Annotated in this window: 50 protein-coding genes (2 of these 50 cut by a window edge); 8 read left to right on the plus strand and 42 right to left on the minus strand. The window is 58.6% G+C overall.

Going from position 1 to position 57671, the window contains the following annotated elements:
* The 4 genes in view from ACW9HW_RS02475 to hflK (ACW9HW_RS02490) are tightly spaced (each overlapping or abutting the next) and all read right to left on the minus strand, a layout consistent with a single transcriptional unit that may run on beyond the window.
* Window positions 1-1158 carry the 5' portion of a cation-translocating P-type ATPase gene (locus ACW9HW_RS02475; protein ID WP_095194563.1) on the minus strand. Its footprint begins 741 nt before the window's first position, so the window shows 1158 of its 1899 coding nt (coding positions 1-1158); the start codon lies at window positions 1156-1158; its stop codon lies beyond the left edge, outside the window.
* Window positions 1155-2213: a protease modulator HflK gene (hflK, locus tag ACW9HW_RS02480; RefSeq protein WP_457398077.1), complete on the minus strand. Its 1059-nt coding sequence runs from the start codon at window positions 2211-2213 to the stop codon at window positions 1155-1157. Before hflK (ACW9HW_RS02480) ends, ACW9HW_RS02475 begins: the two co-directional genes overlap by 4 nt.
* A complete protein-coding gene (hflC, locus tag ACW9HW_RS02485; RefSeq protein ID WP_095194561.1) occupies window positions 2210-3253 on the minus strand; it encodes a protease modulator HflC in 1044 nt (347 codons plus the stop codon). The genes hflK (ACW9HW_RS02480) and hflC overlap by 4 nt, the downstream gene beginning before the upstream one ends.
* Window positions 3250-5208 (minus strand): protease modulator HflK, encoded by a 1959-nt coding sequence (gene hflK, locus ACW9HW_RS02490; RefSeq protein WP_457398080.1) that lies wholly within the window; start codon window positions 5206-5208, stop codon window positions 3250-3252. The genes hflC and hflK (ACW9HW_RS02490) overlap by 4 nt, the downstream gene beginning before the upstream one ends.
* A 217-nt stretch (window positions 5209-5425) precedes the next feature.
* Here hflK (ACW9HW_RS02490) and lpdA point away from each other — a divergent pair, with 217 nt between their 5' ends.
* Window positions 5426-6826, plus strand: coding sequence for a dihydrolipoyl dehydrogenase (lpdA, locus tag ACW9HW_RS02495; RefSeq protein ID WP_457398083.1), 1401 nt, complete (start codon window positions 5426-5428; stop codon window positions 6824-6826).
* A 111-nt stretch (window positions 6827-6937) separates the two neighbouring features.
* Here the strand turns inward: lpdA and ACW9HW_RS02500 are convergent, their stop codons facing one another.
* Window positions 6938-7411 (minus strand): Lrp/AsnC family transcriptional regulator, encoded by a 474-nt coding sequence (locus ACW9HW_RS02500; RefSeq protein ID WP_095194559.1) that lies wholly within the window; start codon window positions 7409-7411, stop codon window positions 6938-6940.
* Window positions 7412-7556: 145 nt separating this feature from the next.
* On the opposite strand from ACW9HW_RS02500, the gene ACW9HW_RS02505 reads away from it, so the two are divergent.
* Window positions 7557-8186, plus strand: a complete 630-nt coding sequence (locus tag ACW9HW_RS02505; protein WP_457398087.1) for a LysE family translocator — start codon at window positions 7557-7559, stop codon at window positions 8184-8186.
* Between the two features lie 3 nt (window positions 8187-8189).
* Here the strand turns inward: ACW9HW_RS02505 and ACW9HW_RS02510 are convergent, their stop codons facing one another.
* From ACW9HW_RS02510 to ACW9HW_RS02570, 13 genes are all read right to left on the minus strand, one after another.
* Complete coding sequence (locus tag ACW9HW_RS02510) at window positions 8190-10307, minus strand: hypothetical protein (RefSeq protein WP_457398090.1); 2118 nt, start codon at window positions 10305-10307, stop codon at window positions 8190-8192.
* Window positions 10294-11490 (minus strand): DUF3142 domain-containing protein, encoded by a 1197-nt coding sequence (locus ACW9HW_RS02515; protein WP_457398092.1) that lies wholly within the window; start codon window positions 11488-11490, stop codon window positions 10294-10296. The genes ACW9HW_RS02510 and ACW9HW_RS02515 overlap by 14 nt, the downstream gene beginning before the upstream one ends.
* Window positions 11491-11603: 113 nt before the next feature.
* Window positions 11604-13634, minus strand: a complete 2031-nt coding sequence (locus tag ACW9HW_RS02520) for a pyridoxamine 5'-phosphate oxidase family protein (RefSeq protein WP_457398094.1) — start codon at window positions 13632-13634, stop codon at window positions 11604-11606.
* A 63-nt stretch (window positions 13635-13697) separates the two neighbouring features.
* Window positions 13698-14324: a glutathione S-transferase family protein gene (locus tag ACW9HW_RS02525; RefSeq protein WP_095194554.1), complete on the minus strand. Its 627-nt coding sequence runs from the start codon at window positions 14322-14324 to the stop codon at window positions 13698-13700.
* Between the two features lie 124 nt (window positions 14325-14448).
* Window positions 14449-15351, minus strand: coding sequence for a LysR family transcriptional regulator (locus ACW9HW_RS02530; protein ID WP_457398142.1), 903 nt, complete (start codon window positions 15349-15351; stop codon window positions 14449-14451).
* A gap of 93 nt (window positions 15352-15444) precedes the next feature.
* Window positions 15445-16263, minus strand: a complete 819-nt coding sequence (gene proC / locus ACW9HW_RS02535) for a pyrroline-5-carboxylate reductase (RefSeq protein WP_457398097.1) — start codon at window positions 16261-16263, stop codon at window positions 15445-15447.
* A 10-nt stretch (window positions 16264-16273) separates the two neighbouring features.
* Window positions 16274-17470, minus strand: a complete 1197-nt coding sequence (gene rocD, locus ACW9HW_RS02540; protein WP_457398100.1) for an ornithine--oxo-acid transaminase — start codon at window positions 17468-17470, stop codon at window positions 16274-16276.
* A 39-nt stretch (window positions 17471-17509) separates the two neighbouring features.
* Window positions 17510-18628: a succinylglutamate desuccinylase/aspartoacylase family protein gene (locus tag ACW9HW_RS02545; protein WP_457398102.1), complete on the minus strand. Its 1119-nt coding sequence runs from the start codon at window positions 18626-18628 to the stop codon at window positions 17510-17512.
* A gap of 181 nt (window positions 18629-18809) precedes the next feature.
* Complete coding sequence (locus ACW9HW_RS02550; RefSeq protein WP_095194550.1) at window positions 18810-20066, minus strand: OprD family porin; 1257 nt, start codon at window positions 20064-20066, stop codon at window positions 18810-18812.
* Between the two features lie 114 nt (window positions 20067-20180).
* Window positions 20181-21836, minus strand: coding sequence for an ABC transporter ATP-binding protein (locus ACW9HW_RS02555; RefSeq protein WP_095194549.1), 1656 nt, complete (start codon window positions 21834-21836; stop codon window positions 20181-20183).
* Window positions 21837-21838: 2 nt separating this feature from the next.
* A complete protein-coding gene (locus ACW9HW_RS02560) occupies window positions 21839-22723 on the minus strand; it encodes an ABC transporter permease (protein ID WP_095194548.1) in 885 nt (294 codons plus the stop codon).
* Window positions 22720-23661 carry an ABC transporter permease gene (locus ACW9HW_RS02565; RefSeq protein ID WP_457398106.1) on the minus strand — a complete coding sequence of 314 codons (942 nt, stop codon included), beginning with the start codon at window positions 23659-23661 and terminating at the stop codon, window positions 22720-22722. Before ACW9HW_RS02565 ends, ACW9HW_RS02560 begins: the two co-directional genes overlap by 4 nt.
* Before the next feature lie 2 nt (window positions 23662-23663).
* Complete coding sequence (locus ACW9HW_RS02570; RefSeq protein WP_457398109.1) at window positions 23664-25220, minus strand: ABC transporter substrate-binding protein; 1557 nt, start codon at window positions 25218-25220, stop codon at window positions 23664-23666.
* A 472-nt stretch (window positions 25221-25692) separates the two neighbouring features.
* Between ACW9HW_RS02570 and ACW9HW_RS02575 the strand changes: the two genes are divergently transcribed.
* Window positions 25693-26610: a LysR substrate-binding domain-containing protein gene (locus ACW9HW_RS02575; RefSeq protein WP_095194545.1), complete on the plus strand. Its 918-nt coding sequence runs from the start codon at window positions 25693-25695 to the stop codon at window positions 26608-26610.
* Window positions 26611-26665: 55 nt separating this feature from the next.
* Window positions 26666-28138 carry a serine hydrolase domain-containing protein gene (locus ACW9HW_RS02580; protein ID WP_457398112.1) on the plus strand — a complete coding sequence of 491 codons (1473 nt, stop codon included), beginning with the start codon at window positions 26666-26668 and terminating at the stop codon, window positions 28136-28138.
* A gap of 227 nt (window positions 28139-28365) precedes the next feature.
* Here the strand turns inward: ACW9HW_RS02580 and glmS are convergent, their stop codons facing one another.
* The 21 genes from glmS to rpmH form a co-directional block, all read right to left on the minus strand.
* Window positions 28366-30198, minus strand: coding sequence for a glutamine--fructose-6-phosphate transaminase (isomerizing) (gene glmS, locus ACW9HW_RS02585; RefSeq protein WP_457398114.1), 1833 nt, complete (start codon window positions 30196-30198; stop codon window positions 28366-28368).
* A 1-nt stretch (window position 30199) separates the two neighbouring features.
* A complete protein-coding gene (locus ACW9HW_RS02590; RefSeq protein ID WP_095194541.1) occupies window positions 30200-30976 on the minus strand; it encodes a DeoR/GlpR family DNA-binding transcription regulator in 777 nt (258 codons plus the stop codon).
* 218 nt (window positions 30977-31194) lie between these two features.
* Complete coding sequence (glmU, locus tag ACW9HW_RS02595) at window positions 31195-32562, minus strand: bifunctional UDP-N-acetylglucosamine diphosphorylase/glucosamine-1-phosphate N-acetyltransferase GlmU (protein ID WP_457398117.1); 1368 nt, start codon at window positions 32560-32562, stop codon at window positions 31195-31197.
* 113 nt (window positions 32563-32675) lie between these two features.
* Window positions 32676-33101, minus strand: a complete 426-nt coding sequence (locus ACW9HW_RS02600; protein ID WP_010465460.1) for a F0F1 ATP synthase subunit epsilon — start codon at window positions 33099-33101, stop codon at window positions 32676-32678.
* Between the two features lie 45 nt (window positions 33102-33146).
* On the minus strand, window positions 33147-34523 hold the full coding sequence (gene atpD, locus ACW9HW_RS02605; RefSeq protein ID WP_095194539.1) for a F0F1 ATP synthase subunit beta: 1377 nt from the start codon (window positions 34521-34523) through the stop codon (window positions 33147-33149).
* 27 nt (window positions 34524-34550) lie between these two features.
* The gene (gene atpG, locus ACW9HW_RS02610) at window positions 34551-35411 is read right to left on the minus strand and encodes a F0F1 ATP synthase subunit gamma (protein ID WP_095194538.1); all 861 of its coding nucleotides are present in this window, start codon (window positions 35409-35411) and stop codon (window positions 34551-34553) included.
* Between the two features lie 50 nt (window positions 35412-35461).
* Window positions 35462-37006, minus strand: coding sequence for a F0F1 ATP synthase subunit alpha (gene atpA / locus ACW9HW_RS02615; protein WP_095194537.1), 1545 nt, complete (start codon window positions 37004-37006; stop codon window positions 35462-35464).
* Between the two features lie 21 nt (window positions 37007-37027).
* On the minus strand, window positions 37028-37564 hold the full coding sequence (locus ACW9HW_RS02620; RefSeq protein WP_095194536.1) for a F0F1 ATP synthase subunit delta: 537 nt from the start codon (window positions 37562-37564) through the stop codon (window positions 37028-37030).
* Between the two features lie 12 nt (window positions 37565-37576).
* Window positions 37577-38047: a F0F1 ATP synthase subunit B gene (locus tag ACW9HW_RS02625; RefSeq protein ID WP_095194535.1), complete on the minus strand. Its 471-nt coding sequence runs from the start codon at window positions 38045-38047 to the stop codon at window positions 37577-37579.
* Window positions 38048-38105: 58 nt separating this feature from the next.
* Window positions 38106-38363, minus strand: a complete 258-nt coding sequence (atpE, locus tag ACW9HW_RS02630) for a F0F1 ATP synthase subunit C (protein WP_003097235.1) — start codon at window positions 38361-38363, stop codon at window positions 38106-38108.
* A gap of 131 nt (window positions 38364-38494) precedes the next feature.
* The gene (gene atpB / locus ACW9HW_RS02635; protein WP_095194534.1) at window positions 38495-39364 is read right to left on the minus strand and encodes a F0F1 ATP synthase subunit A; all 870 of its coding nucleotides are present in this window, start codon (window positions 39362-39364) and stop codon (window positions 38495-38497) included.
* A 16-nt stretch (window positions 39365-39380) separates the two neighbouring features.
* Window positions 39381-39788, minus strand: a complete 408-nt coding sequence (locus tag ACW9HW_RS02640) for a F0F1 ATP synthase subunit I (protein ID WP_095194533.1) — start codon at window positions 39786-39788, stop codon at window positions 39381-39383.
* Between the two features lie 148 nt (window positions 39789-39936).
* Window positions 39937-40809 (minus strand): ParB/RepB/Spo0J family partition protein, encoded by an 873-nt coding sequence (locus ACW9HW_RS02645; RefSeq protein WP_095194532.1) that lies wholly within the window; start codon window positions 40807-40809, stop codon window positions 39937-39939.
* A gap of 9 nt (window positions 40810-40818) precedes the next feature.
* Complete coding sequence (locus ACW9HW_RS02650; RefSeq protein WP_095194531.1) at window positions 40819-41616, minus strand: ParA family protein; 798 nt, start codon at window positions 41614-41616, stop codon at window positions 40819-40821.
* Between the two features lie 18 nt (window positions 41617-41634).
* Entirely contained in the window at window positions 41635-42279 is a 645-nt protein-coding gene (gene rsmG / locus ACW9HW_RS02655) for a 16S rRNA (guanine(527)-N(7))-methyltransferase RsmG (protein WP_095194530.1), read from the minus strand.
* On the minus strand, window positions 42276-44168 hold the full coding sequence (gene mnmG / locus ACW9HW_RS02660; RefSeq protein WP_457398125.1) for a tRNA uridine-5-carboxymethylaminomethyl(34) synthesis enzyme MnmG: 1893 nt from the start codon (window positions 44166-44168) through the stop codon (window positions 42276-42278). Before mnmG ends, rsmG begins: the two co-directional genes overlap by 4 nt.
* Before the next feature lie 554 nt (window positions 44169-44722).
* A complete protein-coding gene (gene mnmE / locus ACW9HW_RS02665) occupies window positions 44723-46093 on the minus strand; it encodes a tRNA uridine-5-carboxymethylaminomethyl(34) synthesis GTPase MnmE (protein ID WP_095194528.1) in 1371 nt (456 codons plus the stop codon).
* Window positions 46094-46172: 79 nt separating this feature from the next.
* Window positions 46173-47852 carry a membrane protein insertase YidC gene (gene yidC / locus ACW9HW_RS02670; protein ID WP_095194527.1) on the minus strand — a complete coding sequence of 560 codons (1680 nt, stop codon included), beginning with the start codon at window positions 47850-47852 and terminating at the stop codon, window positions 46173-46175.
* Window positions 47853-47854: 2 nt separating this feature from the next.
* Window positions 47855-48100: a membrane protein insertion efficiency factor YidD gene (gene yidD, locus ACW9HW_RS02675; protein WP_010207715.1), complete on the minus strand. Its 246-nt coding sequence runs from the start codon at window positions 48098-48100 to the stop codon at window positions 47855-47857.
* Window positions 48093-48494: a ribonuclease P protein component gene (gene rnpA / locus ACW9HW_RS02680; protein ID WP_197677877.1), complete on the minus strand. Its 402-nt coding sequence runs from the start codon at window positions 48492-48494 to the stop codon at window positions 48093-48095. The genes yidD and rnpA overlap by 8 nt, the downstream gene beginning before the upstream one ends.
* Window positions 48495-48510: 16 nt before the next feature.
* On the minus strand, window positions 48511-48645 hold the full coding sequence (gene rpmH / locus ACW9HW_RS02685) for a 50S ribosomal protein L34 (RefSeq protein ID WP_003213577.1): 135 nt from the start codon (window positions 48643-48645) through the stop codon (window positions 48511-48513).
* 568 nt (window positions 48646-49213) lie between these two features.
* On the opposite strand from rpmH, the gene dnaA reads away from it, so the two are divergent.
* The 4 genes from dnaA to gyrB are packed head-to-tail and all read left to right on the plus strand — an operon-like array spanning window position 49214 to window position 55433.
* Window positions 49214-50743: a chromosomal replication initiator protein DnaA gene (dnaA, locus tag ACW9HW_RS02690; RefSeq protein ID WP_095194526.1), complete on the plus strand. Its 1530-nt coding sequence runs from the start codon at window positions 49214-49216 to the stop codon at window positions 50741-50743.
* Window positions 50744-50782: 39 nt separating this feature from the next.
* Window positions 50783-51886: a DNA polymerase III subunit beta gene (gene dnaN, locus ACW9HW_RS02695; protein ID WP_095194525.1), complete on the plus strand. Its 1104-nt coding sequence runs from the start codon at window positions 50783-50785 to the stop codon at window positions 51884-51886.
* A 20-nt stretch (window positions 51887-51906) separates the two neighbouring features.
* A complete protein-coding gene (gene recF / locus ACW9HW_RS02700) occupies window positions 51907-53010 on the plus strand; it encodes a DNA replication/repair protein RecF (RefSeq protein WP_095194524.1) in 1104 nt (367 codons plus the stop codon).
* A gap of 5 nt (window positions 53011-53015) precedes the next feature.
* Entirely contained in the window at window positions 53016-55433 is a 2418-nt protein-coding gene (gene gyrB / locus ACW9HW_RS02705; RefSeq protein ID WP_095194652.1) for a DNA topoisomerase (ATP-hydrolyzing) subunit B, read from the plus strand.
* Between the two features lie 275 nt (window positions 55434-55708).
* Here gyrB and ACW9HW_RS02710 read toward each other — a convergent pair whose 3' ends face one another.
* From ACW9HW_RS02710 to glyS, 3 genes are all read right to left on the minus strand, one after another.
* Window positions 55709-56488, minus strand: coding sequence for a lysophospholipid acyltransferase family protein (locus ACW9HW_RS02710; protein ID WP_095194523.1), 780 nt, complete (start codon window positions 56486-56488; stop codon window positions 55709-55711).
* Window positions 56489-56554: 66 nt separating this feature from the next.
* On the minus strand, window positions 56555-57088 hold the full coding sequence (gmhB, locus tag ACW9HW_RS02715; protein ID WP_095194522.1) for a D-glycero-beta-D-manno-heptose 1,7-bisphosphate 7-phosphatase: 534 nt from the start codon (window positions 57086-57088) through the stop codon (window positions 56555-56557).
* A 6-nt stretch (window positions 57089-57094) separates the two neighbouring features.
* Window positions 57095-57671, minus strand: the end of a protein-coding gene (glyS, locus tag ACW9HW_RS02720) for a glycine--tRNA ligase subunit beta (protein WP_095194521.1). 1478 nt of this gene lie beyond the right edge of the window; the window shows 577 of its 2055 coding nt (coding positions 1479-2055); its start codon lies off the right edge, out of view; the stop codon is at window positions 57095-57097.

Below are 57671 nucleotides of genomic sequence, written 5' to 3' on the forward strand. Positions count from 1 at the left end.
ATCCGTGAGCAGCAAAAAATGCTCCTGTGTCACCAGCCCGGCCAGCGCCCGGCTGACCGGGTGACTGCTGGCGGAACCGAGGCTGGCGGCGAGTTTCAGCACAGGGGTGCGATCCTCCAGCGGGCTGTCGATGGATTGCAGGCGCAAGGTGCCAAAGGTAAGGGTGCCGGTCTTGTCGACCACCAGCGAGGTCAGGTCTGCCAGCTCTTCAAGAAACGCCGAGCTGCGTATCAGAATCCCATGTCGTGCCGCCACGGCTACGCCGGCAATTGCGGTAGCAGGCGCCGACAACACCAACGCACAGGGACAGGCCGCCACCAGTACCGCGAGCATGGCCTGAGCATCGTTGGTGATGAACCAGGTCACTGCGGCCAGCAACAACACCAACACCATGTAGCTGCCGGCGTAACGCTCCAATAGCCGCGTGATCGGCGGTTTCGAACGCTCGGCGTTTTGCATCAGCGCGATGACTTTGCCGAGGGTCGACTCATGGCCGGTGCGGGTTACTTCGATGCGCAGCAGGCCATCGAGATTGATCGCCCCCCCGAACACCGGCATGCCGACGCCTGCCTCAACCGGCACTGATTCACCGGTAATGGAGGCGGTATCGAGACTCGCTTGACCGGAGAGTACGAGGCCATCCGCTGGCACTCGATCACCGGCGCGCACTTCTACCCGGTCGCCAGCCTTGAGCGTGCCGTTGTCGACTTCAACGATGGAGCCGTCGGCCTGAATCTTCCGCGCATGACTGCGCGTCAGTTTGCCGAGGGCACGAATGGCTTCCTGCGAACCAATCACGCTGCGCTCTTCCAGGACATGGCCGAAGATCATGATGATCGGCAGCAAGGCCGCCGTCAGCAGATCGCCGGTCGCCCAGGCACCGAGCATGGCCAATGCGATCAGCTGATCGGTGATGCCGTGCAGGCTCGGATAACGCAAGCTGTACCAGGCCGAGCGCATGACCGGGACGGCCACCAGCACGGAAGCAAAACCCAGCAGCAATTGGCTGACACCGGTCTGCTCGGGCGACAACCAGCGCCAGACCAAACCGAGTATGAGCAAGCCGAGGGCGAGCATGGCCAGGGTCAATTGGCGAGCGGCGCTGCGTTGTTCGGCCGAGGACAACATGCTCGGTGCAGCGGCGGTTTGCGCAGTCATTGTGCAGCTCCCTGAATGATCAGGCGGGAATCGTCTTTCGGATCAACCGTGGTCACCGAACCCGCCTGACCGAGAATTTTCGGCATCCGTTCGCGGTAAATCCGCAGCAACATCTGTGGGTCGGTGCCTTGTTGTTGTGCCTTCGCCAGGCTCATCACCGTGGCCGTATCGGCAGAGGCTTTCGCCAACCGTTCACTCGCCTGTGCGTGAGCGACTTGCAGTGTGCGGTCGGCTTGTTCGTTGGCGGCCTGAGTCAGCTTCTCGGCTTCAGTGCGCGCATTGGCCACGGCTTTGTCCGCTTGCTGGCCGGCCGTCAACACCGCATTGAAAGCGTTCACCGCAGGCCCGGGCAAACTCGATTGCACATCGACCCGCGCCACTTCGATCCCGAGCCCCTGACCGATCGAAGTTAGCTCGGTGAGGCGTTGATTGATGGCCTGCACCAAATCACCGCGCAAGCGCTCGCGTCTTTCGGCCGCCTTGCTATCGGCGCCGATCAACTCCGGTCGCGCCACCAGAATGGTGTCCAGATCACGCGCCGCCGTCAGCGCTAACGCACTGCGAGTAACCAGGCGATCCAGTGCCGGTAGTACATGTTCACCTTGCAGCACGAAAGCATAGGGATCCGTCACCTTATAGAAGACCCGCACATCGAGTTGCACCACCCCGGCATCTCCGGTCAACAGGTAACCGGAGCCTGCCAGCGCATCGCTGATGGGTGTGGCGAAACTGGCGGCGCGATCGGCTTGTAAAGCCGCATCACTGCGCAGCAGATTTTCCACCCGACGCTCGATCACCCGATCGGCTGCGGGCAACAAAATCACCTGCTCAAACGGCCGCGGCCAAGCCAATAGCAACCCGGCATTCTGGATGCGATCCAGCGCACCGAAATGCAGAACCACCGCGCGATTTTGCGGATCAATCTGCCGCACATTGGAAAACGCCCACGCCAAAGCGGCCAACACCGTCACCGCATACAATGCGAGAAATGCCAGTCGCCCCGCTTGAATCCAGGGACTGCTCAATTCATTTGTTCCACGTGGAACCACGCTCATGGTTGCGACCCGGATTTGTTATCGAGGCTTGGCGGACCGTCAACCAACACCCGGAATGGCGCAGCATCGGTGCGCAAAATCAGTTTTGTCCCTGGCGTCACCACCGTACCCAAGGTATCGAGTGAGCGCAGCAGGTTGTACAGCTGTGGCGAGCCGGCGTAGGCACGACCGTAAATTTGCGCGGCTTCAACGCGTGATTGCGCTTCGATGTCTGCGGCTTTTACCGTGGCATCGGCCTGCACGATCCGCGCATCACGTTCGGCTGCAGAACGAATTTGTGCCGCTTCACGCTTGCCGATGGCGGTACGTTCGGTGGCGATGGTTTCACGCTCGGCACGCATACGATCGACCGTCGCGGTGAGGGTGACCGATGGCAGGGTCAGACGCTCGATTCCGACCTGCAACACGCGCACGCCATACGTGGTGAGCAACTGCTGATCAATTTGCTGGCGCAACTGCGCCTCGAAATCGGCGATATGCACCTGACTGGCGTCCGTGTTCACCAGGTTGGCCAGGTCGAAACTGCTGGCGGTGGTTTCCAGCGCCGAGCCGACAAATGTACGAATCTGCCGCGCCGCTTCATCCGGCTGATTTTGTACGGCACGCATGAAGCGCTGCACATTGTCCGGGTCGCCCTGCACCTGCCAGGCTACGTAAGCCTGGACAATGATGCGCAGACCATCGCGCGTACCCACGTCCTGCAAACCGCTGGAGGTGGTGCGCAGTCGCAGGTCAACCGGGATGGCCGCTTCGAACGGCGCCGGCCAGCGCCAGCCAAGACCCGGTTCAAGCAACACCCGCGACGGATTGCCGAAGCGCGTGATCACCGTGGCCTCCCCCGATCTCACCTGCACCAGGCTCGCCGCTGCAACCGCGAACGCCACCAACAACGCCGCCCAGCCCATGCGCCGCCATGGAAAAGGACCAGCCTCCTGTGGATCGCCATGATGGTGATGATGGTGACCGTGGTGATGATGCCCGCCATGGCCATGATCGTGGCCGGCGTGGTCATCGTGATTGTGAGTATGAGACTGGCTCAATTGGCAGCTCCTGGCTGAGCGGTTTTACGTGACGGCGCGGGATCAGCCGGTAATGTGAATGTACGCAGGTCGATGGTCGGCGCATTGTTGCTGCCGCCCAGACGATGATCGAGCACCAGCAACCTGGCATTGGCCAGGCCTTGGGACAGTTGACTGAGGTACTGCTCCAGCACAAAGGCCTGGCCGGCGCTGGCGTAAGCTTTTTGCTCGGCACTGAATTTGAAGTCGGCTGCTTGCGCACTCGCGTTGATTTCACGAGCGCTGGCCGTCGCTTGATCGCGGGCGATGCTGGCCTGCAGTTGCGCCTGGTGGGTGGCTTCGGCAGCCGCTCCGCGTTCTCGGGCGATCAGGGCCTGCGCACCGATCTGCGCCGCTTGCACGCTGTGATAAGCATTGGCGGCCCCGGCCGGTGGGTGAATCGCTTCGACCACCGTGGCAAGGATTTCGACGCCGCTGTCGAGTGTGTTCAGGTCCGCCTGCACCGCGCGACCGATCTCTTCGGCAAGCCCTACCCGGTCTTCTCCGAGCAATCCGTCCAGGGTCCGGGAAGCGAAGTCGTGGACCAGAATCCTGCTGGCCGTACTGCGGATCAGTGTCGGCACATCGGCGCTGTTGTAGGTCGCCGCCAGTGCCGCCTGATCGCTCAGGCCGATGCGGTAGACGAAACGCACGTCCATGTTGACGATCTGAAAGCTCTGCTTGTCGGCACGGCTGCTGGCGATCACCTGGGATTTGTCATTCACATGGCTCGCATCCCACAACCGATTCGCCGTGAGCGGCGCCGGACCCTCAGCGGGGGCGGCCTGTATGGGTGCCGATGTTTCTCCAACGCTGGTGGCCAACTCGTGAACCACGCCATTTTCGACACTCAGCACCCGGCCCAGCGGCCAGGGCAAGCCGGCATGCAAACCAGGGCCGAACACCGCCACCGGTTTGCCGAAACGCTCGTAAATGCCCCGCCCCTGCAGCGGAATTTCGTGAATGCCGGTGAGTGACCAACCGACGATAACAACAACGGCCAGCACCGGTAAGAACGCCCGGCGCATGTAAGTGAAAGCCCAGATTTGCCGCAGGTCGATACCGAAGCGGTTGTGCAGTTCGTGCTGCAGCGCCAGTAACGGCTGCGGTGGCCAGCGCAGCATGTCAGCGACAAAACTGCGCGCAAGCAACGAAGGTTCAAGTTGTTCACGGCGGGGACTGAACAACGACAGCACCGCGCGCAACAGCAACTCCACCGCGACCAGTCCCGGCAGCAGGCCGATCAGCACCGCCAGACGCACCGGCCACACCGAGGTTTCATTGCCGAACAACAGGCACAGTGCACCCAGCACCAGGCTGATGATCGCCACCCGAGTCAGCTGCGCCAACGCTCCGGCTTCAGGCCACTGAGCCGGGGTTTCCTGAGCCAGTTGACGTTCCAGCACCAGCAAACCGAACGCCAGCAACAAGGCCAAGGCCGCGCCGACAGTGGCCGACAACCCCAGCGCGGCAGGTGGCAAGCCGAGGTTCCAGACCTGTTTAACGCAAAGCAGCGCCAACAATGCCCAACCGCCGAGCCATAGCGTTGGCGCACCGATCTGTTTGAGGATGTGCAGCCAGCGCTGGCCTATGCGATCCAGCAGTCGTTCGTACCAGCCTACCGGGGATTCGACTTCTTGCGCTTCGACCACCGGCACCACGGGATTCAACGCCCGCGCCCGCCATTGCGTCACCCACCAGGCCGATTGCAAACCGGCAACCAACACCAGCAACGCAGCGCTTTGATTGAACAACAGCGCCGGCCAAAGAGATTGCGAGGCAAATAGCCCGACAAAGAACCCCACCACCAACCCCTTGGCCGCCAGCACGCCGAGGCCGATAGCGAGCTGCCGCAGTCGCCGCCCTTGAAAAACTGCCTGTTGAAAGCGCGATAGCTCCGCTACCTGCGCTTCCTCCACATCGAGATCGACTTGCATACCACCCCAGTGCTCCACTTTGCTCACATCGCAATTCGTTACGATATAACGAAAAGAGTGAAATTTCCGTACTCAATTGCGTTATCTAAAGATGCGTAACCTGTCCCTTGCCTGAAGCCTTGACCGAAAGGCGCCATAACGCACATATTGCGTTCGTAATTTTTTATTCGGGGCTACTTTTACCCTCCCGATCCCCTTTCCCTCCAGGAGTCGATCCATGAGCACTTATGACGTCGTGATACTGGGCGGTGGCCCCGGCGGTTACAACGCAGCGATCCGCGCTGGCCAACTGGGTTTGAAAGCAGCTTGCGTTGAAGGACGCGCCACCCTCGGCGGCACCTGCCTGAACGTCGGCTGCATGCCGTCCAAGGCGTTGCTGCACGCCTCCGAACTTTACGACGCGGCCATGGGCGCGGAATTTGCCAACCTGGGCATTGAGGTCAAACCCACCCTTAATCTTGCCCAGATGATGAAACAGAAAGATGAAAGCGTGACCGGATTGACCAAGGGCATCGAGTTTCTCTTTCGCAAAAACAAGGTCGACTGGATCAAGGGCTGGGGCCACATCGACGGGCCGGGCAAAGTCACGGTGACAGATAACGCGGGCGGCAAGACGGAACTGAGTGCCAAGGACATCATCATCGCCACCGGTTCCGAGCCCACTCCCCTGCCCGGCGTGGATATCGATAACAAGCGCATCCTCGATTCCACCGGCGCACTTTCACTGGCGCAAGTGCCCAAGCATCTGGTGGTGATCGGCGCCGGCGTGATCGGCCTGGAGCTGGGCTCGGTGTGGCGGCGTCTGGGCGCGCAGGTGACCGTCGTCGAATTCCTCGACCGGATCTGCCCCGGCGTGGATGGCGAAGCAGGCAAAACCCTGCAGCGCTCGTTGAGCAAGCAAGGCATCAGCTTCAAGTTGAGCTCCAAAGTCACCCGCGCCACAACGTCAGACAGCGGCGTGCAGCTCAGCGTCGAACCCGCCGCTGGTGGCACCGCCGAAACGATTGAAGCCGATTACGTCCTGGTGGCCATCGGACGCCGACCTTATACACAGGGTCTGGGACTGGAGAACGTCGGCCTCGCCACGGACAAACGCGGCATGCTCGCCAACAAGGGTCATCGCACCGAAGCCGCCGGGGTCTGGGTAATCGGCGACGTGACCTCCGGACCGATGCTCGCACACAAGGCCGAAGACGAAGCCATGGCCTGCGTCGAGCAGATCGTCGGCAAGGCTGGCGAGGTCAATTACGAGCTGATTCCCAACGTGATCTACACCAAACCCGAACTGGCCAGCGTCGGCAGAACCGAAGAGCAACTCAAGGCTGAAGGCCGGGCGTACAAGGTCGGCAAATTCCCCTTCACCGCCAACAGCCGGGCGAAGATCAATCACGAAACCGAAGGCTTCGCCAAGGTCCTGGCCGATGAGCGCACCGATGAAATCCTCGGCGTGCACCTTGTGGGACCTAGCGTCAGTGAAATGATCGGCGAGTATTGTGTGGCCATGGAGTTCAGCGCATCCGCCGAAGACATTGCCCTGACCTGCCATCCACACCCGACCCGTTCGGAGGCCTTGCGCCAGGCGGCGATGAATGTGGAGGGGATGGCGACGCAGATGTAAGGCTGAAGAATTGTCGTGATTGCTCTACCGCTTTCGCGAGCAGGCTCGCTCCCACAGCAGCTCAATGATGCCCTGTGGGAGCGAGCCTGCTTGCGAAGCAAGCGACTCGGTCTAGAGCGGCAAATGCTCAAGCGGCAACGCCCCCGGCGCCTTCACCGTATGAATCGCAAAATTGCTGCGGATATCGCTCACACCCGGCAACTTGAGCAAACGCCCCGTGAGAAACCGATCATAGCCACGCAAGTCCGGCACCACCACCTGCAACAGAAAATCCGATTCCCCGGACACCAGAAACGCCGAAATCACCTCGGGCAACGCCGTTACGGCCAGGCGAAAGGCTTCGGCCTGTTCGTCGTTATGGCGCTCGACCTTCACCCCGACGAACACCGTCAATCCGAGTCCGACTTCATCGCGATCCAGATTGGCCTGATAGCCACGAATCACCCCGGCGTCTTCCAACATCCGCACCCGCCGCAAGCAGGGCGACGCGGACAGGCCGATCTCGTCAGCCAGCTGCACATTGCTCAGGCGACCGTCCCGTTGCAGCGCGGCGAGAATCTTGCGGTCGTAGGCATCGAGTTTCATGGTTTGGCAGATCCGGAGAATTCATCGGGCACTTAATGGCAGATTATGCCAACCCAAGCTGTTTTAGAAGCAAACTACGCAAGCACCTGCCCTGCCCCTTCGCCCTAGACTGGCCGTACCGAATCGACAACGAATGGGGTGCGACATGGCGGGACTCTGGCTGTTTTTCATGGCGCTGGCGGTGGTGTACCTGCTGCCTGGACCAGACATGATCCTGCTGTTGCAGACCGGCGCGCGTCAGGGCAAAGGCGCGGCATTGGCCACTGCCGTGGGATTGGCCATCGCCCGGGGTTGTCATGTGGCATTGGCGGCCCTCGGGCTGGCGGCACTGTTCAAGGCGGCGCCCTGGACCTTTGATGTTGTACGCCTGGCCGGTGCCGCGTACTTGTTGTGGATCGGCATTCAGTGCCTGCGCACGACGATGCTGCCGAACCTGAACGGCTCGAATGCAACCGGCGAAAAACCGCGTTTTCGGGAAGCGATCCAGCGCGGTTTGCTGACCAACCTGCTCAACCCCAAAGCGTTGCTGTTCTGCTCGGTGCTGCTGCCGCAGTTCATTGATCCCCACGCAGGACCGGTGCTTGCGCAATTCGCCACCCTGGGTGTGGTGCTGGTGGCCGTCGGTTTACTGTTCGACAGCGCTTACGCCCTGACCGGCGCCGCCCTGGGCCGTTGGTTGCAACGCAGTCCATCAGCCCAACGCCTGCAGCAGTGGTTGTTCGGTAGCCTGTTGATCGGTTTCGCCGTGCGGCTGACGTTTGTTCAGCAGGCTTGAGCCTCACTGAACCTTGCGGCGGCGGCGATTGATCAGCATCAGCGCTGCTGCCGTAACGGCCAGCACACCGCCCACCTGCAGTGCTCTCTTGTACGGTCGCAGCGTTGACCGAGCCGCGTCGGTGACCTGGGTGACATAGCGTTTGTCGGCGTTCTGGAAGTCAGGATCCTGGCACTGATGGCCAAAATCACCGGCCCACACAACATACGGACCATTCTCGACGTAACGCCGATAGAACGCGCTTTGTTCTTGCAGACTTGTGCCCCAGTTCGACGCCTTGCACAGCACCGCTGCAAATGCCTGACTGCTGTGGGGTAAATGATTTGCAGCCTTGTTCGCCAAAGCGGTGGCGACAAAACGGTAATGGAAGCGTTCATCTGGCTGTGCGACTGTCGCTTGTTGTCGCTGGACCTCGCCCTCGGCGATTAGCGGTCCCACCTTGAGCTCAGAGGTTTCAAGACTGTAATTGCCCCCGAAGGTCGCATAATCCGGAGACATCTCGTAGCCCAACAACTCCATTCCGTCGTAACGGGCCACCTGCGCGGCATGGAAATAAGCGAATGCCCGTTTGGTCGGCCACCATTTCGATTCGGCATCGTCTCTCAACTGCCCGTACCAACGAGCCTTGTGTTGCAACTCGACACGGTCAAAATACGCAGGTGCTTCGTCATAGCGCTCTTCGCGCAATAATCGCCGCGCGAGCAAGTTGCGCAGTTTCGCCGCCACCGGCAACGGCACGTAGTTATCACGATCTTGCTGAGTCAGCGCCGGTGGCGCCGGTACCTGGGTACCGACGTATTGCTTGAGTTCATCAACGGTCAGCACCCGCTCGGCGACCGTCGCCGCATCCAACCAGTAGATCTCATTGCTGCGGTAAAGCTGATCGAACGCTTGCAGATAATCCCCGCGTTGCAAGGCAAGAATCGCGCTTTCACCTTCAACCCGACACTTGGGCTGCACTGATTCAAAAGCCCAGTCCGGAGTGCGCCGCTCGCCCCAGGATTCATTCTGTGGGAAGGCCTGGGCCGCTTTCGCATAGGCCGCAGCCGCCGCATTTTTATCGCCTTCGCGCACCGCCAGCTTAGCCCGCAGCCACCAGGCCAGGCCGCCATCACCGGCGTGTTCGAGGAATGCCTTGGCGCTGGCGTAATCGCCCTGTTGATAATTCACCGCTGCCAGGCGATCGGCATTGTCGAGACTGCCGCGGGTGCTGCCTTGAAGTAGCTTGATCAATTTTTGTTCGTTCGGCGGCTGATCACCGAATGACCAGCCCAGGCGACTGATCAACGATGCCGTGACCAATTGCTGCACTGGTTGTTGCTTGAGCAGTTCAGCCAGTTGCTCCTCAGGCATATTCGCCAGATCGGCCATCAACAATTTCAACGAGGTGTAGCCCACGGTCGAACCGTGGCGGTTTTGCGTGGCATAGAGTTCGATGGCGCTGTTCCAGTCGCCCATGGTACGCGCCACGCGGGCCTCTTCACCGAGGCTGGCGACGCCCAGCTCCAGCGGATCACTGTAGCCGTCGATGCTCAGTTGCCGGGTTTGCTCGAACGCGGTTCTCGACTGCGCCAGCAGGTCGGAGCCTGCGCCCGCTTGCGAACTCATGGCGAACAACGCGCGACCCAACGAATAGGCCGCCCAGGTACTGCGCAACGCCCGTTGATCAGCCGGTAACGCGAGCACCTTCTGAAAATAATCCGCCGCCAAACCCTGGTCATCCGCAGCAAACGCCACGGCTCCAGCCAGATACAGCCTGAGTTCGGCAGGCAGACTCGCGCCTTGCGCCTCAACCTGGCGAGCATCGGTCAGACCACGCAGCTGCTTCACCAAAGCTTGTTGTTCGACGGTCAAACCGGTTTGCTCGGCTTGGCTGCGTTGTTCCGCGTAGTCGGTGGCGTCCATGCCATACGCAACTTCTGTGACGTCTTTCAATCCACCGATCGCCTGCCCAAGCCGATTGATCTCAAACCGGAAGTTGCCTTCCGGCAACTCCGCCAGCGACTGGCCACGGTTATCCAGCAGACGCATGGGAAAGTCAGGCCCGCACGCCAGTGCCGAGCCCAGTGGCAGGCTGAGACTCAGGCACAGCAGATGGCGCGGCCAGTTATGGGTGAACATTCGACTCTCCTTGATCAATTTTTGCGCAGCGTGCCCAACCGATGGCGCGCTGCCCGCCGGCCGCTATCCGACCGTCACGCAGGCGGGTGAAGGTAAGCAGATCCGGACCTTGTTGCAATGCATACCCGGCCAGCGCATCAGCCCCCTCGCAACCTTGCACCGCCAGTGTCAGACGCTCGGGCCAGGCGCTGTCGAGATTGCCCTCGTTGCGCACGCCGATGTCGTAGAGGCCCTGGTGCGCCGAGAGGCTCAGCGCCAGCCGACTGTCGAGGGCATCACCGCGCGCCACGGCGCGCAGGGTGGTCAGGCTCCAGGCCCGACGGTCATTGGCCAGCGGCAGGCGAAACCAGATCAGGCCGGCCAGATGCGCCGGCGGGTCGGCGCGCAGTTCGGTGCCAAGCTGGCTCAATGGCTGCGGATCGGCCAGCAGCTCCCGGCGTTGGCCGTCCCGCTCGATGCTGACTTCACTCTCCACGATTGGCGAACCGCCGGCATCCGGCAACAGCGCAACGCCGTAGGCCGGCAGCGCCAGATAGAACGGTTTCGCAGAGACGCGACTCCAGGCTTTCACCCACTGCCGTGCCTGATCCGGATCAAACAGTCCATGACGCGGATCGCTCACCGCATGTACCTGCAACACGCTGCTGTCGACTGTGGATAACAACGCTGGCAACTCGGGACTGTCGAGCCAGGCCGGCAGTGCGGTAATGCTCAGCGGCACAGAGGTCGGCAGCACAGCGAGCAAGTGCGTCAGGAATTCGCGATAGGCCGGCAGCCGAGCGTTACCCGCGTCGTGGTCGATTTCCACGCCGGCGAGCGTCAGGCCCTGTGCCTGCCAGTCACTGATCACCTGCTGAATCTGCGTCGTGACCTCTTCCTGATTCAGCGACTTCAGCTGCCCATCGAGGCGAATCACGGCAATCAACGGCCGACCATCGCCTTTGAGCAGCGCCGGATCAATCCGCGCCCGACTCCAGCCCGCCTGGGGAAAAGCCTGCAACGCCAGCACTCGAAGGGTCGAGAAGTCTGCACGGCTGTCTCTCAGCGCCGCTTCATGAGCCGGTGTCCACTGCCTTTGCCAGACGTAGAGCTGCTGATCGAGTGGTGGGGCGTCCTGTCGTTCGCAACCATTGAGCAGCGCCAGCGCCGTCAGCACGATCATCCAGCGAGTGAGAAAAACCATGAAAGCGTCTGTCCCTGAAAATGCACAAAGGGCCGTTAACGGCCCTTTTTCGTTCTGCCCACTACCCTACTCAGCCATCGACCGCCGAGCAAATGTTCACCTCAGTTCATTCTTCACAGGTCCAGAACCAAAGGCTGCGAACCCTGAGCCGGAATCGCACAGCAAATCAGAACCTGCCCTTCATCCGGTACTTCCGCTGGCGGCTGTGGGTAATTCACCTGGCCACTGATCAGTCGCGTCTTGCAGGTACCGCAGGAGCCGCCGCGGCAACTGAATTCCGGGCGCAAGCCACGGCTTTCCGCCAACTCCAGCAGACTGCCGCCGTCGGGTTGCCAACGCGCCTCCTTGGCCGAACGCTGGAACACCACCGGCACCGAAGTGGTGGCCGCAGGCGGCTGCTCGATAACCACCGCATCGGGGTCCGGGCGCCGACGCAAGGTTGATGGGCCGAAGGTTTCCGCGTGAATCCGCGTATCACGAATATCCAGTTCCCGCAGGCTGTCGTACAGCCCTTGGGTAAAACTGCCGGGGCCGCACAGCACAAAATCCACCTGATCGTAGTCCTCGGCCTCAATCAGGGTTTTGATCAGTTCCACGTCGATCCGCCCAGCCAAATCGAAATCCTCGCCCTCCCGCGCCTCCGGCTCCGGTTGACTGAGCAGGCGCACCACCCTGACCGCGTCACCGGCTTCGTCGAGTAAGCGGTTCAGTTCAGGACGAAACACCTGATCGGCCAACGTGCGCGAACTCTGCAAGAACAAGGTCGGGCGTATACGGCGTGTACGCAACCCTTGATAAACCACCTCACGAAGCATCGACAGCAACGGCGTGATGCCGACCCCGGCGGCCAGCAATACCAGTGGCCGACGCTCATGGGGCGCCACGGTGAAATGCCCTTGGGGCGCGCGTGCCTCCAGCAGGTCGCCAACGCGAACCTGCTCATGAAGGTGCGAAGACACTCGCCCGTCACGCTTCACGCTGATGCGGAAAAAGTCATCAGACGGCGCACTCGACAGGCTGTACGTGCGGATATGCACGTCACCATCAATGTTGAATCGCAAAGGCAAATGCTGCCCGGCCTGAAATAGCGGCAGACCGGCGCCATCGGCTGGCTCCAGATAAATCGAACGGATGTTGTGGCTTTGCGCTTCGACCCGCACCACCCGCAGGGGCCGCCACTGATCGCCCAGGGCCTTTGCTTGCAGACGCGCCGCGGCTTGCGCCCAAGTGCCGGTGAGCAAACTGGTGGGCGATACGCCGTCGAAGCGCCAACGCAACGCCAGAGCAGCAGGACGACGAACAACATGTTCCACGTGGAACGTCCACAGACGTTCAGCACCTTGAAATGCCTCGACCTGCGGTCCTTCAAGGATGATTTCGGTGCGACCGCTCAGTTGCAGCAGATCACCCGAATTGAAATCGATGAACAGCAAACCGGCCCGGGGATTGACCAGCAGGTTGCCCAGCGTGTTGAAAAACAGATTGCCGGCGAAATCCGGAATGGTCAGCCGATTCCCTTCCACGTGTACGAAGCCGGCCTGTCCGCCGCGATGGGAAACGTCCACCGAACGCTCGCCATCGACGTCCACGTAACTGGCGACAAAAAAGGTGTCAGCCTCGGCAATCACGGCTTTGGTCGCGTCATCCAGTTCGTTGAGGTGCTGGGCGATACGCGTCGCCGGGTCCGCCAGCGGCACGGTACGAAACTGGCGCAATTGGATGTATTGCGGGCAATTGCCAAAGGACTGTTGCACCGTCACCCCGAAGCCGTCCGCTGACACGCCGCCAACACGTCCGTTGATGCGGTTGCGTCGCCGGGTGTGCAGTTCGATCCCCAGCAGACCGATGGCCGCCCCCTCACTCAATTGCGCGGGATCGTCAGCGGCCGGCAGGCTGCTGAATTGCAAAAGCCCGGGTTCGGGCGAGTGAGCGAAACCCGGCGCGCCTTCCAGCACACTGGCCCACGGATTGCCATCCGCATCGACTGCCCCATACAGCATGAACGGCAATTGCTGGTAGAAGGTGCGGTGCTGGTCGGGCATTTCGCTGCGAATCACCCTACGGCCCAACGTCTCCATTCGCTCGACAACGCCTACATGTGCCTGCAATTGTTGCTCGCCGGCATGCCACGGTGAACGGTCCATTACGGATTCTCCCCTGCACCCAAGGCGCAGCGTGAAAGGCCCGGAAAAGCCGGGCCACCAGCATCAGGCAGTTTTTTGCAGGCCAGCGACGGTGCGCGGCATGCCGACAAAACCGGGCAAGGCTTCGACCCGGGCCAGCCAGGTGCGAATGTTGGCGTAGTCGTCCAGCGACACATTGCCTTCCGGCGCGTGGGCGATGTAACTGTAGGCAGCCACGTCGGCAATCGTCGGCTCATTGCCGGCCAGATAAGCCGTGTTCGCCAGTTCGTGATCGATGACCTTGAGCACGGTGTGGGCGTAGGGGATCACTTCATCAGCTCTGTAAGGCGCACCGAACACCGTGATCAGCCTCGCCCGGGCCGGGCCGAATGCGATGGGACCCGCAGCGGCGGATAGCCAGCGCTGCACTTTTGCCGCGCCGACCGGATCGGTGGGCAGCCAGCGACCGTTGCCATACTTTTGCGCCAGATAAACCAGGATCGCGTTGGAATCGGCCAGCACCACACCCTGGTCATCCAGCACCGGCACCTGACCAAACGAATTGAGTGCCAGGAACTCCGGTTTTTTGTGTTCGCCCTTGGCCAGGTCCACCAGGATCAGCTCGGTCGGCAGTTGCAGCAGCGAGAGCATCAATTCCACACGGTGAGCGTGGCCGGAACGTGGGAAGTTGTAGAGTTTGATGGCTTGCATGGTCGACTCCGGGGGGTGAGTGGCGCTGTTCGGGAACGAGCAGCACCGATGGCAGCCATCTTCTACCAATCATCAAAACAACAGAATAATCAGTAAACGCAATCCATTATTTCAGCTAGTGAAATTATCCATGCAATGCAGGATGCGTTCTGAGGCCATCCACCACGAAGTCGACAAAACTGCGCACCCGGGCCGGCGCCTTGCGACCGCCTTGATAGACCACATGGATAGGCAGTGGCGGCATTTCAAAATCCGCCAGAATAATTTCCAACTCCCCGGCTGCAATCTTGCTTGCCACCTGATATGACAGAATCCGAGTACACCCAAGTCCCAAGGCCGCCGCAGTAATGGCAGCCTGATTCGCCGTCACCACCAGACGCGGTTCGGCCCGAATGCTCAGCGGCTCGCCTTGCTCAAGAAATGGCCAGTTTCTTGATTGACCAATGGCGGATGTCGCAATGATTGGCGTATGCGCTAGTTCCTGCGGGTGCATTGGTCGCTCATGGCTGGTCAGAAACTGCGGCGAGGCGACGATTACCCGTCGAACCTCCCCTACCCGAATCGCATGCTGATTGCTGTCGGGCAGCTCTCCAATGCGTACCGCAACATCGATCCCCTCCTCGACCACACTGACCACACGATCAACCAGCAGCGCATTAATCGACACCTCTGGGAATTGCGTCAGAAAACTCACCATCAGTGGTGTGACGAACAGCTCCCCAAACAAAACCGGCGCAGTTATCGTCAATTGCCCACGTGGTTGGGCATGACTTCCTGCTGCCGAATCCTCGGCTTCCTGCACTTCGGCGAGAATTCTGCGACAGTCCTCCAGATACCGCTGACCCGCCTCGCTCAAATGCACACTGCGCGTCGTACGCGTGAGCAACTGCGTGCCGATGCGCTTCTCCAGCGCCGCCACCGCCCGGGTGACGCTGGCCGCCGACATGCCCAAACGCCGCGCCGCCGCCGAAAACCCTTGCTCCTGGGCAACGGCAGTGAAGACCTGCATTTCCTGGAAGCGGTCCATGGGCATGTCCTCGATTGAGATAAAAAAATCGCAACCGGAGGCTGCGATTTTCATGGTGATTCAAAACCGGGATTTTTGACAACCTGGCATTTTTCAAACCTCCAACGGATGAGCGAGTTCGGCCGAGCGATGCGCACTCGCCGTCAGCGCCTTCTCCACCAGTGATTCGAAGCCACCGACTTGAAACACCTTGATCGCAGCCTCGGTCGTCCCTCCGGGCGAGGTCACCCGACGGCGCAGCTCGCCGGCCTCGACCTCACTGCCCAGCGCCATGCGAGCCGCCCCGAGCGCGGTCTGCAGGGTCAGCTGCACGGCAGTTTCCCGTGGCAATCCGAGTTTCTCGCCGGCAGCGATCATGGTTTCGATCAACAGGAAAAAATACGCCGGCCCGCTCCCGGACACCGCCGTCACCGCATCGAGCTGCTGCTCCTGATCCAGCCACAGTGCCAGGCCGACAGCCGATAACAATCCCTCGGCCCACGTCCGCTGTTCGGCACTGACACGGGCATTGGCATACAGCCCGCTGACACCCTGGCGCACCATTGCCGGGGTATTCGGCATGCAGCGCACGATGGCCACCTCACCCAGCCACTTCGCCAGGCTGATGCTCGTGATGCCGGCAGCGATCGACACCACCAATTGCCGAGGCAGCAGGTGCGGGCGCAATGCTTCACAGACCGATTTCATGGCTTGCGGCTTGACCGCCAGCACCACCACATCGGCGCCTTCGACGACGAGATGGTTATCGGCGAAGGTTTGAATGCCGTGTTCGGCATGGATCCGCGCACGTTGTTCCGCGCGAGGGCAACTTGCGCGAATCAATGAAGCATCCAACCCCTTGGCGCGTAATCCGCCGATCAGGCTGCCAGCCATGTTGCCCGCACCGACGAAGGCAATTCGAGTATTGCTCATGAGCCTTCCATCAACGCAGCTGATTGAAGACGCGCTCGATGCGGGTCAGGCCCCATTCAAGCTCGTCGAGCGTGATTGAAAGTGGAGGCGCCACACGCAGGACATTTTCGTGGGTTTCACGGGTCATCACCCCTTCCTCCAACAGTGCCTCACAGTAAGGTTTCGCCGGGCGATCCAACTCGATCCCCACCCACAATCCGCGACCACGCACTTCTCTAATCGCAGGATCATTGAAGCCTTGCAGTCGGGCCTTCAAGTGCTCGCCCAGGCGCGCACTGTTTTCAATCAGCCCCTCTTCATCCAAAACCTTCAGGGCTTCAAGACCAATGGCCGCAGCCAGCGGATTGCCACCGAACGTCGAACCGTGGCTGCCGGGATCAAACTGATCGAGGATCTCCCGCCCGGCTACAAATGCCGACACCGGCATGATCCCGCCACCCAAAGCCTTACCGAGAATCAAGGCGTCAGGACGAATCTCTTCGTGTTCGAAGGCGAACCATTTCCCGGTGCGTCCAAGCCCGGATTGAATCTCGTCGAGGATCAGCAAGGTATTGCTCTCGTCACATAGCTTGCGCAATTCGCGCAGGAAGCCTGCCGGAGGAACACGGATACCCGCCTCGCCCTGAATCGGCTCGATCAGCACCGCACAGGTATGCTCGTTGATGGCGTCGCGAAAACTGGCGATGTCGCCAAAGCGTGCCTGTTTGAAGCCGTCGCAAAACGGACCAAAGTCAGCCTTGTAGGAAGGTTCGGAAGAGAAGCCGACAATGGTGGACGTACGCCCGTGGAAATTGTTGTCCGCGACGACGATTTCAGCGCGGTTCGCCTCAATCCCCTTCACCCGATAACCCCAACGCCGTGCGGCCTTGATCGCCGTCTCGACGGCCTCGGCACCACTGTTCATCGGCAATGCGCCAGCAAACCCGGTGACCCGGCAAAGTGCTTCCAGAAAGGCACCCAGCGGCTGGCTGTAGAAAGCCCGGGACACCACACTGATCTTGTCGATCTGAGCCACCGCCGCCTGGCGAATCCGTGGATGAACATGGCCGTGGCTGACCGCGGAATACGCCGACATCATGTCCAGGTAGCGCTTACCCGCTTCATCGGTTGCCCACACCCCTTCCCCTTTGACCAGCACCACAGGCAGTGGTGAATAGTTATGAGCGCAGAAGCGGTTTTCCAGCTCGATCGTATCTACAGAGTTCATCATCAACTTCCTGAAACATTGAATTCGGAGGCAGTGCCCTCAGGCACCCAGAAGCTTGCCGGTGCGGATCGGCACCGGGCCGGAAACCCGTCCCAGCGGATCACCGGGTCTGACGTAGCGGATTTCACGGCGCATGTAGAGCACACCGCTGTTGTGGCTGCTGAGCGTGGTGGTTTCGCCCGTCGTGGGGTCGACAATGTCGAACAGCGCCTGGCCTGCCTCGACATGGCTGCCGACCGGGACGCGATGTACGAGAATGCCGGCGGAGCGGGCATAGAACTGCTCACTGCCGGACAGCGGTGTGGCCGGATTGAGTAACGGTGGCTGCGGCGATGGAATGCCCTCGATGGCACCGCGATGGATCAAGTACTCGATAATCGCGGCGGCGTCCTGTTCGGCCACTTCATAGGACACGTCGCGCTGCCCACGGTGCTCGATCGTCACCGCAACCGTACCGTTGGGTATCGGGAACGCTTCACCGAACCGGGCTTGCAGGTTTGTCCACAGCAGGCACAGCGCTTCATCGAAGGAGTAACCCTGCGAGTCATTGGCCAGCAACGACACCTGTGCGCCCAGGTATCGCGAGAGCGGCTCGACTTCGCTCCAGATCTCTTCGCCGGTGTACAGATGCATGGCCGCTTCGCGGGAACAATGCAGATCGAGTACCACGTCTGCGTCGTGGGCCAGCAACATCAAGGTGCGTTGCAATGACGCGTATTCATCCACAGGGTCCCAGGCCGTGAGGCACTCGCGCCACGCCGAACGGATCAGCGCGCGATTGCTCTGGATGTCCTGACTGAGTCCACCCTCGATTTTTTGTGCAATCTCTTGGTGGTAAACCGGGAAACTGCGGTTGTAGTTACGACCACTGCCCAACTCGAAACGTCCGCTCAAGGCGCCCATGACGTACTGGCTCAAGCCCGCCGGATTGGCCACGGCCACCAGAACGATTTCGTCCTTCAGGCGGTTGGCCTTTTCCAGGGCGACCAGGTGTCGACGCAGCATCGTCGCCACCAGCATGGCGGGAATTTCATCCGCGTGCAGAGCCGCCTGGATGTAGATCTTGCGGCCCTGTCCGGTCGGTCCGTAATGCTCGCTGTCGATGTGCCTGCGGCTGCCATGTGTCGCCTGAAGCAATACGTGTTCGCGATGTTCCATAGGGTAAAACTCTCGAATTCAAAGTAGGACGGCCACTGGGTGAATCATAAAGAGAGGCTCTGGACCGCCATAAGGGCGGTCCCGGCTATCCCGATCGGGTAAATCGATCAGGTGAAGAAAAATCGTTCATCACTGCCGTCAGCCGGGTTTGAAACCCTGCTGACGGCGTCCCCCGCAACGACTACCAGAGCGCCAGGGTGTAACCGATGATGAGGCGGTTTTCGTTGGTGTCGTTGTAGTAATTGCCTTTGTTTTGCGCGTTGCGCCAGCGCACCGAGACACCTTTCAAGGGCCCGCTCTGAAGCGCGTAAGTGATATCGAAATCGCGTTCCCACTCGCGGCCTTCGCCGTCGAAGCCGATGATTTCGGCCTGGTCGCCTTTGGCGTAGCGCGTGGAGAAGGTCAGTCCCGGCACACCCAGCGCAGCGAAGTCGTAGTCATAGCGCGCATGCCAGGCGCGCTCATTGGTTTGCGAAAAGTTACCCAACTGGTATTCGGTGAAGAGGTACGTGACCGAGCCATCGACATAGGTAAACGGCGTGCTGCCCATTTGCTTCTGATAGCCGCCGCCGATGCTGTGTCCATTCCAGTTCCAGGTCAGTCGCGTACTCAGGGCACGGTTGTCGACCTTGCCGGCCAGCCCGGACCCGTCCTTATCGGCATCGAAATAACGAATGTCGGTTTTCAGCGTGCCGGCACCAAGGGCGAAGCTGTTTTTCAAGCCGACATACTGCTGGCCATAGAGGTTTTCCAGCTGCGCGTAGTGATAGCTCAGAACAGTATTGGGCGTGAGCTTGTAGTCGCCGCCAGCGAAACGAAACTGATCGCTGGCCGCCGTACTTTTGTAGGCTTTGTTCTGCGCTGTCAGACGCATGTCTTCGTAGTCGGTCGAATCACGGTCCTTGGCCTGATCGAGCTGACCCAGGCTCAGCGTCAGATCCTTGATGTCACTGGAAATGAGTTGAGCGCCACTGAACGACTGTGGGAACAGTCGACTGGTGTTGGGCTGCAGCGTCGGCAAATTCGGCACCAGATAGCCGACACGCAGCTCACTCTTGGCCAGACGCGCCTTGCCGGTCACACCCAGCTTGGAATACTCATCGTAGGCGCGCTTGTCGCTGCCGCGGTTCAGCAGGCCCGTACCGGAACGATCGGGGCTGGAGTCGAGCTTGATCCCCAGCATGCCAACGGTGTCCACACCAAAACCCACGACGCCCTCGGTGAAGCCGGACTTCACGTCCAGGGTAAAACCCTGGGCCCACTCTTCGCGCTTGGACTGCGTCGACTCTTCGCGGTAATCACGGTTGAAGTAATAGTTCTTTGTGTCCAGCGTTGCACTGCTGTCCTTGAAGAACTCCGCCTGGGCCATGCCCGGAATGCAGCCCGTGCCGACGACGCTCAGGCCGGTCATTAATTGAGTCAGGGATTTTTTTTTCATGTTGTTGGCTCCTGGCAGATCAATGGTTGAGGGAATGTTTTTTTGTTTTTTTCAGGCATGGCTTCGCCGTTCGCGCAAATCATCGATTTGCGCGTCGGTGTCGCTTTTGTCTGGTTAGTTCACGGCTTGAATCACTGCGGGGACGGGGCTGGGTCGTATGCGATAACCACCGCCTTCAAGTTTTTCCAGCGGGCTGGCCGCGGCCAACAGCTTTTGGGTGTAAGGGTGTTGCGGACGATCAAAGATCTCATCGCGCGCGCCCATCTCGACCACCTTGCCCTGGCTCATGACCGCGACGCGATGGGCAATACGCTCCACGGCCGCCAGGTCATGGGAGATGAACAGACAGGCAAAGCCGTATTGCGCCTGCAAGCGCTCGAACAACTCGAGAATCTGTTTCTGGATGGTCATGTCCAGTGCCGAAATCGGTTCGTCGGCGATCACCAGGCGTGGATGACGCACCAGCGCACGACCGATGGCGACACGTTGGCGCTGACCACCCGACAGTTGATGCGGGAAGCGGTCGACAAAATGATCCGCCAGACCAACGTCGATCAAGGTTTTGCGCACACGCTCACGCCGTTGTTCCGCGTTCAGACTGTGCTCGTGACGCAGCGGCTCGGCGAGGATTTCGCCGATTTTCATCCGTGGATCGAGTGACGAAAAAGGGTCCTGGAAAATCATCTGGCACTGCAGACGATGCTCACGGTTGCCCGCCTTGAGGATGTCGACGCCCTCGAAGCGAATCGCCCCTTCACATGGATTGACCAAGCCGACCACCGCACGGCCGAGGGTGGTCTTGCCCGAACCGCTGCCACCGACCAGGGCCAGGGTTTCTCCCGGCGCGATACTCAGGCTGGCCGAATGCACGACGCGTTTGTATTGGCTTCGCCCCCAGAAACTGCGAGGTCCCGGGTGTTCGATGCAGACGCCTTCGACCTCCAGCAGCGGACGCTCGCTCGGCGGCAACGGCACCAGATCGCCGCGCCGGGGCAAGGCTTCCAGCAACTGCCGGGTGTACTCGGCCTCGGGCGCCAGCAAAATGCGTTCGATACTGCCCTGCTCCACGGCTCGACCATCGCGCATGACCACCACTTTGTGGGCATAACGCGCCACCAGCGACAGGTCATGGCTGATGAACAGGATGGCCGTACCCTCTTCCCGGGTCAGGTCCAGCATCAACTTGAGAACATCCAATTGCGCCAGGCAATCGAGCGCGGTGGTCGGCTCGTCGGCAATCAACAAGGCCGGTCGCAGCAACATCACCGACGCCAACATGATGCGCTGGCGCATGCCGCCGGAGAATTCGTGGGGATAAGCGGCGAGACAACGCTCGGCATCGGCGATGCCGATGTGGCCCAGCATCTTCAGGGAGCGCTGGCGGATTTCTTCTTCGCTCAGGTCGGTATGCAGGCGCAAGCCTTCGGCCATCTGCTGGCCGATGGTCAGCGACGGGTTCAGGGAAACCATCGGTTCCTGGAACACCATGCCGATTTTAGCCCCACGGATCTGCCGCAGCGCTTCGGGTGTCAACGCATTGAGATCGCGTCCCTGAAAACGCACCGCGCCACCACACTGCTCCAGCGGCGGCGGCAGCAGACCGATGGCCGCGCGTGCCGCCATGGTCTTGCCACTGCCGGACTCGCCGACCAGTGCAACGATTTCACCGGGGGCGATGGTGAAGCTCAGGTCGTCGACCGCCAACGCGCCTTCCGGACCGACCCGAATCTTCAGGTTTTCTACTGCCAACAAAATATCGGATGCCGCCATGATCACTTCCTCATCCGCGGGTCGAGACGATCGCGCAGCGCATCGCCAGAAAGGTTGAAGGCCAGCAACGACAGGGCAATCAAAACGCCGGGGAACATCCCGAGCCAGCTGGCGGTGGCGATGTAGGGGCGGCTCGCCGCGAGCATGTTGCCCCACGTGGCGGCGGGTGGCGGTACGCCCAGGCCGAGGAAACTCAAGGAGCTTTCAGCGAGAATCGCCCAGCCGAACATGCTGGTGGCCAGCACGCAGATCGGTGCCACGCAATTGGGCGCAATGTGACGCAGCATGGTGTACAGCTCGGAGTTGCCGATCACGCGGGAGGCTTCGACGAACTCTTTTTCACGCAACGACAGCACGGTGCCGCGCACCACGCGAACCACCGATGGCGTATACGCCAGGCTGAGTGCCAGGACGATGCCGTACAGGCTCGGACCCATGATCGCCATCAATCCCAATGCCAGCAGGATGCCGGGGAATGCCAGCAGGGCGTCGTTGATCATCATCAGAACCCGGTCGACCCAGCCGCGCATGAACCCCGCCAGCAACCCCAGGAAAGTGCCGGCGATAACCGCCAGACTGACCGTCAACCAACTGATCCAGAGACTGGTGTGCGCACCGATCATCAAGCGGCTGAGTACGTCACGACCATACTCATCGGTCCCCAGCCAGTGCTGCATCGAGGGCGCCTGCAAGCGAGCCATCAGGTTCAACGCCAAGGGATCGGACGGTGTCCACACCAGGCCCACCAGTGCCATGGCCAGCAACAGAACGAGCAACCCGCCACCGATCAAACCATTCAATGGCAACCGGCCTCGCGAACGCCGGCGCGGTACAGTCACCGGCGGCACGGGAACGGTGTAGGGAGGAGGAGAAACAGGCTTGTTCATAGCTTGACCCTGGGATCGAAGAGCGGATAAAGAAGATCGACCAGCAAGTTGACGAGCACGTAGACGAAGGTCACCAGCAGCAGGCAGCCCTGCAATACCGGGTAGTCCCGTGCATAAATCGAATCGACCATCAGGCGGCCGAGGCCCGGCAGGGTAAACACGGTTTCCAGGACCGCAATGCCGCCGAGCAGGTTGCCGAGGATCAGACCGATCAGCGTCAACGTCGGAGCGAAGGCATTGCGCAATGCGTGTCGCCACAACACTGCCCGCTCGGAAAGGCCCTTGGCCCGGGCGTGGGTGATGTACTCCAGGCGCAGCACCTCGACGGCGCTGGCGCGTGCCATGCGGGTGATGGCGCCGAGTTCGACCAGGGTCAGCGTGACGATGGGCAAAACGATGTAACTCAGTGCCTGCCACGGGTCCTCATTGAAAGCGACATAACCCACCACCGGCAGCCAGCCCAGCTTGATACCGAAGCCGTACAACAGCAAAAGTCCCAACCAGAAGCTCGGTATCGACAGCAGCAATGTCGCACCGGCCACCACACCGAAATCCATCCCGCTGTTCTGTTTCCAGGCCGCCAACAGGCCCAATGGCACGGCGATCAACGCAGCCAACAGCACCGACACCAGTACGATGCTGGCGCTCACGCTGAAGCGGTCCAGGAGTAACGGCAGCACGGCCTGATTGGTGGTGATGGAGAAGCCCAGATCACCGCTGAGCACGGCCTTGAGCCAGATCACGAACTGCATCACCAATGGCTGATCCAGACCCAACGCTTCGCGGGTCGCGGCCAGGCTCTGGGCGTCGGCCATGTCGCCGAGCATCAGCAGCGCCGGATCACCCGGCACCATCCGGATGATGGCAAACACCATCAACGAGATCAGCAGCAGCGTCGGCAATGACATGGCCAGCCGCTGCACAATGAAACGCATCATGATCAGGGTCTCCCGGCTTGCAGATCAACGGTCCACAGACGTGGCTTGGAGACTGGCCACGGACGAAGCCCCTGCACGTAATCACGGTGCGCCGAGATCGAGTTGCCGTTGTACATCACGATCAGCGGCACATCCTTGATCATCTGTTGATGCAATTTATCGAACAGCACCTGACGCTTGGCCGGATCGGATTCACGCATGGCTTCCGACAGCCATTCCCGGGCCTGCGGGTTGTCCCAGACCTTGCGCGGCTCCTTGTCTTTGTCGCCGGTGACCGAATCGAAACTCAATGCCGGGTCCAGTCGTTCGGAGTAAGGAAACGCCATCATCTGGTAGTTACCGGTCTGATAGCGCTCCAGCTGAGTCCCCCACTCCAGGGTTTCCAGCACCAGATTGATGCCGCTTTCCTTGGCCATGGCTTGCGTGAATACGCCCATGTCGAAGATCGAAGGGTAGCGTTTGTTCACCAGGAGTTTGATCGGCTGGCCTTTATAACCGGCCTCGGCGAGCAGACGACGGGCCTTGACCGGGTCATAGCCATAACCCTTGTCTTCAACCGCCTGATGATATTTGCTGCCCACTGCAACCATCGAGGCGTTGGCCTTGGAGCGGTTGTCGGTCAAGGCAGCGACGATTTGCGAGGTGTCCAGCGAGTAGGCAATTGCCTCGCGCAAGCGCACATCCTGCAAAAGTGGGTCACGGGTCTGGAACAACAGGGCACTGATCGACATGGTGCCACTGGACGAAACCTTCACCTTCGGGATCGCTGCCAATTCGTTGGCATCCAGCGGTGTGACATCCACCAGCATGTCGACGTTTTTCGACAGCAACGCCGCCTTGGCGGCCGCCGGATCCGGGATGATCATGAGTTTGATGCGATCAATCTTTGTCGATTTGTTGCCGGTGTAGCCATCGGGAGCGGCTTCTGCGCGCGGTGTGTAATCCGCGAAGCGCAGCAGCTCGATCGACTGTGCGGCCTTCCATTCGCCCAGCTTGAACGGCCCGGTGCCGATCGGGGCTTTCCAGGCGCCGTCCACCACAGAATCAGGGTGCACGATGCCGCTGCCACCGCATTCCGGCAGCGCCGTGCTGGCCAGGAAAAGTCCGCTGGGCTTATCGAGCGTGAACACCACGGTCAGCGGATCCGGGGCCGAGATATCGACCACTTTGGTCCCACCGCTGCCATCAAACGCGCCCAGACAACGCCACTGGGTTTTCGGATCAAGATAACGACGCCAGCTCCACAGCACTTCAGCGGATGTCAGAGACGCGCCATTCTGAAACTTCACACCGTCGCGAAGGTGGAAGGTGTAGCGCAGGCCATCTTCGGAAACCTGCACTTCCTTGGCCAGCAGCGGACCGACGCTGGCGTCCTCGCGAAAAGCCACCAGTCCTTCGGTCAAATGCAGGATCACCGCATCCGAGTTGGTGTCACGGTTAACACCCGGCTCAGTGCTGCGAATGTCTGCGTTCAAGGCCACGGTCAGGGTGTTGTCCGCCCAGGCGTGGGCGGTCATGACGGCCGAGAGGCCGCCGGCCAGAAGAAAAGCTTTGTTCATATCAAGAACCTTTAGCTGTCGGCCCGGACGTTGGCAGGACCTCAAGACGAAGGCACGGCCGGGCACATGATGATTTTTCTTGTTTTACAGCTCCGCCGGGCACACGCCTGAGGGAGGTTTTACATCCGATGTCATTGTTGTTTTGGGTTTGTGTTTTGGGATTGATTGCCGCGAAGCGATGAACCGGTCCGAAGTGATCCACGGTGATGGGGCCGATCTTAGGGGGGTGGCAAGCGCATTGAGAAGAACGTATGGGATGATCATGTTCGGTATTTCCGCTCACCCCACTGACCATTCATCGCCAATGCGAATCAACGGCCCGCCAACCGGGGGTTTGCGCGGTATTGCCTAACTTTCATAAATCACTTTGTCCGATCATGATCACTTGAATTGATAGCATTTACGGGCATTTGTTCGGATAAGCTTCGGTCAAATCGATCATGCCTTGCCGTGTTCCCTGAGGTTACCTCCCATGACGCTGGTTCATCTTCGTGCCTTTTGCTCGGTCGTCGAGAAAGGCAGCTTTCGTTCGGCGGCCCGGCAATTGGGCGTTGCGCAAAGTACCCTGACCCAGTCGATCCAAAGCCTCGAAAAAGAGTTGGGCGTCGTCCTGCTGGCGCGCTCCAACCAGGGCATCAACCTGACGCCAGCCGGCGAAAGCTTTCTGACCCGAGCACGTTCGATCACCATGGATTGCGATCGTGCGTTGCAAGACATCCAGCAATGGAAGGGCGAACCCGAAGGGCAAATCGCACTGGGTGTCACCGCAGAACCCCTGGCCGAACTGCTGATGCCGGTTTTCAGCAGCTTCACGCGCAAATTCCCCAAGGTGCAGGTTCACGTCGCCAGCGGCTCGACAAAGATGTTGATCGAGAAGATTCGCGATGGCCGACTCGACTTCGTCATGTGCCCCCTGGCGCCCAACGTCACCGACATCGACCTGAACATCGAGCGACTCTACAGCTCCGATGCCAGCATCATCGCACGCAAAGGGCATCCACAAGCACACGCCCGTTCAGTGCGCGAGTTGACTGACTGTCAATGGATCAGCGTAAGGCCCGCCGGCGTGGTGGGCGGTGCAGAGAACCGGTTGATCGAGTTGTTCAGGGCTCAAGGACTGGCACCGCCGAAGATCGCGATCACGGCCGACTCATTGCTGGAAATCCTGCACATCGTGTCAGAGTCAGACTACCTGACCATCGAACCGCGCATGCTGCCCGGCATGAAGCTGTTCTCCTCGTCATTGATCACTATCCCGATCCGGGAACCGCTGGCTTCGCGCGATGTGTGCCTGATCAGCCGTCGATCTTCACCGTTCACCCAGGTCACGCAGGAATTGACCAGTATGCTGATTTCCTACTCGCGCCTGGTCCATCGACCCAAAGGCTGAGACCACGTTTCCCCCTTCGATCACTTCCGTTCACGTCACAAGAGACCTGCCTTTCATGCCTGCGCACCCTTCCTTGTCGTCCGTCCCCTCTTTTTCAACAAGTCATGACGGACTGCACCGCTCGACGGCCAGTGAGGCAGGCATCGCGCCTGATCGCATCATTGCCTTTCTCGATGAGGTCGAGAGCGCTGGCCTGGACTTGCACGGGCTGATCCTGCACCGCCATGGCAAAGTCGCCGTCGAAGGCTGGAAGTGGCCCTACACCCCGGATCGCCCGCGTGTCCTGCATTCGGTAGCGAAAAGCTTCACGGCGTGCGCCATCGGTTTCCTGCATGACGAAGGCCTGCTGCACCTCAGCGATACGGTGATTTCTTTCTTCCCGGAACACCTGCCGGCGCACGTCGATCCGCGTTTGCCGAGCATGACCGTCGAGCATTTGCTGACAATGCGCACCGGCCATCAATCCAACACATCGGGATCGGTCTGGCGCTCAATCGACAGCAGCTGGATCACCGAGTTTTTCAAGATCCCGCTGGTCCATGAGCCTGGTGGACACTATGTCTACACCAGCGCTGCCAGCTACATGCTGTCGGCGATCGTGACCAAGGTAACGGGCCAGACCATGCATGATTATCTGCGTCCACGCCTGTTCGAACCGCTAGGCATTACGGACGAGCACTGGGCCATCGGACCTGACGGAATCAACCCGGGCGGCAATGGCCTGACCGCTACGCCGGCGTCCATGCTCAAGCTCGGCATCCTCCATGCTCAGGATGGCCTGTGGGAAGGCAAACGTATTCTGTCGAGCAAATGGGTCCAGGCCGCGACTCGCCCGCAAGGCGGTTCCAACAGCAAGTACGGGTATCACTGGGCGATCAAACCACAAGGGGCCTACTGCGCGGTTGGCGTTTTCGTACAAATGGCGATTGTCTTTCCGGGCGATGGTGCAACGCTGGCGCTGGTCGGCGCCATGAAGAACTCGGCACAGATCATCCCGCATATCGAACGTCACTTTCCGGCGGCCTTCCTCGACACCCCGCAATCGACGACTGAAGCGGACACCCGCCTGATGCAACGTCTGGATACGATGCGCCAGGTACCCGCATTCGAATCCGCAGCCACTTCCCCTTTCGCCGTTTCCACCACTTTCGATATGGAGACCAACGACTTGGGCGTCGCTCGGCTCGGTTTTACCTTTGAAACCGATGCGCTGACCGTGTACCTGACCGATAACTCGGGGGTTCATCGCATTGTTGCGGGACTGGATTGCTGGCATCAGGGGACCACGGACATGCCAGGCAGTGAACTGCACCATGGCTACGCCTTCAAGGACGAAGCCGTCATCGCCGGCGCACGCTGGCTCGATGGCAAGACACTGGAGATGCAATGGATCTACGTCGCCAGCGCCTTCCGCGACACGGTCCTTTGCACCTTTACAGAAGATGGCCTGACGTGGGAACGCAGCGTCAACGTCAACAGCGGTGTGCTGGCCCAACAGCCACTACGGGGTCGGCGATTGACGGACTGAAAAAAGTCCCGAAGTCGGGGGAATGCTGTTCACTTACGCGGATCCTGAGCCTTACCAATCCCTGTGGCGAGCGAGCTTGCTCGCGTTGGGCTGCGCAGCAGCCCCAAAAAATCTGGTAACCAACGTGATTTTTGTGAGTGCTGCGCACTCAAACGGGAGCAAGCTCCCTCGCCACAGATTTCTCACTAACTCAAGAACCGCTTAAGGTTTTACCGGCTGTGGATAACTTATTCCACCGTCACCGACTTCGCCAGGTTGCGCGGCTGGTCAACGTCAGTACCCTTCAGAACGGCCACGTAGTAAGACAGCAGTTGCAACGGGATGGTGTAGAGGATCGGCGACAGGATGTCGTGGATGTGCGGCATCTGCACGACGTGCGTGCCTTCACCATTGGTCATGCCGGCCTTCTCGTCGGCGAAGACGATCAGCTCGCCACCACGGGCACGGACTTCCTGAAGGTTGGACTTCAGTTTCTCCAGCAGCTCGTTGTTTGGCGCCACGGTCACCACGGGCATGTCGTTATCCACAAGCGCCAACGGACCATGTTTCAACTCGCCGGCCGGGTAGGCTTCGGCGTGGATGTAGGAGATTTCCTTGAGCTTGAGTGCCCCTTCCATCGCCACCGGGAATTGCGCGCCACGGCCGAGGAACAGCGTGTGGTTCTTCTCGGCGAACAGCTCGGCGATTTTCTCCACGGTGCTGTCCATTGCCAGCGCCTCGCCCAAACGGGTTGGCAGGCGACGCAATTCTTCGACCAGCCTGGCTTCAACGCCGTCGGCCAAGGTACCGCGTACCTGACCCAGGGACAGGGTCAGCAGCAGCAAGCCAACCAGTTGGGTGGTGAACGCTTTGGTCGATGCCACGCCGATTTCGCGACCGGCCTGGGTCAGCAGCGTCAGATCGGACTCACGCACAAGGGAGCTGATGCCAACGTTGCAGATGGCCAAACTGGCGAGAAAGCCCAGTTCCTTGGCGTTACGCAGAGCGGCCAGGGTGTCGGCGGTTTCGCCGGACTGGGAAATGGTGACGAACAGGGTGTCAGGCTGCACCACGACCTTGCGGTAGCGGAACTCGCTGGCGACTTCGACCTGACAAGGGATACCGGCCAGTTCTTCGAGCCAGTAACGGGCGACCATGCCGGCGTGATAGCTGGTGCCGCAAGCAACGATCTGCACGTTGCGCACTTTGGCGAACAGCTCGGCCGCCTGTGGACCGAATGCCTGCACCAATACTTGGTTCTGGCTGATGCGACCTTCCAGGGTGCGCTGCACCACGGACGGTTGTTCGTGGATCTCCTTGAGCATGAAATGGCGGAACTCGCCTTTCTCCGCAGCTTCGGCGCCATCGCGGTATTGCACGGCTTCGCGCTCGACAGCCTGGCCGTTAACGTCCCAGATCTGCACGCTGTCGCGACGAATTTCCGCGATATCGCCTTCTTCCAGATACATGAAGCGGTCGGTGACTTGACGCAGGGCCAACTGGTCGGAGGCCAGGAAGTTTTCACCCAGGCCCAGACCGATCACCAGCGGGCTACCGCTACGGGCCGCCACCAGGCGATCCGGTTGCTGGGCGCTGATCACCGCCAAGCCGTAAGCACCATGCAGTTCTTTGACTGTCGCCTTGAGGGCAACGGTCAGATCACGCAATTCCTTGAGTTTGTGGTTCAGCAAATGGGCGATGACTTCAGTGTCGGTGTCCGACGTAAAGACGTGGCCCAGGGCTTTGAGCTGCTCGCGTAGCGCTTCGTGGTTTTCGATGATGCCATTGTGCACCACCGCCAGATCACCGGAAAAATGCGGATGCGCGTTTCGCTCGCTCGGAGCACCGTGCGTCGCCCAACGGGTATGGGCGATACCCAAGCGGCCGGCCAGGGCTTCTTCATTCAGGGCTTGCTCCAACTCGCTGACCTTGCCCGGACGACGCAGGCGCTGGAGTTTTTCGTCATTGGTGTAAACCGCGACCCCGGCACTGTCATACCCGCGGTACTCAAGACGCTTGAGGCCTTCGACCAGGATGGCAGTGATGTTACGTTCTGCGACTGCGCCAACAATTCCACACATGCTATTTCTCCTGACTGACGGCCGCGCAAATCAGAGTGATACCGCGGGCCTGAATCTGATCCCGTGCCTCAGCCGGCAGGCGATCATCGGTAATTAGGGTATGGACACTGCTCCAGGGCAGTTCCAGGTTGGGAATCTTGCGACCGATCTTGTCGGCTTCCACCATCACCACCACTTCGCGCGCCACTTCGGCCATGACCCGGCTCAATCCCAGCAACTCATTGAAGGTCGTCGTGCCACGCACCAGATCGATGCCATCGGCACCGATGAACAATTGGTCGAAGTCGTAAGAGCGTAGTACCTGCTCGGCAACCTGCCCTTGAAAGGACTCAGAGTGCGGGTCCCAGGTGCCTCCGGTCATCAGCAGCACCGGCTCATGCTCGAGCTCGCTCAGGGCATTGGCGACATGCAGGGAATTGGTCATCACCACCAGACCCGGTTGTTGGCCGAGTTCCGGGATCATCGCTGCGGTGGTGCTGCCGCTGTCGATGATGATGCGCGCGTGTTCGCGAATCCGCGTCACTGCAGCACGGGCGATGGCTTGCTTGTATTTGGAGACAGGCTGACTGAGATCGGCCACCAGTTCCTGGGGCATAGTGATCGCACCCCCATAACGACGTAGCAGCAAACCGTTGCTTTCAAGTGCGGCCAAATCCTTGCGAATCGTAACTTCAGAGGTTTCGAAGCGCTTGGCCAGTTCGTCCACACTGACTTCGCCTTGCTCGTTGAGCAAGGCCAGGATGTTGTGGCGGCGTTGAGGTGTATTGCGCTTCGACATGGTTGATTAAGTTTCGATTCGAAAGATAACGTAAGCAATCAAAACCTATCAGTGAAACTTCGTCAAGCGCGAGGCGATAAAAAGTTCTGTGGATAAACGCTTCGCGGGCAAGGCCACTCCCCCAAGGTATGTTGATAACCCTGTGGGAGCGGGCTTGCCCGCGAATACGATGGTTCTGCCTGTGCGTAACTTCAGCTCATCATCGATATGTGGATAACTCAGCTTTTTTTGACCTTCTCCGGCCGCTTCCAGCCATCGATGTTCTTCTGGCGTGCGCGCCCCACCGCCAACTGGGATTTATCCACAGTGGAGGTAATGGTCGAACCCGCTGCGGTCGTCGCACCGTCGAGGATATCCACAGGCGCTACCAACGAGTTGTTGGAACCAATGAAAACATCTTCGCCCAACACCGTTTTCCACTTGTTGGCGCCATCGTAGTTGCACGTGATGGTGCCGGCGCCGATGTTGGTGCGTGCACCGATTTCGGCATCGCCCAGATACGTCAGATGGCCGGCCTTGGCGCCTTCACCCAAATGCGCGTTTTTCAGTTCGACAAAGTTACCCACATGCGCCCGCGCGTCCAGCACCGTACCTGGACGCAAACGCGCAAACGGCCCGGCATCGCTGCCTTCACCGAGAATCGCGCCTTCGATATGGCTGTTCGCCTTGATCACCACGCCTTTTCGCAGGGTGCTGTCCTTGATCACACAGTTCGGGCCGATCACCACGTCATCTTCGATGACAACCTTGCCTTCGAGAATCACGTTGATATCGATCAGCACGTCACGGCCAACGGTTACTTCACCGCGTACGTCAAAACGTGCGGGGTCGCGCAGGGTTACGCCCTGGGCCATCAAGCGGCGACCGGCGCGCAACTGATAGTGACGCTCAAGCTCGGAAAGCTGCTTGCGGTCGTTGGCGCCCTGCACTTCCATGGCGTCGTGGGGTTGTTCGGTGGCGACGACCAGACCGTCGTTCACTGCCATTTCGATCACGTCCGTCAGGTAGTACTCACCCTGAACGTTGTTGTTCGACAGACGACCGGTCCAATCAGCCAGGCGGTCCGAAGGCATCGCGAGGATACCGGTGTTGCCTTCTTTGATAGCGCGCTGAGATTCGTTGGCGTCCTTGTGCTCAACGATGGCAGAGACCTTACCGTCAGCATCACGAACGATTCGGCCGTAACCGGTTGGATCGTCCAGCTCGACGGTTAGCAAGCCCATTTGCCCTGGCACTACCAGTTTGAGCAAGCGTTGCAGAGTTTCGACTTCAATCAACGGCACATCACCGTAAAGAACCAGCACGGTATCGGCTTCGATGAATGGAATCGCTTGGGCCACGGCATGACCGGTGCCCAGCTGTTTGTCCTGAAGGACGAAATTCAGATCGTCGGCGGCCAGGCGTTCACGTACTGCCTCGGCACCATGACCGATTACCACATGGATGCGCTGTGGATCGAGTTGCCGGGCGCTGTGGATAACATGGCCGAGCATCGAATTGCCGGCAATCGGGTGCAAGACTTTCGGCAAGGCCGAACGCATGCGCGTACCTTGACCAGCAGCGAGAATAACGATTTCAAGAGACATGACTGGCTACCAATCCTGGGTGGTCAGCGGCTGCGACCATAGTGATGAAAGTCGGAAAAGAAAAAAGGGTAGCCGAGGCTACCCTTTTTAATCAATCGCACAACAAGCTGGCCTTAATGGCCGAACTTCTTGCGGATCTGCTGGACGGTGCGCAGCTGAGCTGCAGCCTCGGCCAGACGTGCGGCAGCAGAACCGTAATCGAATTCCGCGCCCCGCTCATGCAAGGCCTTCTCGGCAGCCTTAACGGCTTCCTGAGCGGAGGCTTCGTCCAGGTCGGCAGCACGTTGCACGGTGTCGGCCAGAACCTTGACCATGTTCGGCTGAACCTCGAGGAAACCACCGGAGATGTAATACACCTCCTCTTCCCCGCCCTGCTTGATCAGGCGGATCGGACCCGGCTTGAGATTGGTGATCAGCGGCGCGTGACCCAGGGCGATACCAAGATCACCCAGTGCACCGTGCGCAACCACCATCTCGACCAGACCGGAAAAGATTTCTCCTTCCGCGCTGACGATATCGCAATGGACTGTCATAGCCATCTGATTGCCTCAACCTAAATTAGCGCCCGTTGCCGGGCGCCGGGATTACAGTTTCTTGGCTTTCTCGATCGCTTCTTCGATGCCGCCAACCATGTAGAACGCTTGTTCTGGCAGGTGGTCGTAGTCACCGTTGAGGATGCCTTTGAAGCCAGCAATGGTGTCTTTCAGGGAAACGTATTTACCCGAAGCACCGGTGAAGACTTCAGCCACGAAGAACGGCTGCGACAAGAAACGCTGGATTTTACGAGCACGGTTTACCAACTGCTTGTCGGCTTCCGACAGCTCGTCCATACCCAGGATCGCAATGATGTCCTTCAGTTCTTTGTAACGTTGCAGCACGTACTGAACACCACGAGCAGTCTCGTAGTGGTCGTTGCCGATCACGTTAGGGTCCAGCTGACGCGAAGTCGAGTCCAGTGGGTCTACCGCTGGGTAGATACCCAGGGAAGCGATGTCACGGGACAGAACGACGGTGGCGTCCAAGTGGGCAAACGTGGTCGCTGGCGACGGGTCAGTCAAGTCGTCCGCTGGTACGTATACGGCCTGGATCGAAGTAATCGAACCTTGCTTGGTCGAAGTGATGCGCTCTTGCAGCACGCCCATCTCTTCAGCCAGGGTCGGTTGGTAACCTACTGCCGAAGGCATACGGCCCAGCAGTGCGGATACTTCGGTACCGGCCAGGGTGTAACGATAGATGTTGTCGACGAACAGCAGAACGTCGTTACCTTCGTCACGGAACTTCTCGGCCATGGTCAGGCCGGTCAGGGCTACGCGCAGACGGTTTCCCGGCGGCTCGTTCATCTGACCGTAAACCAGTGCCACTTTGTCCAGAACGTTGGAGTCCTTCATCTCGTGGTAGAAGTCGTTACCCTCACGAGTACGCTCACCCACACCGGCGAACACGGAATAACCGCTGTGCTCGATGGCGATGTTACGGATCAGTTCCATCATGTTTACGGTCTTGCCTACACCGGCACCACCGAACAGACCGACTTTACCGCCCTTGGCGAACGGGCAAACCAGGTCGATAACCTTGATACCGGTTTCCAGCAGGTCGTTGCCGCCCGCTTGTTCAGCGAAGGATGGCGCAGGACGGTGAATGCCCCAGCGCTCTTCGGTGTCGATCGGGCCAGCTTCGTCAATCGGGTTGCCCAGTACGTCCATGATCCGGCCCAGGGTCGCTTTACCGACTGGTACGGAGATGGCAGCGCCGGAGTCGATAACGTCCAGACCGCGCTTCAAGCCTTCGGTGGAACCCATCGCAATGGTGCGAACTACGCCGTCGCCCAGCTGCTGCTGAACTTCCAGGGTAGTTTCCGCGCCTTGTACTTTCAGCGCGTTGTAGATGCTCGGTACGCTGTCGCGTGGAAATTCCACGTCGATAACGGCGCCGATGATTTGAACGATACGTCCGCTACTCATAGCTGGATCCTCTGAATATTTGAACCGTTAAACCGCGGCAGCGCCGCCGACGATTTCCGAGATCTCTTGGGTGATCGCAGCCTGACGCGCCTTGTTGTAGACCAGCTGCAAATCGCTGATCAAATCACCGGCGTTGTCGGTAGCGTTCTTCATCGCGATCATCCGCGCAGCTTGTTCAGCCGCATTGTTCTCGATCACCGCCTGGTACACCTGCGACTCCACGTAACGCACCATCAGGCCGTCAAGCAGCTCTTTGGCGTCCGGTTCGTAGAGATAGTCCCAGTGGTGCTTGAGTTCTTGATCCGGGGTTGCCACCAGCGGAACCAATTGCTCCACGGTAGGCTGCTGCGTCATGGTGTTGACGAACTTGTTGGACACCACGGACAAGCGGTCAATACGACCGTCCAGATAAGCGTCCAGCATCACCTTGACGCTGCCGATCAGATCATTGATCGACGGCTCTTCACCCAGGTGGCTGATAGCTGCAACGACGTTACCGCCGAAGTTGCGGAAGAAAGCCGCACCCTTGCTACCAATCACACACAGATCAATCTCGACGCCGTTTTCGCGGTTTACCGCCATGTCCTTGACCAGGGCCTTGAACAGGTTGGTGTTCAAGCCGCCGCACAGACCACGGTCACTGCTCACCACGACATAACCGACGCGCTTGACTTCGCGGTCGATCATGAACGGATGGCGGTATTCCGGGTTGGCGTTGGCCAGATGCCCAATTACCTGGCGGATACGCTCCGCATAAGGACGGCTAGCAGCCATGCGCATTTGTGCCTTGCGCATTTTGCTGACCGCCACTTTTTCCATGGCGCTGGTAATTTTTTGCGTGCTTTTGATGCTCGCAATCTTACTGCGAATCTCTTTTGCGCCTGCCATGTAACACCTATCAGGTTAGCAAGCGGGAGCCTTCCGGCCCCCGCTGCGGCTTACCAGGTTTGGGTGGCCTTGAACTTCTCGATACCGGCTTTCATACCGCCATCGATTTCGTCATTGAAGTCACCCTTCACGTTGATCTTCGCCATCAATTCGGCGTGATCGCGGTTGAAGTAAGCAATCAGCGCTTGCTCGAAGCTGCCGACTTTGGCGATTTCAACGTCAGTCAGGAACCCACGCTCAGCGGCATACAGCGACAGCGACATGTCGGCGATCGACATTGGCGCGTATTGCTTCTGCTTCATCAGCTCGGTAACGCGCTGACCATGCTCAAGTTGCTTACGGGTCGCTTCGTCCAGGTCAGAAGCGAACTGGGCGAATGCCGCCAGTTCACGGTACTGAGCCAGAGCGGTACGAATACCACCGGAGAGCTTCTTGATGATCTTGGTCTGAGCGGCACCACCCACACGGGATACCGAAACACCGGCGTTCACTGCAGGACGAATGCCCGAGTTGAACATGGCCGATTCCAGGAAGATCTGACCGTCGGTGATGGAAATCACGTTGGTCGGAACGAACGCGGAAACGTCGCCAGCCTGGGTTTCGATGATCGGCAGTGCGGTCAGGGAACCGGTTTTGCCGGTCACTGCGCCGTTGGTGAACTTCTCTACGTACTCTTCCGAAACGCGGGATGCGCGCTCCAGCAGACGGGAGTGGAGATAGAACACGTCGCCTGGGTAAGCTTCACGGCCTGGTGGACGGCGCAGCAGCAGGGAAATCTGGCGGTAAGCCACTGCTTGCTTGGACAGATCGTCATAAACGATCAGCGCGTCTTCACCGCGGTCGCGGAAGTATTCGCCCATGGTGCAACCGGAGTACGGTGCCAGGAATTGCAGCGCAGGAGATTCCGAAGCACTGGCAGCCACGATGATCGTGTTGGCCAGGGCGCCGTTTTCTTCCAGCTTGCGAACCACGTTGGCGATGGTCGATTGTTTCTGACCGATCGCTACGTAGACGCAGAAAATGCCGCTGTTCTTCTGGTTGATGATCGCGTCGATCGCCAGAGCGGTTTTACCGATCTGACGGTCACCGATGATCAGCTCACGCTGGCCACGGCCGACAGGGATCATGGCATCGACAGCCTTGTAGCCAGTCTGTACAGGCTGGTCTACCGACTTACGCCAGATCACGCCTGGAGCAACTTTCTCGACCGCATCGGTCTCGGTGTTGTTCAGCGGACCTTTGCCATCAACAGGGTTACCCAGTGCGTCGACTACGCGACCCAGCAGTTCCTTACCAACCGGAACTTCCAGGATGCGGCCAGTGCACTTGGCGCTCATGCCTTCAGCCAGAGACTGGTATGCACCCAATACAACGGCACCTACGGAGTCTTGCTCCAGGTTGAGGGCCATACCGTAGACACCGCCCGGAAACTCGATCATCTCGCCGTACATGACGTCGGCCAGACCGTGAATCCGCACGATGCCGTCAGATACGCTGACGACAGTGCCTTCGTTACGGGCTTGGGAGGTCACATCGAGCTTGTCGATGCGGCCCTTGATAATTTCACTTATTTCGGAAGGATTGAGTTGCTGCATTGCTCTGCTGCCCCTTCAAACTCAAGATTTCAATGCTTCGGCAAGTTTCGCGATTTTGCCGCGAATCGAGCCATCGATAACCAGGTCGCCGGCGCGGATGACGACACCCCCAATAAGGGATGAATCTTCCTCGACTTGCAGGCGCACTTCCCGGTTGAGTCGTGCACTGAGAACCTTGGCGAGTTTGTCTTGCTGTTCTTGGTTCAATGCGAATGCACTGGTGACTTCAACGTCTACCGACTTCTCTTGCTCAGCCTTGTACAGGTCAAACAGAGCGGCGATCTCCGGCAACAGCAGGAGACGTTCGTTTTCGGCAACGACGTTAATGAAGTTCTGTGCCTTGGCATCAAACTTGTCGCCGCACACGTCAATGAACGTGGCGGCCTTTTCTGCGCTCGTCAGTCGCGGGGCCTTGAGCACGCGCTGCATGGTGTCGTCTTCCGACACCGCTGCAGCCAGGCCGAGCATGGCTGACCAATTGGCCAGTTGCTGGTGGGCCTGAGCGTGCTCGAAGGCCGCCTTAGCGTAAGGTCGGGCCAACGTGGTCAGTTCTGCCATGATCGCCCTCGCTTAGATTTCAGCAGCCAGTTGGTTAACCAGCTCTGCGTGCGCGTTTTGATCGATTGACTTGCCCAGGATCTTCGAAGCACCGTCAACGGCCAGGCTACCCACTTGGGCGCGCAGCGCGTCTTTGACGCTGTTCAGTTCCTGTTCGATCTCGGCCTGAGCCTGAGCCTTCACACGGTCAGCTTCGACGCGAGCCTGTTCACGGGCTTCGTCGACAATCTGGGTACCGCGCTTCTTGGCTTGCTCGATGATTTCAGCTGCCTGAGCTTTCGCTTCGCGCAGTTGGTGACCCGCTTTCTCTTGGGCCAACTCCAGGTCGCGAGCTGCTCGGCTGGCAGCGTCCAGTCCATCCGCGATCTTCTTTTGACGTTCGTGCAGTGCCGCGATGACCGGAGGCCATACGAACTTCATGCAGAACAGTACAAAAATGAGGAACGCAACGGACTGGCCAATCAGGGTCGCATTAATGTTCACGCCAACACCTCGCAGTTACGTTGTCCATCACATCAAATCACTCGGAAGATCCGAGTAATTAGCCAGCGATCTGACCAACGAACGGGTTCGCAAAGGTGAAGAACAGAGCGATACCAACACCGATCATGGTTACGGCGTCGAGCAGACCGGCAACGATGAACATTTTAACTTGCAGCATTGGAACCATTTCTGGCTGACGCGCTGCGCCTTCCAGGAACTTGCCGCCCAGCAGGCCGAAACCAATTGCGGTACCCAGTGCGCCCAGGCCGATCAACAGTGCAACAGCGATAGCGGTTAGACCAACTACAGTTTCCATCTTTCCTCCCGACTTTTACGTCGTATGGTTTAGGTTTTTTAGATTAAAGCGGTAAAACAAATCGTTTCAGAGCCCCCAAGGACTCCCCTCCCGTTTGACCGGGAGGGACATCAGACTAGTCGAGACTGGTCTTAATGGTTTTCTTCGTGCGCCATCGACAGGTAGACGATGGTCAGCATCATGAAGATGAACGCCTGCAGGGTGATGATCAGGATGTGGAACACTGCCCACGCCCACTGCAGAACAACGCCCAGGCCGCTGAGCCAGAGCAGGCCGCTGCCGAACATCACAGCGATCAGGATGAACACCAGCTCGCCGGCATACATGTTGCCGAACAGACGCAGAGCCAGGGAAATCGGCTTGGCGATCAGGGTCACGAATTCCAGCAGGAAGTTCACCGGGATCAGCAGGGCCTGAACGAAGATGTTCTTGCTGCCGAACGGGTGCAGGGTCAGCTCGCCGATGAAACCGCCGAGGCCCTTGACCTTGATGCTATAGAAAATGATCAGTGCGAAAACCGAGAACGCCATGCCCAGGGTCGCGTTCGGGTCGGTGGTCGACACGGCACGGAACGGGATATGTGCATCGCCGGAGATCATGATGGCCAGCTGAGGAATCCAGTCGACCGGTACCAGGTCGACGGCGTTCATCAGGAACACCCAGACGAAGATGGTCAGTGCCAGCGGTGCGATCACCGGGCTACGGCCATGGAAGCTGTCTTTCACGCTGCCATCGACGAATTCGACCAATACTTCAACGAAGTTCTGCAAAGCACCTGGCTGACCGGATGTCGCCTTCTTTGCCGCCATGCGGAAAAGAAGAACGAAAATCAGACCCAATGCGACCGACCAGCCGAGGGTATCGACGTGGAAAGCCCAGAAGCCCATTTCCTTGGCTTCTGCTGCGGTGTGGGCAAAGCCCCAGCCGCCGGTAGGGTGCTGACCGAAAGTCAGGTTCTGCAAGTGGTGCTGGATATAGCCCGAAGCGGTTGTTTCTGCCATGGTTGCCTCAAACGCCCTAAGGTCTCGAAAGTCTTGTTCTCATCAGCAGGGGAGCGAACCAGCTGACCGACTGAGTCAGCACGAAGGCACCGAAGACTGCTATCGGCGCCAATGGCTTCACACCTGCAAACACCAGTGCAAACAGCACTGCCGTCAAAATCAGTTTGCCCGCCTCGCCGGCATAAAAAGACCGGACGATGGCTTGAGCTGCTCGGGCGCCGGAAAACCGAAATGCCCTGTGAGCGAAATAAACATTGGGAAGCAAGGCTATCAGGCCTCCGCAAAGTCCCGAGTACCCGGCAACGACTCCATACCATTGCCAGAGCGCCAGAGCGGCAATGAGCAAAATGACAAATTGAGCCATTAACACCGGAAAAACCGCGAGGCGATGGAACGGCAAGCGGTTTGGCGTGCGGGTTTCCATCACTATTGCTCTCCAATGGTCGGCTGCCGAAATTCAATAACTTGGCATAATTTGTGCCGACAAAATGCGCGCAGAGTATAGGGGCGGTTCTGCCCCTATTCAACTGTCAGGTAGTGATTTCCGACTGCGCGCTACATGAGGAAATGTTTCAGCGAATATGTGCGAGCACGCCTTGAAGCTCATCCAGGGAGTTGTAGCCAATCACCAACTGTCCTTTTCCCTTCTTCCCGTGCCGAATCTGCACCGCAGAGCCTAGGCGCTCGGCCAGACGCTGCTCCAATCGGGCGATATCCGGGTCTGGTTTTACGGGTTCGACTGGCTCGGGTTTGCCACTCAACCACTGACGAACCAGTGCCTCGGTTTGGCGCACGGTGAGTCCGCGTGCGACAACATGTCGCGCCCCTTCGACCTGTTGATTGTCCGGCAAACCGAGCAAAGCACGGGCATGGCCCATTTCCAGATCGCCATGGGACAACATCGTCTTGATGACTTCCGGCAACGAGATCAGGCGCAGCAGGTTGGCCACGGTCACCCGGGACTTACCGACGGCTTCGGCCACCTGTTGCTGGGTCAACTGGAACTCCTGCTGCAGACGCTGCAAGGCCATCGCTTCTTCAATCGGATTCAGGTCTTCGCGCTGGATGTTCTCGATCAGCGCGATGGCGATCGCGGTTTCATCGGGCACGTCGCGAACCATCGCAGGGATGGTTTCCTGCCCGGCTTGCTGGCTGGCACGCCAGCGGCGTTCACCAGCAATGATTTCAAAACGGCCGCTGCCAATCGGACGAACCACGATGGGCTGCATGACGCCCTGGGCCTTGATCGACTGCGCCAGCTCTTCCAGCGCCTGAGGATCCATGTCCCGACGCGGCTGGTATTTGCCGCGCTGGAGCAGGTCCAGTGGCAGATGTTGCAGCTCACGCTGATCGGCTTGCGCCGCTTGTTCTTCCAGCGAGCTGACAGTCGGACCACTCAGCAGTGCATCCAGTCCACGTCCGAGACCTCGTTTCTTGACGGCCATGGGGATTCCTTAAGTTGCCTGAGCAGCGGCGATGCGTGAGTTTTTACGCTGACGACGAACCATTTCGCCGGCCAGAGCCAGATAGGCTACAGCGCCGCGCGATGCTTTGTCGTACGCCAACGCCGGCATACCGTAGCTTGGAGCTTCGGCCAGTCGAATGTTGCGCGGAATGACCGTGTCGTAGAGCTGATCACCGAAGTGTTCCTTGAGCTGCGCCGACACATCGTTCATCAGGCTCAGGCGCGGGTCGTACATCGTACGCAACAGGCCTTCGACCTTGAGGTTCGGGTTCAGCAACTCAGCGATGCGCTTGATGTTATCCACAAGGTCGCTCAAGCCTTCGAGTGCGAAGTACTCGCACTGCATGGGGATAATCACCCCGTCAGCGGCAACCAATGCGTTCAAGGTGAGCATCGAAAGCGACGGCGGGCAGTCGATCAGGATGTAATCGTAGTTTTCACGGATCGGCGCCAGCGCACTGCGCAGGCGGCTTTCCTTCATCTGCATTTCCAGCAAAACCACTTCGGCGGCCGTCAGGTCGCGGTTGGCCGGCAACAGCTGGTAACCACCGTGCTCCGAGTAATGCATGGCCTGGGCCAGATCGCACTCGCCGATCAGCAGGTCATAGACCGAGTTTTCCAGGCCGTGTTTATCCACACCGCTACCCATGGTGGCGTTGCCCTGTGGATCGAGATCGATCAACAACACCCGGCGCTTGGTTGCGACGAGGGATGCTGCGAGGTTGATGCAGGTGGTGGTCTTGCCCACACCACCCTTTTGGTTCGCTATCGCGAATACCTTAGCCATTCTTGCTTGTGTTCCCAATCATGCCGTGCGGCGCAGTATCAGCAGATGGCGTTGGCCTTGGCAACCGGGTACGGCCAGGGCGTGTTCGCTATCGAGGTGGAAGTCTGTCGGCAATGCTACCAGCTCATCGGCGGGATGAACGCCCTTCATTGCCAGCCAACGTGTATCGGTATCACCGAGGTGACGCGTCCAGTTGGTGAAGTTCTCCATGCTGCTGAACGCCCGGGAAATGATCCCGTTGAACGGCTGAGCTGGCTGGAAAGCTTCGACGCGACTGTGGATAACTTGCAGGTTATCCAGTTTGAGTTCGAGTTTGACCTGGGTCAGAAAGCGGGTTTTCTTGCCGTTGCTGTCCAGACAGGTGACTTGAGACTGCGGAAACAGGATCGCCAGCGGAATACCCGGCATACCGCCGCCACTGCCAACGTCCAGCCAGCGGCCGTTTTCGATGAACGACATCACACTCAAGCTATCGAGCAAATGACGGGACACCATTTCGTCCGGATCGCGCACCGCGGTCAGGTTGTAAGCCTTGTTCCATTTGATCAACAGGGCCAGGTAACCCAGCAATTGCGCGTGCTGGGTTTCTGTCAGCGTGACACCGAGCTGGCGAGCGCCTGTGGATAACTCTTCGGCATGTTGCGAGGTGACCAACGAACTCAAGCGCTTTGCTCCAACTGACGGCCCGCGCCGCGTTTTTTCAAATGAATCATCAACAGCGAAATCGCCGCTGGGGTAACGCCCGGAATACGCGACGCCTGGCCCAAGGTTTCCGGACGGGTCGCACCGAGCTTGCTCTGGATCTCTTTGGAGAGACCGGAAATATTCGTGTAATCGATATCCACAGGCAGTTTCGTGTCTTCGCTGGCGCGTAGACGGGCGATTTCATCCTGTTGACGATCGATGTAACCGGCATATTTGGTCTTGATTTCGACCTGCTCGGCGACCTGTGGATCTTCTGCACCTTCACCGGTTACGGCGATCAGACCAGCGTAGTCGATTTCCGGACGGCTCAAGAGGTTGAGCAAGTTGTATTCGTGGGTCAGCGGCGTGCCGAATTTTTCGGCAATCGCATCGCCTTGTGCAGTACCGGGGCGAACCCAGGTGCTTTTCAGTCGCTGTTCTTCCTGCGCGATGCTTTCGCGCTTTTTGCTGAACGCAGCCCAACGCTCGTCATCGACCAGACCCAGTTCGCGACCTTTTTCGGTCAAGCGCAGGTCGGCGTTGTCTTCACGCAGAATCAGGCGGTACTCGGCGCGGGAAGTGAACATACGGTACGGCTCTTGGGTGCCGAGCGTAATCAGGTCGTCAACCAGCACCCCGATGTACGCCTCATCGCGACGTGGGCACCAGGCGTCTTTGCCTTGTGCACGCAGCGCGGCGTTGGTTCCCGCCAACAAACCCTGGGCGCCGGCTTCTTCGTAACCGGTGGTGCCGTTGATCTGTCCGGCAAAGAACAGGCCGCCGATGACTTTGGTTTCCAGGCTGTACTTCAGGTCACGCGGATCGAAGTAGTCATATTCGATGGCGTAACCCGGACGCACGATGTGCGCGTTTTCCATGCCGCGGATCGATTGCACGATCTGCAATTGCACATCGAACGGCAGGGATGTGGATATCCCGTTCGGATACAGCTCGTTTGTGGTCAGGCCTTCCGGCTCGATGAAGACCTGATGGCTTTCCTTGTCGGCAAAACGATGGATCTTGTCTTCGATCGACGGGCAGTAACGCGGGCCAATGCCTTCGATCACACCGGAATACATCGGCGATCGATCCAGGTTGGCAGCAATGATTTCGTGGGTACGCGCGTTGGTATGGGTAATCCAGCAACTGATCTGCCGTGGATGCTGCTCTTTGGAACCCATGAACGACATCACCGGAATCGGCGTGTCACCCGCTTGCTCGGTCATGACCGAGAAATCCACAGATCGGGCGTCAATACGCGGCGGTGTACCGGTTTTCAGGCGACCAACCCGTAAAGGCAATTCACGCAAGCGGTGAGCGAGGGCGATCGACGGTGGATCTCCGGCACGTCCACCGGAAAAATTCTGCATGCCGATGTGGATAAGTCCACCCAGGAAGGTGCCTGTGGTCAAAACAACCGAATCGGCGAGAAAACGCAGACCCATTTGAGTGACTACACCACGTACCTGGTCTTGCTCGACGATCAGATCATCGGCGGCTTGTTGAAATATCCACAGGTTCGGTTGGTTTTCCAGGATTTCACGGACAGCGGCCTTGTAAAGAACCCGGTCGGCTTGAGCGCGAGTGGCGCGCACGGCCGGGCCTTTGCGGCTGTTCAATACGCGAAATTGAATACCACCTTTATCGGTAGCCATGGCCATCGCGCCGCCAAGGGCGTCGATTTCCTTGACCAGATGACTTTTGCCAATGCCGCCAATGGCTGGGTTGCAGCTCATGGCACCGAGGGTTTCCACGTTGTGCGTCAGCAACAGGGTTTTCACCCCCATGCGTGCTGAGGCCAGTGCTGCCTCGGTACCGGCATGACCGCCGCCGATGACGATCACTTCAAAACGGGAAGGGAAATCCACCACGCACCTCGTGCCTGCTTAAGTAGGTAATTCAGGAATAGTTTGAGCTCAGGTTTTTGGACCTGGTCGACAAGTATAGGGACTTCGCCCTTCCTAAAGAACCCTTTGCACAAAATTTAACCAGCTGTGGAGAAGTCGCGGTTATAGAAATTAAAAAGAGAGAAATTTATTAAATCTTTGTTTTTATGTTTATTTCTACTGACTGACCTTTCTGTGGATAGATTTACGTAGCCCTTTATTTTCAATGTGTACAGAGATTCAAAACCCTGTGGTCATGTGCCAAGGAGGCCCTTGGATAACCGCTTTAAGCCTGTGGATGAATGGGGTGGTTATCCACAGAGGTGGTTATCTTCAGTTTTGAGGCCCTGTTATCAACTGCCCTCAGTGGCAGTTATTCACAGAGCTTAATCCACAGAAAAAGCGTTGGATGGCGGAAATTTGGGTACGACTGATCCGCTCAAGCAGAAAGAATCCGCTCAGCACTGGAGGTTGCGTTTCAGAAAAAAGAAGAGAACAGGCAGGCACGAATGGCCTGCCTGTGGAGAACGGAAGGACTATTTACCGATGCAGAAGCTGGAGAAAATTCGCCCTAGCAGATCATCAGAGCTGAAGGCTCCAGTGATTTCCCCAAGAGATTGCTGAGCTTGTCGCAAATCCTCCGCCAGCAGTTCGCCGGCACCGGCCAGTGTCAATTGCGAGCGTCCGTGTTCCAGGGAGTCACTGGCATGGCGCAAGGCCTCAAGGTGACGCCGGCGAGCGCTGAAGCTGCTCTCCGAGGTTTGCTCATATCCCATACAGGCCTTGAGGTGTTCACGCAGCAGTTCCAGGCCGACGCCTGCAGACTTGGCACTTAGACTGATGGTGACATGGCCATCGTCGCTGACATCCAGGGCCATCGCTTCCCCGGTCAAGTCAGCCTTGTTACGGATCAACGTGACTTTTGACGGATCTGGACGGGTTTCGAGGAATTCAGGCCACAAGGCGAAGGGATCAGCCGCTTCGGGAGCCGTGGCATCAACGACCAACAGCACGCGATCTGCCTCGCCAATAGCTTTCAATGCGCGCTCGACGCCGATTTTTTCCACATGATCGTCGGTATCGCGAAGGCCTGCGGTATCGACCACGTGCAGCGGCATGCCGTCGATGTGGATATGTTCGCGCAGGACGTCGCGGGTCGTGCCGGCAATTTCGGTCACAATGGCCGCTTCGCGACCGGCCAATGCGTTGAGCAGGCTGGATTTACCGGCATTCGGCCGACCGGCAATCACCACGGTCATACCGTCGCGCAGCAGGGCACCCTGCCCGGCCTCGCGCAAGACGGTGGATAACTCGTCTCGTACTTTATCGAGCATGCTCAGCACATGGCCATCGGCAAGGAAGTCGATCTCTTCTTCCGGAAAATCGATCGCCGCTTCGACGTAGATGCGCAGGCCGATAAGTTGTTCGGTGAGGTTATGCACACGCTGGGAAAATGCACCTTGCAACGAGCGCAGGGCGTTGCGTGCCGCCTGTGCAGAACTCGCCTCGATCAAGTCTGCGATTGCTTCGGCTTGGGCCAGGTCGAGTTTGTCATTGAGGAAGGCGCGTTCGCTGAATTCCCCCGGCCGGGCGAGACGGCAACCCAGTTCAAGGCAGCGTTTGAGCAGCATATCCAGAACGATAGGGCCGCCATGGCCCTGCAACTCCAGCACGTCTTCGCCGGTGAACGAGTTCGGTCCAGGAAAGTACAGTGCTATCCCCTGATCCAGCACCTCGTCGTTTTCACCGAGGAACGGACCATAATGGGCGTATCGCGGTTTGAGTTCGCGACCGCTGAAGGCCGTGGCCGCAACGCTGGCCAACGGCCCGGAAATACGGACAATGCCCACGCCGCCCCGACCTTGAGCAGTGGCGACCGCGGCAATGGTTTCACGAGGAGCGCTCATAAACCGGTATCCAGACAAAAGTGACAGATAGCAAAACGCCCCACTAGGGGGCGTTCTGAGTGGTTATCCACAGTGTAAATCAGGCAGTCGCTTTGGCAGCTGCTTCAATCTTACGAGTGATGTACCACTGTTGGGCGATCGACAAGCAGTTGTTCACTACCCAGTACAGCACCAGACCGGCCGGGAACCACAGGAAGAAGAAGGTGAAGATGATTGGCATCATCTTCATCACCTTGGCCTGCATCGGATCCGGTGGAGTCGGGTTCAGCTGCTGCTGGATGAACATGGTTGCGCCCATGATGATCGGCAGAATGAAGAACGGATCCTTGATCGACAGGTCAGTGATCCACAGCATGAACGGCGCTTGGCGCATTTCAACGCTTTCCAGCAGAACCCAGTACAACGAAAGGAAAACCGGCATCTGCACGAGGATTGGCAAGCAACCACCCAGCGGATTGATCTTCTCTTTCTTGTACAGCTCCATCATGGCTTGCGACATTTTCTGCCGGTCATCGCCATGTTGCTCTTTCAACGCAGCCAGTTTCGGTGCCACTGCACGCATGCGCGCCATGGATTTGTAGCTGGCAGCTGACAACGGGAAGAAGATCCCTTTGATCAGCATGGTCAGGAAAATGATCGACCAGCCCCAGTTACCCACAATGGCGTGGATATGTTGCAGTAACCAGAAGATAGGTTGAGCGATGAACCACAGAATGCCGTAGTCGACGGTCAGTTCAAGACCTGGGGACAACTCTTTCAGCACTGCCTGGCTTTTCGGACCGGCGTACAAAGTAGCGCTGGTTTCAGCCTTCGCACCCGGCGCAACGGTCAGAGATGGACCGGTGTAACCGATAATGTAGTTGCCTTTGCTGTCTTTACGGGTCTGGACGATGTTGTTTTCGCCCTTGGCCGGAATCCACGCGGTCACGAAGTAGTGTTGCAACCAGGCAACCCAACCACCGGTGACGGTTTCTTTCAGCTGAGCCTTGTCCATGTCGCTCATCGACACTTTCTTGTATGGCTCGTTACTTGTCCACAGGGCGGCGCCCAGGTAAGTCGCGGTGCCGGTGGCAGTGCTGGAAGACGGATCGGAGCTGGCGTCACGCTTCAATTGCGCGAACATCGCCCCGGACCAGGGCTGAGCGCTCTGGTTGTCGATCAGGTAGGAAACGGTTACGTCATACAGGCCGCGCTTCAGAGTGAAACGCTTGATGTAATTGACGCCGTCCTTGCTGAACTTCAGGTCCACGACCAATTGGTCCTGACCGTCAGCCAGTTGATAAATCTTCTTCTCCGAGGAGTAAACAGGACGACCGGCAGGACTTGCGTCCGGGCCGTTGCTGCCGATCAGGCCGCTTTGTGCCAGATAAGTGCGCTCGTTACCGTTGTCGAACAGCTGGAATGGAATTTCCGGATGGTCCTGACGACGTGGATACAGCGGCAGTTTCAGCTGGGCAACATCACCACCTTGTGGATCGACAGCCAGATCGAGCACATCCGTTTTGATCTGAATGAGATCGGTGCTTGCAGCTACCGGAGTTTCGGCAGGTGCACTGGTATCGTTTGCGGCGTGTGGAATGTCGTCACTGACGGACGCTTTATTGCCAGTTGCCGTATCCGGGAGACCCGGTGCGGTCGTACTGGAAGCAACATTCTGAGTCGGCAGGGCAGCCTGGCCATAATCCTGGTTCCATTTAAGAACCAGAACGTAGGACACGATTGCCAGGGCGACGATCAGGATCGTGCGTTTGATATCCATGATTACTCGGCCATCGAAGAAGAACGGGAGGTAGGGATAGGTGGAACCGGGTCATAACCACCGGGATTCCACGGATGACAGCGACCTAAACGACGAAAGGTCAGCCAGCCACCGCGCAGAAGGCCATGATTTTCGATGGCTTCCAACGCGTAGCAGGAACAACTGGGGTAGAAACGACAGTGACTGGCCATCAGGGGACTAATGGCATAGCGGTAAAACTGGATCGGAACGAGGGCCAGTTTACGCATCTGGACTGTCTACCCCTACAGTTTCGGTTTTGACTGCTGGTACCGGCGTGCTACGTGCCAGACGCTTCCAGAGTTTGCCGAAATGCTGAATCAATTCGGGGTTTTCTACGTCACCCAAACCTTTGCGCGCGACGATAACAATGTCCCAGCCGACCAGTAAATCCTGGTTGAGGCGAAACGATTCGCGCATCAGACGTTTGAGGCGATTGCGCTCGACGGAGAGCTTTACGCTCTTTTTCCCGATAACCAGCCCGAGACGGGGGTGATCAAGATCGTTGTTGCGCGCAAGGAGCAGGAGATTTTTCCCCGGAACCTTGCCGGTAGGGGAGTCAAAGACTGCCTTGAAATGCCGGGGTGTAAGCAGACGCTTTTCCCGACTGAAGTCCTGACTCACCTCCAGTGCCGGATTATCAAACTGCCAGACGCGCACGACCTTTGGCGCGACGACGCGACAGGACGGCACGACCGTTCTTGGTAGCCATGCGAGCACGGAAACCGTGGGTACGAGCGCGTTTGATAGTGCTTGGTTGGAAAGTACGTTTCATTGTCGTGTTACCTGGTTCGTCCACAACGGGCCGGAATGGCCCCCGTTTTAAGAGACCGGGGATTCTAGAGAAAGCAAGCCTCTAGGTCAATTTCCAACCAACGTTTCCTTATAAATAGATCTCCAGAGCGTCTGCCTGGACTCTGACCCTTCGCTAGACATAAAAATAAAGAAGGAAAGTATTTAAAGCTTTTCTGTAAAGCTTATAAAAGCTAGAGGCACGCTCGTCTGTGGATAACTGGCTTAAGACCTTATACTGCAAGCTGTACAGAGAATGACAACTACGGTGGAAAACCGTGTTAAGCCTGTGCTGCACTGTCGGAAAACCTGTGTGTGAAAAGTCGGTTTATCCACAGGCAGGTTATCCACCGAGTTTTGCCCCCAGTTGTGCAATGCCCTCAAGAGGGGTTATCCACAGAGCTTATGCACAGACCATTGGTCGTCTTTTTTTTGTATAAACCGCTGATTCTTCTTGGTCGATGCCCCACCTTCGTGTGGATAAGTCGGCGTCTGATCGTTACAATGGCCGCTTGTTTTTGCCTCACCGGCTTTCAACTTAGGGGATATCCGTGTCAGTGGAACTTTGGCAGCAGTGCGTGGAGCTTTTGCGCGATGAGCTGCCTGCCCAACAATTCAACACTTGGATCCGTCCACTACAGGTCGAAGCCGAAGGCGACGAGTTGCGTGTCTACGCGCCCAATCGTTTTGTCCTGGACTGGGTCAACGAAAAGTACCTGGGTCGCGTCCTGGAATTGCTGGATGAGCATGGCAACGGGATGGCGCCAGCGCTTTCCTTATTAATAGGCAGCAAACGCAGCTCGGCACCGCGTGCCGCTCCGAATGCCCCCCTGGCTGCCGCTGCAGCAGCTTCCCAGATACAGACAGCTTCGGCCCAGATCACTGCGCCGGCACCCGCACCGACAACGACTCAAACCAAGCGCGCAACGCAAAAAGTTGCCGAGGTCATTGAGGAAGAGCCGTCGCGTGACAGTTTCGACCCGATGGCGGGGGCCAGCTCGCAGCAGGCTCCGGTTCGGGCGGAACAACGCACTGTGCAGGTGGAAGGCGCGCTCAAGCACACCAGCTACCTGAACCGCACCTTTACCTTTGAAAACTTCGTTGAGGGTAAATCCAACCAACTGGCCCGGGCTGCGGCCTGGCAGGTCGCGGATAACCCCAAGCATGGCTATAACCCGCTCTTCCTTTATGGTGGCGTGGGCTTGGGTAAAACCCACTTGATGCATGCTGTGGGTAACCACCTATTAAAGAAGAACCCGAATGCCAAGGTTGTTTACCTGCATTCCGAGCGCTTCGTGGCGGACATGGTCAAGGCTTTGCAGCTGAACGCGATCAACGAATTCAAACGTTTCTACCGCTCGGTAGACGCTTTGCTTATCGACGACATTCAGTTCTTTGCTCGCAAGGAGCGCTCTCAGGAAGAGTTTTTCCACACCTTCAACGCCCTGCTTGAAGGTGGCCAGCAAGTCATTCTCACCAGTGACCGCTACCCGAAAGAAATCGAAGGCCTTGAAGAACGCCTGAAATCCCGCTTCGGCTGGGGCCTGACAGTAGCTGTCGAGCCGCCTGAGCTGGAAACCCGCGTGGCGATCCTGATGAAAAAGGCAGACCAGGCTAAAGTCGAGCTGCCCCACGACGCCGCGTTCTTCATTGCCCAGCGCATTCGCTCCAACGTCCGTGAACTCGAAGGCGCGCTCAAGCGTGTGATCGCTCACTCTCACTTCATGGGCCGCGACATCACCATCGAGTTGATTCGCGAATCTTTGAAGGATCTGTTGGCGCTGCAAGACAAATTGGTCTCTGTGGATAACATTCAGCGTACCGTCGCCGAGTACTACAAGATCAAGATCTCCGACTTGCTGTCCAAACGCCGTTCGCGTTCGGTCGCCCGTCCACGTCAGGTCGCCATGGCGTTGTCCAAGGAGCTGACCAACCACAGCCTGCCGGAAATTGGCGATGTGTTTGGCGGACGTGACCACACGACGGTTTTGCACGCCTGTCGCAAGATCAACGAACTTAAGGAATCCGACGCGGACATCCGCGAGGACTACAAGAACCTGCTGCGTACACTGACCACTTGATGAACACCAGCGCAGCTAATTAAGGCAAGGGACTAGACCATGCATTTCACCATTCAACGCGAAGCCCTGTTGAAACCCCTGCAACTGGTCGCAGGCGTCGTTGAGCGCCGACAGACCTTGCCGGTGCTCTCAAACGTGCTGCTGGTTGTCGAAGGCCAGCAACTGTCGCTGACCGGTACTGACCTGGAAGTCGAGCTGGTCGGTCGTGTTCAACTCGAAGAGCCCGCAGAACCAGGTTCCATCACCGTACCTGCGCGCAAGCTGATGGATATCTGCAAAAGCTTGCCTAACGATGCGCTGATCGACATCAAGGTGGACGAGCAAAAGCTTGTGGTGAAGGCCGGCCGTAGCCGTTTCACCCTGTCGACTTTGCCGGCCAATGACTTCCCGACGGTAGAAGAAGGCCCGGGTTCGCTGACCTGCAGCCTTGAACAAAGCAAGCTGCGTCGCTTGATCGAGCGAACCAGCTTCGCCATGGCCCAGCAGGATGTGCGCTACTACCTCAACGGCATGCTGCTGGAAGTCTCGGCCGGTGTGATTCGGGCCGTGGCCACTGACGGCCACCGCCTGGCCATGTGTTCGATGCAGGCTGATATCGGCCAGCCGGATCGCCATCAGGTCATCGTGCCACGCAAAGGCATTCTGGAACTGGCGCGTCTGCTGACTGAACCGGACGGCAACGTCAGCATCGTTCTGGGTCAGCACCACATTCGCGCTACCACCGGTGAATTTACTTTCACCTCCAAACTGGTCGACGGTAAGTTCCCGGATTACGAGCGTGTGTTGCCCAAGGGCGGTGACAAGCTGGTACTGGGGGATCGTCAGGCGTTGCGCGAAGCTTTCAGCCGAACCGCGATTCTGTCCAACGAGAAATACCGGGGTATCCGTCTGCAACTGGCCAATGGTCAGCTGAAGATCCAGGCGAACAACCCGGAGCAAGAGGAAGCGGAAGAAGAGGTGGGTGTTGAGTACAACGGCAGCTCCCTGGAAATCGGCTTCAACGTGAGCTACCTGCTCGACGTATTGGGCGTGATGACCACCGAGCAAGTTCGTCTGATCCTGTCCGACTCCAACAGCAGCGCGCTGGTGCAAGAGTCCGACAATGACGACTCGGCCTACGTTGTCATGCCGATGCGTCTGTAATCATGCTCAGCAGAAGCTAGATGTCCTTAAGTCGCGTCTCGGTCACCGCGGTGCGCAATCTGCACCCGGTGACCTTCTCCCCCTCCCCCAGAATCAATATTCTTTACGGCGCCAACGGCAGCGGCAAAACCAGTGTTCTGGAAGCCATCCACCTGCTGGGGCTTGCCCGTTCGTTTCGCAGCACCCGTCTGTTACCGGTCATTCAGTACGAGCAATTGGCATGCACAGTGTTCGGCCAGGTTGAGCTGGCTGAAGGTGGACATAGCGCCCTCGGTATATCGCGTGACCGCCAGGGGGAGTTCCAGATCCGTATCGACGGGCAAAACGCTCGCAGTGCTGCGCAGCTGGCCGAAATCCTGCCCCTGCAGTTGATCAACCCCGACAGTTTTCGCCTGCTCGAAGGTGCACCGAAGATTCGCCGACAGTTCCTCGACTGGGGTGTGTTCCACGTGGAACCACGGTTCATGTCCACCTGGCAGCGTTTGCAGAAGGCCCTGCGCCAGAGAAACTCTTGGCTGCGGCATGGTACACTTGACGCCGTTTCGCAAGCGGTTTGGGACAGGGAACTGTGCCAGGCCAGCGCTGAAATTGATGAATACCGCCGCGCTTATATCAAAGCCTTGAAGCCAGTCTTTGAACAGACCTTGAGCGAACTGGTTGAGCTCGAGGGCTTGACGCTCAGCTATTACCGAGGTTGGGACAAGGACCGTGAGCTGAGCGCTGTGCTCGCCGGTTCCCTTCAACGGGATCAGCAGATGGGGCATACCCAAGCCGGACCGCAACGCGCAGATTTGCGTCTCAGATTAGGCGCACATAATGCCGCGGACATCTTGTCTCGCGGACAGCAGAAGTTGGTGGTTTGCGCATTACGGATTGCTCAAGGGCATCTGGTCAGCCAGATCCGCCGCGGTCAGTGTATTTATCTGGTGGATGACCTGCCGTCCGAACTGGACGAGCACCACCGTCGCGCGCTTTGCCGCTTGTTGGAAGACTTACGCTGCCAGGTGTTTATCACCTGTGTAGATCACGAATTATTGAGGGAAGGCTGGCAGACGGAAACGCCAGTCGCTCTGTTCCACGTGGAACAGGGCCGTATCACCCAGACCCACGACCATCGGGAGTGAAGGCATTGAGCGAAGAAAATACGTACGACTCAACGAGCATTAAAGTGCTGAAAGGCCTGGATGCCGTACGCAAACGTCCCGGTATGTACATTGGCGACACCGATGATGGTAGCGGTCTGCACCACATGGTGTTCGAGGTGGTTGATAACTCGATCGACGAAGCGCTGGCCGGCCATTGCGACGACATCAGCATCATCATCCACCCGGATGAATCCATCACCGTTCGCGACAACGGCCGTGGTATCCCGGTAGACGTGCACAAAGAAGAAGGCGTATCGGCAGCCGAGGTCATCATGACCGTGCTGCACGCCGGCGGTAAGTTCGACGACAACTCCTACAAGGTTTCCGGCGGCCTGCACGGTGTAGGTGTGTCGGTGGTGAACGCCCTGTCTGAGGAGCTGGTCCTGACCGTTCGCCGTAGCGGCAAGATCTGGGAGCAGACCTACGTGCACGGTGTTCCGCAGGAGCCGATGAAAATTGTCGGCGACAGCGAAACCACCGGTACCCAGATTCACTTCAAGGCTTCCAGCGAAACCTTCAAGAACATCCACTTCAGCTGGGACATCCTGGCCAAGCGGATTCGTGAACTGTCCTTCCTCAACTCCGGTGTCGGCATCGTCCTCAAGGACGAGCGCAGCGGCAAGGAAGAACTGTTCAAATACGAAGGCGGCCTGCGTGCATTCGTTGAATACCTGAACACCAACAAGACCCCGGTCAACCAGGTGTTCCACTTCAACATCCAGCGTGAAGACGGCATCGGCGTGGAAATCGCCCTGCAGTGGAACGACAGCTTCAACGAGAACCTGTTGTGCTTCACCAACAACATTCCTCAGCGCGATGGCGGTACTCACCTGGTGGGTTTCCGTTCCGCGCTGACGCGTAACCTGAACACCTACATCGAAGCCGAAGGCCTGGCGAAGAAGCACAAGGTCGCGACCACCGGTGACGATGCCCGTGAAGGCCTGACAGCGATCATTTCGGTGAAGGTGCCGGATCCGAAGTTCAGCTCCCAGACCAAAGACAAGCTGGTGTCTTCTGAAGTGAAGACCGCGGTCGAACAGGAAATGGGTAAGTACTTCTCCGACTTCCTGCTGGAAAACCCGAACGAAGCCAAGCTGGTCGTCGGCAAGATGATCGACGCTGCTCGTGCCCGTGAAGCGGCGCGCAAGGCACGTGAGATGACCCGCCGCAAAGGCGCCCTGGACATCGCCGGCCTGCCGGGCAAACTGGCTGACTGCCAGGAAAAGGACCCTGCCCTTTCCGAACTGTACCTCGTGGAAGGTGACTCTGCTGGCGGTTCCGCCAAGCAGGGTCGTAACCGTAAGACTCAGGCGATTCTGCCGCTCAAGGGTAAAATCCTGAACGTCGAGAAGGCGCGTTTCGACAAGATGATCTCTTCCCAGGAAGTGGGCACCTTGATCACAGCGCTGGGCTGTGGCATCGGTCGCGAAGAGTACAACATCGATAAGCTGCGTTATCACAACATCATCATCATGACCGATGCTGACGTCGACGGTTCGCACATCCGTACCCTGCTGCTGACCTTCTTCTTCCGTCAGCTGCCTGAGCTGATCGAGCGTGGCTACATCTATATCGCTCAGCCACCGCTGTATAAGGTCAAGAAAGGCAAGCAAGAGCAATACATCAAAGACGACGACGCCATGGAAGAGTACATGACGCAGTCGGCCCTGGAAGATGCAAGCCTGCACCTGAACGAAGATGCACCGGGTATTTCCGGTGAAGCCCTTGAGCGCCTGGTGAATGACTTCCGTCTGGTGATGAAGACCCTCAAGCGCCTGTCACGCCTGTACCCACAGGAACTGACCGAGCACTTCATCTACCTGCCGGCCGTCAGCCTGGAGCAGCTGTCCGATCACGCAGCGATGCAGGATTGGCTGGCCCAGTACGAAGTCCGTCTGCGCACCGTCGAGAAGTCGGGCCTGGTGTACAAGGCGAGCCTGCGTGAAGACCGCGAACGTAATGTCTGGCTGCCAGAGGTCGAACTGATCTCCCACGGCCTGTCGAACTACGTCACGTTCAACCGCGACTTCTTCGGCAGCAATGACTACAAAACCGTTGTTTCCCTCGGGGCTCAGTTGAGCACCCTGCTGGACGACGGCGCGTACATCCAGCGTGGCGAGCGCAAGAAGGCGGTCACCGAGTTCAAGGAAGCCCTTGACTGGCTGATGGCAGAAAGCACCAAGCGCCACACCATCCAGCGATACAAAGGACTGGGTGAGATGAACCCGGACCAGCTGTGGGAAACCACCATGGACCCAAGCGTTCGCCGGATGCTCAAAGTGACCATCGAAGACGCCATTGGCGCCGACCAGATCTTCAACACCCTCATGGGGGATGCGGTCGAACCTCGCCGTGACTTCATCGAAAGCAACGCCCTGGCGGTTTCCAACCTGGACTTCTGATTCAGATTGCCCGCCAAATAAAAAAGGCCAACGTTCAAGCGTTGGCCTTTTTTATTGTGTGCAAGGTCGCAATCTGGTTTGCACTTCGCGATGGAAACGGTCTGAGCACAGGTATAAAAAAACCGGCTATATCAGCCGGTTTTTTTGCGCCCGAAAAAAACTTATGCACGTTTTTCGGAAATTTATCGGTTTATGAAATATGTATATAAATCAATAATTTATGATTGAGATACAGCATTTTTCTCAAAAACGGTACACAGGTTATCCACAGAAACTCAAACGGCCACCTGATCGTTGGAAACCGGAGCTTGCGGCGTCGGTGGGAGCGAGCCCATTTCCCGTTGCATCTGCTCGTTCCAGGCCTGGACCCGGTCGTTCAAATCGGCAATGGCGCGCGGTCCGCTGCCTTCGGCAAACATCGGTGCGCCAATGATCACGGTAATCACACCCTGCTTCTTTGCCCAACCGGTCTTGGGCCAGAACTTCCCGGCATTGTGCGCAATCGGCAGCACGGGCAACTCTGCATTGACCGCCAGCGCAGTCCCGCCCCGGGAGAACTTGCCGATAGTGCCGTAAGGAACGCGCGTGCCTTCGGGGAAGATCAGCACCCAGACGTTGTCCTTGAGCAGCTCGTCGCCCTTCTTCGCCACGTGCTTGAGTGCGGCTTTCGGATTGTCACGGTCGATGGCGATCGGACGCAGCATGGCCATGGCCCAGCCAAAGAACGGCACATACAACAACTCACGTTTGAGCACCTGGCTCAACGGTTCGAAATACGCCGAGAGAAAGAACGTTTCCCAAGTGCTCTGGTGATTCGATTGAATCACGCAGGGCCGGTCAGGCACGTTCTCGGCGCCCTTCACTTCGTAGCGGATACCGAGGAACACCTTGCTCAGCCACAAGGCGCAGCGGCACCAGTACACATTGATGAAGCGATAGCGCGCCTTGAACGGGAGAAAGGGCGCGATAAAAAAGCTCAGGCTGCACCACAGCAAAGAGCTGGTGCCCAGCAGCAGGTAAAAGAGGAAGGTTCTGATGGCCTGCAGTATCGACATGGCGACGTTTACCGTTACGGGCACTGCCCGACTGTTCAAGCGCACTCCCGAACTGTCGAAAGCGCTCTAATTGTGGATAAGTTCTGCGGCAATCGCCGCCAGATCATCGAAAATCAATGTGCCTGCCGGTAGGGTCTTGCCCAAAGTCTTTTCGCCTTTCCCGGTCTTTACCAAAACTGGCTGAGAATCGACGGCTTTGGCGGCTTCCAGGTCACCGAGACTATCGCCGACGAACCATAGATCAGTCAGCGACACGTTGTAATGTGCGGCGATGTTTTTCAACATTCCGGGTTTTGGCTTGCGGCAATCGCAACCGTCGTCCGGCCCGTGCGGGCAATAGACGATCAGCCCGACTTCACCACCCTGCTGCGCCACCAGCGAGCGCAAGCGCTCGTGCATGGCGTCCAGGGTGGCGATGTCGTAATAGCCGCGAGCGATGCCCGACTGGTTGGTAGCGACCGCTACCGTCCAGCCGGCCTTGCTCAACTGCGCGATGGCTTCGATCGAACCGGGAAGTGGAATCCACTCCTCCACCGACTTGATGTAAGCGTCGGAGTCATAATTGATCACTCCGTCCCGATCGAGAATCAGCAGTTTCAAACAGACTTACCCCAGCAACGAAATATCGGCGACGCCGAGGAACAAGCCACGCAGACGCGCCAGCAGCGCATAGCGGTTGGCGCGGACCTTGGCATCCTCAGCGTTGACCATCACCGCTTCGAAGAACGCATCCACCGGTTCACGCAGGGCGGCCAGACGTGCCAGCGACTCGCTGTACTGACGTGCCGCGGCCATTGGCTGAACAGCCTGGTCTGCCTGCTGGATCGCCGAGTACAGGGAGAACTCGTTGGCATTGTCGAAGTACTTGGCTTCCACGACCGTCGGCACGGAGCCTTCGACCTTGCTCAGCAGGTTCGACACACGCTTGTTCACGGCCGCCAGGGCTGCGGCTTCCGGCAATTTGCGGAACGCCTCCACCGCTTGCACGCGCTGGTCGAAGTCCAGGGCCGAACCCGGCTTCAGGGCGCGTACCGACAGGTAGGTCGCGACATCAACACCTTCGTCTTCGTAACGCGCACGCAGGCGGTCGAAGATGAACTCCAGCACCGCGTCGTTGAGGCCGGCTGCCTTGACCTTGGCGCCAAATGCATTCACAGCGAAAGCCACGGCATCGTTCAGATCC

The sequence above is a fragment of the Pseudomonas sp. SDO5532_S415 genome (assembly GCF_054071155.1).

Coding starts and splice junctions, on each gene's coding strand:
- yidD (WP_010207715.1), bottom strand. CDS start 48,100: ATGCGTAAACTGGCCCTCGTTCCGATCCAGTTTTACCGCTATGCCATT.
- atpB (WP_095194534.1), bottom strand. CDS start 39,364: ATGGCAGAAACAACCGCTTCGGGCTATATCCAGCACCACTTGCAGAAC.
- atpG (WP_095194538.1), bottom strand. CDS start 35,411: ATGGCAGGCGCAAAAGAGATTCGCAGTAAGATTGCGAGCATCAAAAGC.
- lpdA (WP_457398083.1), top strand. CDS start 5,426: ATGAGCACTTATGACGTCGTGATACTGGGCGGTGGCCCCGGCGGTTAC.
- atpA (WP_095194537.1), bottom strand. CDS start 37,006: ATGCAGCAACTCAATCCTTCCGAAATAAGTGAAATTATCAAGGGCCGC.
- hflK (WP_457398077.1), bottom strand. CDS start 2,213: ATGAGCGTGGTTCCACGTGGAACAAATGAATTGAGCAGTCCCTGGATT.
- ACW9HW_RS02645 (WP_095194532.1), bottom strand. CDS start 40,809: ATGGCCGTCAAGAAACGAGGTCTCGGACGTGGACTGGATGCACTGCTG.
- rpmH (WP_003213577.1), bottom strand. CDS start 48,645: ATGAAACGTACTTTCCAACCAAGCACTATCAAACGCGCTCGTACCCAC.
- ACW9HW_RS02515 (WP_457398092.1), bottom strand. CDS start 11,490: ATGGTTTTTCTCACTCGCTGGATGATCGTGCTGACGGCGCTGGCGCTG.
- recF (WP_095194524.1), top strand. CDS start 51,907: ATGTCCTTAAGTCGCGTCTCGGTCACCGCGGTGCGCAATCTGCACCCG.
- ACW9HW_RS02520 (WP_457398094.1), bottom strand. CDS start 13,634: ATGGACCGTTCACCGTGGCATGCCGGCGAGCAACAATTGCAGGCACAT.
- ACW9HW_RS02565 (WP_457398106.1), bottom strand. CDS start 23,661: ATGATGCGTTTCATTGTGCAGCGGCTGGCCATGTCATTGCCGACGCTG.
- ACW9HW_RS02640 (WP_095194533.1), bottom strand. CDS start 39,788: ATGGAAACCCGCACGCCAAACCGCTTGCCGTTCCATCGCCTCGCGGTT.
- dnaN (WP_095194525.1), top strand. CDS start 50,783: ATGCATTTCACCATTCAACGCGAAGCCCTGTTGAAACCCCTGCAACTG.
- ACW9HW_RS02510 (WP_457398090.1), bottom strand. CDS start 10,307: ATGTTCACCCATAACTGGCCGCGCCATCTGCTGTGCCTGAGTCTCAGC.
- ACW9HW_RS02650 (WP_095194531.1), bottom strand. CDS start 41,616: ATGGCTAAGGTATTCGCGATAGCGAACCAAAAGGGTGGTGTGGGCAAG.
- ACW9HW_RS02590 (WP_095194541.1), bottom strand. CDS start 30,976: ATGTCGAAGCGCAATACACCTCAACGCCGCCACAACATCCTGGCCTTG.
- ACW9HW_RS02560 (WP_095194548.1), bottom strand. CDS start 22,723: ATGAACAAGCCTGTTTCTCCTCCTCCCTACACCGTTCCCGTGCCGCCG.
- ACW9HW_RS02570 (WP_457398109.1), bottom strand. CDS start 25,220: ATGAACAAAGCTTTTCTTCTGGCCGGCGGCCTCTCGGCCGTCATGACC.
- ACW9HW_RS02710 (WP_095194523.1), bottom strand. CDS start 56,488: ATGTCGATACTGCAGGCCATCAGAACCTTCCTCTTTTACCTGCTGCTG.
- rocD (WP_457398100.1), bottom strand. CDS start 17,470: ATGAACTCTGTAGATACGATCGAGCTGGAAAACCGCTTCTGCGCTCAT.
- proC (WP_457398097.1), bottom strand. CDS start 16,263: ATGAGCAATACTCGAATTGCCTTCGTCGGTGCGGGCAACATGGCTGGC.
- ACW9HW_RS02505 (WP_457398087.1), top strand. CDS start 7,557: ATGGCGGGACTCTGGCTGTTTTTCATGGCGCTGGCGGTGGTGTACCTG.
- hflK (WP_457398080.1), bottom strand. CDS start 5,208: ATGCAAGTCGATCTCGATGTGGAGGAAGCGCAGGTAGCGGAGCTATCG.
- mnmE (WP_095194528.1), bottom strand. CDS start 46,093: ATGAGCGCTCCTCGTGAAACCATTGCCGCGGTCGCCACTGCTCAAGGT.
- yidC (WP_095194527.1), bottom strand. CDS start 47,852: ATGGATATCAAACGCACGATCCTGATCGTCGCCCTGGCAATCGTGTCC.
- atpE (WP_003097235.1), bottom strand. CDS start 38,363: ATGGAAACTGTAGTTGGTCTAACCGCTATCGCTGTTGCACTGTTGATC.
- ACW9HW_RS02580 (WP_457398112.1), top strand. CDS start 26,666: ATGCCTGCGCACCCTTCCTTGTCGTCCGTCCCCTCTTTTTCAACAAGT.
- atpD (WP_095194539.1), bottom strand. CDS start 34,523: ATGAGTAGCGGACGTATCGTTCAAATCATCGGCGCCGTTATCGACGTG.
- ACW9HW_RS02620 (WP_095194536.1), bottom strand. CDS start 37,564: ATGGCAGAACTGACCACGTTGGCCCGACCTTACGCTAAGGCGGCCTTC.
- ACW9HW_RS02600 (WP_010465460.1), bottom strand. CDS start 33,101: ATGGCTATGACAGTCCATTGCGATATCGTCAGCGCGGAAGGAGAAATC.
- ACW9HW_RS02500 (WP_095194559.1), bottom strand. CDS start 7,411: ATGAAACTCGATGCCTACGACCGCAAGATTCTCGCCGCGCTGCAACGG.
- glmU (WP_457398117.1), bottom strand. CDS start 32,562: ATGTCTCTTGAAATCGTTATTCTCGCTGCTGGTCAAGGTACGCGCATG.
- ACW9HW_RS02555 (WP_095194549.1), bottom strand. CDS start 21,836: ATGGCGGCATCCGATATTTTGTTGGCAGTAGAAAACCTGAAGATTCGG.
- glmS (WP_457398114.1), bottom strand. CDS start 30,198: ATGTGTGGAATTGTTGGCGCAGTCGCAGAACGTAACATCACTGCCATC.
- ACW9HW_RS02550 (WP_095194550.1), bottom strand. CDS start 20,066: ATGAAAAAAAAATCCCTGACTCAATTAATGACCGGCCTGAGCGTCGTC.
- ACW9HW_RS02575 (WP_095194545.1), top strand. CDS start 25,693: ATGACGCTGGTTCATCTTCGTGCCTTTTGCTCGGTCGTCGAGAAAGGC.
- ACW9HW_RS02530 (WP_457398142.1), bottom strand. CDS start 15,351: ATGGACCGCTTCCAGGAAATGCAGGTCTTCACTGCCGTTGCCCAGGAG.
- ACW9HW_RS02545 (WP_457398102.1), bottom strand. CDS start 18,628: ATGGAACATCGCGAACACGTATTGCTTCAGGCGACACATGGCAGCCGC.
- ACW9HW_RS02525 (WP_095194554.1), bottom strand. CDS start 14,324: ATGCAAGCCATCAAACTCTACAACTTCCCACGTTCCGGCCACGCTCAC.